The sequence below is a fragment of the Pseudonocardia sp. ZF1 genome (assembly GCF_056835605.1).
Genome location: NZ_JAJNBY010000001.1, coordinates 4,831,642 through 4,885,958 on the forward strand (window position 1 = coordinate 4,831,642; position 54,317 = coordinate 4,885,958).

The 54,317-nt window shown below is 74.2% G+C and carries 65 protein-coding genes and 1 pseudogene (1 of these 66 running past the window's edge); 11 read left to right on the top strand and 55 right to left on the bottom strand.

Annotated elements, in window-relative coordinates; translation table 11 throughout:
* From rimI to glmS, 8 genes and pseudogenes are all read right to left on the bottom strand, one after another.
* Positions 1-392, bottom strand: partial view of a ribosomal protein S18-alanine N-acetyltransferase gene (gene rimI, locus ZF1_RS23175; RefSeq protein ID WP_251784381.1) — the 5' portion only. 100 nt of this gene lie to the left of the window's left edge; only the first 392 of its 492 coding nucleotides appear in the window; it begins with the start codon at positions 390-392; its stop codon lies beyond the left edge, outside the window.
* Entirely contained in the window at positions 389-1,075 is a 687-nt protein-coding gene (gene tsaB, locus ZF1_RS23180) for a tRNA (adenosine(37)-N6)-threonylcarbamoyltransferase complex dimerization subunit type 1 TsaB (RefSeq protein WP_482638333.1), read from the bottom strand. Before tsaB ends, rimI begins: the two co-directional genes overlap by 4 nt.
* A 10-nt stretch (positions 1,076-1,085) precedes the next feature.
* Positions 1,086-1,571 carry a tRNA (adenosine(37)-N6)-threonylcarbamoyltransferase complex ATPase subunit type 1 TsaE gene (gene tsaE, locus ZF1_RS23185; protein ID WP_178376000.1) on the bottom strand — a complete coding sequence of 162 codons (486 nt, stop codon included), beginning with the start codon at positions 1,569-1,571 and terminating at the stop codon, positions 1,086-1,088.
* Complete coding sequence (locus tag ZF1_RS23190) at positions 1,568-2,821, bottom strand: alpha/beta fold hydrolase (protein WP_482638334.1); 1,254 nt, start codon at positions 2,819-2,821, stop codon at positions 1,568-1,570. Before ZF1_RS23190 ends, tsaE begins: the two co-directional genes overlap by 4 nt.
* Entirely contained in the window at positions 2,818-4,014 is a 1,197-nt protein-coding gene (gene alr / locus ZF1_RS23195; RefSeq protein ID WP_482638335.1) for an alanine racemase, read from the bottom strand. The genes ZF1_RS23190 and alr overlap by 4 nt, the downstream gene beginning before the upstream one ends.
* Positions 4,015-4,216: 202 nt before the next feature.
* Positions 4,217-5,489: pseudogene (argG, locus tag ZF1_RS23200) on the bottom strand (argininosuccinate synthase); the annotation flags it as partial.
* Positions 5,490-5,540: 51 nt separating this feature from the next.
* Positions 5,541-7,034, bottom strand: coding sequence for an NAD(P)H-hydrate dehydratase (locus tag ZF1_RS23205; protein WP_482638336.1), 1,494 nt, complete (start codon positions 7,032-7,034; stop codon positions 5,541-5,543).
* An 87-nt stretch (positions 7,035-7,121) separates the two neighbouring features.
* A complete protein-coding gene (glmS, locus tag ZF1_RS23210) occupies positions 7,122-8,981 on the bottom strand; it encodes a glutamine--fructose-6-phosphate transaminase (isomerizing) (RefSeq protein ID WP_482638337.1) in 1,860 nt (619 codons plus the stop codon).
* Between the two features lie 118 nt (positions 8,982-9,099).
* Here glmS and ZF1_RS23215 point away from each other — a divergent pair, with 118 nt between their 5' ends.
* Positions 9,100-9,990 carry a dienelactone hydrolase family protein gene (locus ZF1_RS23215; RefSeq protein ID WP_482638338.1) on the top strand — a complete coding sequence of 297 codons (891 nt, stop codon included), beginning with the start codon at positions 9,100-9,102 and terminating at the stop codon, positions 9,988-9,990.
* Between the two features lie 181 nt (positions 9,991-10,171).
* A complete protein-coding gene (locus ZF1_RS23220) occupies positions 10,172-10,633 on the top strand; it encodes an IclR family transcriptional regulator domain-containing protein (protein ID WP_482638339.1) in 462 nt (153 codons plus the stop codon).
* 33 nt (positions 10,634-10,666) lie between these two features.
* Here ZF1_RS23220 and ZF1_RS23225 read toward each other — a convergent pair whose 3' ends face one another.
* The 9 genes from ZF1_RS23225 to eccCa form a co-directional block, all read right to left on the bottom strand.
* Positions 10,667-11,086: a hypothetical protein gene (locus ZF1_RS23225; RefSeq protein WP_482638340.1), complete on the bottom strand. Its 420-nt coding sequence runs from the start codon at positions 11,084-11,086 to the stop codon at positions 10,667-10,669.
* Positions 11,080-11,349 carry a hypothetical protein gene (locus ZF1_RS23230; protein ID WP_482638341.1) on the bottom strand — a complete coding sequence of 90 codons (270 nt, stop codon included), beginning with the start codon at positions 11,347-11,349 and terminating at the stop codon, positions 11,080-11,082. The genes ZF1_RS23225 and ZF1_RS23230 overlap by 7 nt, the downstream gene beginning before the upstream one ends.
* Before the next feature lie 132 nt (positions 11,350-11,481).
* Positions 11,482-12,819: a phosphoglucosamine mutase gene (glmM, locus tag ZF1_RS23235; protein ID WP_482638342.1), complete on the bottom strand. Its 1,338-nt coding sequence runs from the start codon at positions 12,817-12,819 to the stop codon at positions 11,482-11,484.
* A gap of 11 nt (positions 12,820-12,830) precedes the next feature.
* Positions 12,831-13,397 carry a 30S ribosomal protein S9 gene (rpsI, locus tag ZF1_RS23240; RefSeq protein ID WP_083474823.1) on the bottom strand — a complete coding sequence of 189 codons (567 nt, stop codon included), beginning with the start codon at positions 13,395-13,397 and terminating at the stop codon, positions 12,831-12,833.
* Positions 13,398-13,426: 29 nt separating this feature from the next.
* Positions 13,427-13,870 carry a 50S ribosomal protein L13 gene (gene rplM / locus ZF1_RS23245; protein WP_062397782.1) on the bottom strand — a complete coding sequence of 148 codons (444 nt, stop codon included), beginning with the start codon at positions 13,868-13,870 and terminating at the stop codon, positions 13,427-13,429.
* 234 nt (positions 13,871-14,104) lie between these two features.
* On the bottom strand, positions 14,105-14,395 hold the full coding sequence (locus ZF1_RS23250; RefSeq protein ID WP_482638343.1) for a WXG100 family type VII secretion target: 291 nt from the start codon (positions 14,393-14,395) through the stop codon (positions 14,105-14,107).
* Between the two features lie 14 nt (positions 14,396-14,409).
* Positions 14,410-14,712: a WXG100 family type VII secretion target gene (locus tag ZF1_RS23255; protein ID WP_062397786.1), complete on the bottom strand. Its 303-nt coding sequence runs from the start codon at positions 14,710-14,712 to the stop codon at positions 14,410-14,412.
* A gap of 156 nt (positions 14,713-14,868) precedes the next feature.
* The gene (locus ZF1_RS23260) at positions 14,869-16,212 is read right to left on the bottom strand and encodes a type VII secretion-associated protein (RefSeq protein WP_482638344.1); all 1,344 of its coding nucleotides are present in this window, start codon (positions 16,210-16,212) and stop codon (positions 14,869-14,871) included.
* Positions 16,209-20,057, bottom strand: coding sequence for a type VII secretion protein EccCa (eccCa, locus tag ZF1_RS23265; protein ID WP_482638345.1), 3,849 nt, complete (start codon positions 20,055-20,057; stop codon positions 16,209-16,211). The genes ZF1_RS23260 and eccCa overlap by 4 nt, the downstream gene beginning before the upstream one ends.
* A gap of 139 nt (positions 20,058-20,196) precedes the next feature.
* On the opposite strand from eccCa, the gene eccD reads away from it, so the two are divergent.
* Positions 20,197-21,591, top strand: coding sequence for a type VII secretion integral membrane protein EccD (eccD, locus tag ZF1_RS23270; protein WP_482638346.1), 1,395 nt, complete (start codon positions 20,197-20,199; stop codon positions 21,589-21,591).
* A gap of 151 nt (positions 21,592-21,742) precedes the next feature.
* Entirely contained in the window at positions 21,743-22,939 is a 1,197-nt protein-coding gene (gene mycP, locus ZF1_RS23275) for a type VII secretion-associated serine protease mycosin (RefSeq protein ID WP_482638347.1), read from the top strand.
* Positions 22,940-22,947: 8 nt separating this feature from the next.
* Here mycP and eccB read toward each other — a convergent pair whose 3' ends face one another.
* Positions 22,948-24,369 carry a type VII secretion protein EccB gene (gene eccB / locus ZF1_RS23280; protein WP_482638348.1) on the bottom strand — a complete coding sequence of 474 codons (1,422 nt, stop codon included), beginning with the start codon at positions 24,367-24,369 and terminating at the stop codon, positions 22,948-22,950.
* Between the two features lie 128 nt (positions 24,370-24,497).
* Here eccB and ZF1_RS23285 point away from each other — a divergent pair, with 128 nt between their 5' ends.
* The 5 genes from ZF1_RS23285 to ZF1_RS23305 are packed head-to-tail and all read left to right on the top strand — an operon-like array spanning position 24,498 to position 29,637.
* Positions 24,498-26,093, top strand: a complete 1,596-nt coding sequence (locus ZF1_RS23285) for an ABC transporter substrate-binding protein (protein WP_482638349.1) — start codon at positions 24,498-24,500, stop codon at positions 26,091-26,093.
* The gene (locus tag ZF1_RS23290) at positions 26,090-27,091 is read left to right on the top strand and encodes an ABC transporter permease (protein WP_062397797.1); all 1,002 of its coding nucleotides are present in this window, start codon (positions 26,090-26,092) and stop codon (positions 27,089-27,091) included. The genes ZF1_RS23285 and ZF1_RS23290 overlap by 4 nt, the downstream gene beginning before the upstream one ends.
* Entirely contained in the window at positions 27,084-27,986 is a 903-nt protein-coding gene (locus tag ZF1_RS23295) for an ABC transporter permease (protein WP_251784401.1), read from the top strand. The genes ZF1_RS23290 and ZF1_RS23295 overlap by 8 nt, the downstream gene beginning before the upstream one ends.
* Positions 27,983-28,993 (top strand): oligopeptide/dipeptide ABC transporter ATP-binding protein, encoded by a 1,011-nt coding sequence (locus tag ZF1_RS23300; RefSeq protein ID WP_482638350.1) that lies wholly within the window; start codon positions 27,983-27,985, stop codon positions 28,991-28,993. Before ZF1_RS23295 ends, ZF1_RS23300 begins: the two co-directional genes overlap by 4 nt.
* A complete protein-coding gene (locus ZF1_RS23305) occupies positions 28,990-29,637 on the top strand; it encodes an ABC transporter ATP-binding protein (RefSeq protein ID WP_482638351.1) in 648 nt (215 codons plus the stop codon). Before ZF1_RS23300 ends, ZF1_RS23305 begins: the two co-directional genes overlap by 4 nt.
* A gap of 1 nt (position 29,638) precedes the next feature.
* On the opposite strand, the gene ZF1_RS23310 is transcribed toward ZF1_RS23305, so the two are convergent.
* The gene (locus ZF1_RS23310; protein ID WP_482638352.1) at positions 29,639-30,541 is read right to left on the bottom strand and encodes a metal-dependent hydrolase; all 903 of its coding nucleotides are present in this window, start codon (positions 30,539-30,541) and stop codon (positions 29,639-29,641) included.
* Positions 30,542-30,675: 134 nt separating this feature from the next.
* Here ZF1_RS23310 and ZF1_RS23315 point away from each other — a divergent pair, with 134 nt between their 5' ends.
* A complete protein-coding gene (locus tag ZF1_RS23315; RefSeq protein ID WP_226369637.1) occupies positions 30,676-31,329 on the top strand; it encodes a TetR/AcrR family transcriptional regulator in 654 nt (217 codons plus the stop codon).
* 3 nt (positions 31,330-31,332) lie between these two features.
* On the opposite strand, the gene ZF1_RS23320 is transcribed toward ZF1_RS23315, so the two are convergent.
* From ZF1_RS23320 to ZF1_RS23330, 3 genes are read right to left on the bottom strand one after another with little or no spacing between them, the layout of a single operon-like run.
* A complete protein-coding gene (locus ZF1_RS23320; RefSeq protein WP_482638353.1) occupies positions 31,333-31,776 on the bottom strand; it encodes a nucleoside deaminase in 444 nt (147 codons plus the stop codon).
* Between the two features lie 10 nt (positions 31,777-31,786).
* Positions 31,787-32,716, bottom strand: coding sequence for an isopenicillin N synthase family dioxygenase (locus tag ZF1_RS23325; protein ID WP_482638354.1), 930 nt, complete (start codon positions 32,714-32,716; stop codon positions 31,787-31,789).
* Positions 32,713-34,122 (bottom strand): purine-cytosine permease family protein, encoded by a 1,410-nt coding sequence (locus ZF1_RS23330; protein WP_482638355.1) that lies wholly within the window; start codon positions 34,120-34,122, stop codon positions 32,713-32,715. The genes ZF1_RS23325 and ZF1_RS23330 overlap by 4 nt, the downstream gene beginning before the upstream one ends.
* 127 nt (positions 34,123-34,249) lie before the next feature.
* Between ZF1_RS23330 and ZF1_RS23335 the strand changes: the two genes are divergently transcribed.
* Entirely contained in the window at positions 34,250-34,720 is a 471-nt protein-coding gene (locus tag ZF1_RS23335; protein WP_482638356.1) for a hypothetical protein, read from the top strand.
* Between the two features lie 113 nt (positions 34,721-34,833).
* On the opposite strand, the gene truA is transcribed toward ZF1_RS23335, so the two are convergent.
* The 33 genes from truA to tuf all read right to left on the bottom strand — a co-directional run bounded on the left by truA (position 34,834) and on the right by tuf (position 54,314).
* The gene (gene truA, locus ZF1_RS23340; RefSeq protein WP_253066740.1) at positions 34,834-35,640 is read right to left on the bottom strand and encodes a tRNA pseudouridine(38-40) synthase TruA; all 807 of its coding nucleotides are present in this window, start codon (positions 35,638-35,640) and stop codon (positions 34,834-34,836) included.
* Between the two features lie 92 nt (positions 35,641-35,732).
* Entirely contained in the window at positions 35,733-36,398 is a 666-nt protein-coding gene (gene rplQ, locus ZF1_RS23345) for a 50S ribosomal protein L17 (protein ID WP_482638357.1), read from the bottom strand.
* A gap of 2 nt (positions 36,399-36,400) precedes the next feature.
* On the bottom strand, positions 36,401-37,453 hold the full coding sequence (locus tag ZF1_RS23350; protein WP_062397812.1) for a DNA-directed RNA polymerase subunit alpha: 1,053 nt from the start codon (positions 37,451-37,453) through the stop codon (positions 36,401-36,403).
* A 91-nt stretch (positions 37,454-37,544) separates the two neighbouring features.
* The gene (rpsD, locus tag ZF1_RS23355; RefSeq protein ID WP_060710555.1) at positions 37,545-38,150 is read right to left on the bottom strand and encodes a 30S ribosomal protein S4; all 606 of its coding nucleotides are present in this window, start codon (positions 38,148-38,150) and stop codon (positions 37,545-37,547) included.
* Between the two features lie 17 nt (positions 38,151-38,167).
* Positions 38,168-38,575, bottom strand: coding sequence for a 30S ribosomal protein S11 (gene rpsK / locus ZF1_RS23360; protein WP_020622915.1), 408 nt, complete (start codon positions 38,573-38,575; stop codon positions 38,168-38,170).
* Positions 38,575-38,955 carry a 30S ribosomal protein S13 gene (gene rpsM / locus ZF1_RS23365; protein ID WP_020622916.1) on the bottom strand — a complete coding sequence of 127 codons (381 nt, stop codon included), beginning with the start codon at positions 38,953-38,955 and terminating at the stop codon, positions 38,575-38,577. The genes rpsK and rpsM overlap by 1 nt, the downstream gene beginning before the upstream one ends.
* 174 nt (positions 38,956-39,129) lie before the next feature.
* Positions 39,130-39,243 (bottom strand): 50S ribosomal protein L36, encoded by a 114-nt coding sequence (rpmJ, locus tag ZF1_RS23370; protein WP_020622917.1) that lies wholly within the window; start codon positions 39,241-39,243, stop codon positions 39,130-39,132.
* A gap of 61 nt (positions 39,244-39,304) precedes the next feature.
* A complete protein-coding gene (gene infA / locus ZF1_RS23375) occupies positions 39,305-39,526 on the bottom strand; it encodes a translation initiation factor IF-1 (RefSeq protein WP_010228514.1) in 222 nt (73 codons plus the stop codon).
* 286 nt (positions 39,527-39,812) lie between these two features.
* Complete coding sequence (map, locus tag ZF1_RS23380) at positions 39,813-40,658, bottom strand: type I methionyl aminopeptidase (RefSeq protein WP_062397816.1); 846 nt, start codon at positions 40,656-40,658, stop codon at positions 39,813-39,815.
* 56 nt (positions 40,659-40,714) lie between these two features.
* Positions 40,715-41,269: an adenylate kinase gene (locus ZF1_RS23385; RefSeq protein ID WP_251784410.1), complete on the bottom strand. Its 555-nt coding sequence runs from the start codon at positions 41,267-41,269 to the stop codon at positions 40,715-40,717.
* A gap of 127 nt (positions 41,270-41,396) precedes the next feature.
* On the bottom strand, positions 41,397-42,707 hold the full coding sequence (gene secY / locus ZF1_RS23390) for a preprotein translocase subunit SecY (protein ID WP_073576464.1): 1,311 nt from the start codon (positions 42,705-42,707) through the stop codon (positions 41,397-41,399).
* Positions 42,708-42,987: 280 nt separating this feature from the next.
* On the bottom strand, positions 42,988-43,449 hold the full coding sequence (gene rplO / locus ZF1_RS23395; protein WP_208622979.1) for a 50S ribosomal protein L15: 462 nt from the start codon (positions 43,447-43,449) through the stop codon (positions 42,988-42,990).
* Positions 43,446-43,631 (bottom strand): 50S ribosomal protein L30, encoded by a 186-nt coding sequence (gene rpmD / locus ZF1_RS23400; RefSeq protein ID WP_062403786.1) that lies wholly within the window; start codon positions 43,629-43,631, stop codon positions 43,446-43,448. Before rpmD ends, rplO begins: the two co-directional genes overlap by 4 nt.
* Positions 43,632-43,636: 5 nt before the next feature.
* Entirely contained in the window at positions 43,637-44,272 is a 636-nt protein-coding gene (gene rpsE / locus ZF1_RS23405; protein WP_062397823.1) for a 30S ribosomal protein S5, read from the bottom strand.
* A gap of 34 nt (positions 44,273-44,306) precedes the next feature.
* On the bottom strand, positions 44,307-44,720 hold the full coding sequence (gene rplR, locus ZF1_RS23410; protein WP_280118285.1) for a 50S ribosomal protein L18: 414 nt from the start codon (positions 44,718-44,720) through the stop codon (positions 44,307-44,309).
* Positions 44,720-45,259, bottom strand: coding sequence for a 50S ribosomal protein L6 (gene rplF, locus ZF1_RS23415; RefSeq protein WP_062397827.1), 540 nt, complete (start codon positions 45,257-45,259; stop codon positions 44,720-44,722). The genes rplR and rplF overlap by 1 nt, the downstream gene beginning before the upstream one ends.
* Before the next feature lie 17 nt (positions 45,260-45,276).
* The gene (gene rpsH / locus ZF1_RS23420; RefSeq protein ID WP_062397829.1) at positions 45,277-45,675 is read right to left on the bottom strand and encodes a 30S ribosomal protein S8; all 399 of its coding nucleotides are present in this window, start codon (positions 45,673-45,675) and stop codon (positions 45,277-45,279) included.
* A 121-nt stretch (positions 45,676-45,796) separates the two neighbouring features.
* Entirely contained in the window at positions 45,797-45,982 is a 186-nt protein-coding gene (locus tag ZF1_RS23425) for a type Z 30S ribosomal protein S14 (RefSeq protein ID WP_020622927.1), read from the bottom strand.
* A gap of 4 nt (positions 45,983-45,986) precedes the next feature.
* Positions 45,987-46,550 (bottom strand): 50S ribosomal protein L5, encoded by a 564-nt coding sequence (gene rplE / locus ZF1_RS23430; RefSeq protein ID WP_062397831.1) that lies wholly within the window; start codon positions 46,548-46,550, stop codon positions 45,987-45,989.
* 1 nt (position 46,551) lies between these two features.
* Positions 46,552-46,878, bottom strand: coding sequence for a 50S ribosomal protein L24 (gene rplX / locus ZF1_RS23435; RefSeq protein ID WP_062403788.1), 327 nt, complete (start codon positions 46,876-46,878; stop codon positions 46,552-46,554).
* A gap of 13 nt (positions 46,879-46,891) precedes the next feature.
* Complete coding sequence (gene rplN, locus ZF1_RS23440) at positions 46,892-47,260, bottom strand: 50S ribosomal protein L14 (protein WP_010228481.1); 369 nt, start codon at positions 47,258-47,260, stop codon at positions 46,892-46,894.
* An 8-nt stretch (positions 47,261-47,268) separates the two neighbouring features.
* Positions 47,269-47,544, bottom strand: a complete 276-nt coding sequence (gene rpsQ, locus ZF1_RS23445) for a 30S ribosomal protein S17 (RefSeq protein ID WP_062397834.1) — start codon at positions 47,542-47,544, stop codon at positions 47,269-47,271.
* Positions 47,541-47,786: a 50S ribosomal protein L29 gene (gene rpmC, locus ZF1_RS23450; protein ID WP_020622931.1), complete on the bottom strand. Its 246-nt coding sequence runs from the start codon at positions 47,784-47,786 to the stop codon at positions 47,541-47,543. Before rpmC ends, rpsQ begins: the two co-directional genes overlap by 4 nt.
* Positions 47,786-48,205, bottom strand: coding sequence for a 50S ribosomal protein L16 (gene rplP / locus ZF1_RS23455; RefSeq protein WP_020622932.1), 420 nt, complete (start codon positions 48,203-48,205; stop codon positions 47,786-47,788). Before rplP ends, rpmC begins: the two co-directional genes overlap by 1 nt.
* Positions 48,206-48,208: 3 nt before the next feature.
* A complete protein-coding gene (gene rpsC, locus ZF1_RS23460) occupies positions 48,209-49,054 on the bottom strand; it encodes a 30S ribosomal protein S3 (RefSeq protein ID WP_253066732.1) in 846 nt (281 codons plus the stop codon).
* Entirely contained in the window at positions 49,054-49,473 is a 420-nt protein-coding gene (rplV, locus tag ZF1_RS23465; RefSeq protein WP_062397838.1) for a 50S ribosomal protein L22, read from the bottom strand. Before rplV ends, rpsC begins: the two co-directional genes overlap by 1 nt.
* A 37-nt stretch (positions 49,474-49,510) precedes the next feature.
* Positions 49,511-49,792 (bottom strand): 30S ribosomal protein S19, encoded by a 282-nt coding sequence (gene rpsS, locus ZF1_RS23470; RefSeq protein WP_062397841.1) that lies wholly within the window; start codon positions 49,790-49,792, stop codon positions 49,511-49,513.
* A 15-nt stretch (positions 49,793-49,807) separates the two neighbouring features.
* Positions 49,808-50,641, bottom strand: coding sequence for a 50S ribosomal protein L2 (gene rplB, locus ZF1_RS23475; protein WP_073576468.1), 834 nt, complete (start codon positions 50,639-50,641; stop codon positions 49,808-49,810).
* 16 nt (positions 50,642-50,657) lie between these two features.
* Positions 50,658-50,957, bottom strand: coding sequence for a 50S ribosomal protein L23 (gene rplW / locus ZF1_RS23480; RefSeq protein ID WP_062397845.1), 300 nt, complete (start codon positions 50,955-50,957; stop codon positions 50,658-50,660).
* On the bottom strand, positions 50,954-51,628 hold the full coding sequence (rplD, locus tag ZF1_RS23485) for a 50S ribosomal protein L4 (RefSeq protein ID WP_073576470.1): 675 nt from the start codon (positions 51,626-51,628) through the stop codon (positions 50,954-50,956). The genes rplW and rplD overlap by 4 nt, the downstream gene beginning before the upstream one ends.
* Positions 51,625-52,311, bottom strand: a complete 687-nt coding sequence (gene rplC / locus ZF1_RS23490; protein ID WP_051050086.1) for a 50S ribosomal protein L3 — start codon at positions 52,309-52,311, stop codon at positions 51,625-51,627. Before rplC ends, rplD begins: the two co-directional genes overlap by 4 nt.
* Positions 52,312-52,327: 16 nt before the next feature.
* Positions 52,328-52,633, bottom strand: a complete 306-nt coding sequence (gene rpsJ, locus ZF1_RS23495) for a 30S ribosomal protein S10 (RefSeq protein WP_003938093.1) — start codon at positions 52,631-52,633, stop codon at positions 52,328-52,330.
* A 487-nt stretch (positions 52,634-53,120) separates the two neighbouring features.
* A complete protein-coding gene (tuf, locus tag ZF1_RS23500; protein WP_062397848.1) occupies positions 53,121-54,314 on the bottom strand; it encodes an elongation factor Tu in 1,194 nt (397 codons plus the stop codon).
* Positions 54,315-54,317 lie beyond the last annotated feature (3 nt).

The window sequence follows — 54,317 nt, forward strand, 5'->3', positions numbered from 1 at the left end:
ACCACGGTGAACCCGTGGCTCTCGTACAGCGTGCGGGCCGGGACGTTGTCGGTGCGCACCTCCAGGAACACCGTGGCCGCCAGCTCGTCGGCGACGGCGAGCAGCCCCCGCAGCAGCGCGCGGCCGATGCCGTGGCCCTGCCACGCCGGGTCGACGCCGATCGTGTGCACCTCCGCCTCGGCCATCGGCGGCCCGGCGACGACGGCGAGCCCGGCGTAGCCGACCAGCTCGTCACCGGCCCGGGCGGCGAGGTAGAGCTGGCCGGAGGAGACGGCGTCGCGGAACGCCTGCGCGCTCCACGGGTCGTCCCCGGGGAACAGGATCTCCTCCAGCTCCGCGCAGCGCGCCGCGTCGGCCCGGTACAGCGGGCCCAGCGAGACGGTGGCGTTCACGCGGTGACGCGCTTGCGGCCGGTCGGCGGGGCGGCGTCGGGGCGGCGCAGGTAGAGCGGCTCGACCGGGGCGGGGGCCCGGCCGGCGAGCAGGTCCGCCGCGGCGACGCCGACCAGCCCGTCGACGGTCGGGGCGCCGGGGCCGCCGATCTCGCGGCCGAGCCGCTGCGCGAACGCCGGATCGCCCACCACGGTGCCGATCGCCAGCTCGTCCAGGCGCGCGGCCAGCGCCTCCGGGGCCTCGACGGCCGGGCCGGTCAGCCTGCGGACCGAGCGGGCGTCGGCGGGGTCGGACGCGTCGTAGGCGGCCCAGTAGACCTCCGTGCGCCGGGCGTCGGTGACGACCAGCAGGTTCCCGCCGGTGTGCAGCCCCCAGGCGAGGGCGTCGTGGGTGACGACGCCGTGCACCGGCACGTCGAGGGCGTGGCCGAGTGCTGTGGCCGACGCGATCCCGACCCGCAGCCCGGTGAACGGGCCCGGACCGGCACCGACGACCACCGCCCCGACCTCGGCGAGCGCATGACCCGCCTCGGCGCACAGCGCACGGACCGCGGGCATCAGCAGCTCGCCGTGGCGGCGGCCGTCGTGCGCGCGGGCGGCGAGGGTCCGCGGCCCGTCGGGGCCGAGGTCGACGAGACCGGCGGTGACGACGGTCGTCGCGGTGTCGAGGGCCAGTACCAGCACGCCCGCGAGCCTACGGACGCGCGGTGCGGCGCAGCGTCGCGACCCGGGTGTCGTCGTCGCGGCGCTCCAGCGTGATCGTCACCGCGGACCCGGCGAGCCGTTCCGCGACCCCGACCCCCCACTCGACGGCGACGACCGCCCGGTCCAGTTCGGTGTCGAGGTCGAGGTCGTCCAGCTCGGCCGCGACGTCGGGCGGCCGGGCCGCTGTGCCGTCTCCGATCAGCCGGTAGGCGTCGACGTGCACCAGGGCCGGGCCGTCTCCCGCGGAGGGGTGCTCGCGGGCGATCACGAACGTCGGCGAGGCCACCGTGCCGGTCACCCCGAGCCCGCGGGCCAGGCCGCGGACCAGGGCGGTCTTGCCCGCGCCGAGCGGCCCGGCCAGGAGCACGACGTCACCGGCGACCAGCTCGCGCCCGACCGTCTCGCCGAAGGACTCGGTGTCGGCGACGGTCGGCAGCTCGGTGACGACGGCGTCCGCGCCGGGGGCGGGGATCACGGCCGGTCCTTCTTCCGGGACCGGCCGGCCCGGGCCGGGGTCCGGCTGCCCCGGCGGACCCGGCCCGCACCGCGCAGCAGCCCCTGCAGCGCGCCGCCGCCTGCCTCGGCCTGCTCCTCGTCGGTCGTGTCGATGAGCTGGGGCGGGCGCTTGGCGCGCAGCCCGCCGCCCGCGGTGCGCTCGGTGGTGCGGGCGATCAGCGCGTCGAGCTCGGCGTCGACGACCTCGGGCTGCTCCAGCATCGGCATGTGCCCGACCCCGGGCAGGCGCACCAGCCGGGCGGTCGGGATCGCCTCGGCGATGACCTCGCTGTGCCGCCACGGGATGATCCGGTCGCCGTCGCCGGCCAGGACGAGCACCTCGCAGCCGGACAGGCCGGGCAGCGCCGCGAGCCGGTCGTGGGTGCCGAGGGTGTCGACGAAGTCGGTGAGCGCGCCGACGGCGTTCGAGTCGATCATCGTGTCGACGAGGTCGACCATCCGCGGGTCGACCTGGCGGTCGCCGTAGGCGAAGCGCTTGGTGAACGCCCAGATGATGTCACCCAGTGCGCGCCGGCCCGTCTCGACCAGGCCGGGCTGCCACGCGGCGAGCCCGCCGAGGGCCCGGATGACCGGGTTGCGCCGGGACAGGAACGTGCCCGGCAGCCCCGAGGACGCCATCTCCCCCGCCGAGGTCGACACCAGCGCCACGCCGGCGACGCGCTCGTGGAACAGCTCCGGGTGCTGCTCGGCCAGCGCCATCACGGTCATGCCGCCCATCGAGTGCGACACCAGCACCAGCGGCTCCTCGGGGGCCAGCGCGCGGATGACGGCGTCGAGGTCGCGGCCGAGCTGGTCGATCGTGCAGGAGTCCGCGGGCGCCCGCTCGGAGCGGCCGTGGCTGCGCTGGTCGTAGAGCACCATCCGCACCGACGGGCCGGTCAGCCCGGCCAGGTGCGGCCGCTGCTCGGACCAGGTGCGCCGGTCCAGGGCGAAGCCGTGCACCAGCACCACCGTCAGCGCGTGCTCCGAGCCGTCGGCCGGGGCGACCACCTCGCAGGCGATGCGGACGCCGTCGTCGGCCATCACCGACATCTCCTCGCCGACGGTGCCCGGCGGCGTCCCGGCGTGCGCGGACATCTCGGTGGCCAGGCTGCGGCGGGTGGCGGCGATCTTGCGTCGCTGCGCGGCGACGCCGACCCCGGCCGCGGCGCCCGCCGCGCCGACCACACCGCCCGCGATCCCGGCGACGGTCCATCCCCTGCGGCTCATGCGACTCCCCCGCGCCCGTCGGTCACCGTGCGGCGCACCCGCCCCCGGACGCCCGTGACGATCTCGTAGTGGATGGTGCCCAGCTCGTCGGCCCACTCGCGGGCCGTCGGTCCGCCGTCGGCGCCGGTGCCGAACAGCTCGACCGGGTCGCCGATCGCGACCGGCAGTACCCCGGGCCGCCCGCAGTCGACGACGAACTGGTCCATGCAGACCCGCCCGGCGACCGGCCGGACGGTGCCGCCGATCCGCACGCGCATCCGGCCACCGTCGTTGAGCCGGCGCGGGACGCCGTCGGCGTAGCCCAGCGGCACCAGTGCCAGCGTGCGCGGTTCGCGGGCGACCCACTCGTGGCCGTAGGACACGCCCTCGCCCGCCTCGACGGTCTTGGTGAGCGCGACCCGGCCGCGCAGCGTCATCGCCGGGCGCAGCGGGCTGTCGGCGGGGCGGGCGATCGGGTCGAGCCCGTAGACGGCGATCCCCGGCCGGACGACGTCGAGGTGCAGGTCGGGGCGGGTCATCAGGCCCGCCGAGTTGCACAGGTGCAGCTGTGGGGCGAACCCGCGGTCCCGGGCGAGCGCGGCGGCGGCGTGCAGCCGCGCGGCCTGGCTGTCGACGGCGGGCTGGCCCGGCTCGTCGGCGGCGGCCAGGTGCGACCACACGGCCACGACCTCGCAGGTGCCGTCGGCGACGCCCTGGGAGACGTCGTCGAGCAGGGCGGGCCACTCGCCGGGCGGGCAGCCGTTGCGCGACAGCCCGGTGTCGGCCTTGAGGTGCAGCCGGACCGGGCGGCCCGCGGCGCGGGCACCGGCCAGCACCTCGGCGAGGTGCACGCGGCCGGACACCGACAGCTCCACCCCCGCGGCGACGGCGGCGGCGAAGTCGGCGTCGGGCAGGTGCAGCCAGGACAGCAGCGGCGCGTCGACACCGTCGGCCCGCAGCGCGAGCGCCTCCTCCAGGGTGGCGACGCCGAGCCGGGTCGCCCCGGCCGACAGCGCCGCCCGTGCGACGGCGGCGGCGCCGTGGCCGTAGCCGTCGGCCTTGACCACGACCATGGTCTCGGCCCCGGACGCGAGACCCGACAGGTACCGGGTGTTGTGCCGGACGGCGTCGAGGTCGACCACCGCCTCGGCCGCCGGTGCGCCCGGTCCGGGCCGGGGCCGCGGACCGGGTGCGGGGTCGGTCGTGGGTAGCACGGCCCCGATCATCGCATCCCGGTCCGTCGCGGCCCGGTCCCGAGCCCGGCTCAGTCGGTCCCGGCCTCCATCGCGGCGCGGTCGAGGGACTCCTCGGCCTGCTCGGCGTCGGGGTCCGACGGCGTCGCGGTGATCTCCGCCGCACGCCCGGCCTCGATCTCGCCGACGAAGGTGCCGAACTCGCCGCCGAGCATCCCGGTGGCCGAGTACTGCTCCAGCTTGGCGCGGGAGTCGGCCAGGTCCAGGTTGCGCAGGGTGAGCTGGCCGATGCGGTCGCCCGGGGTGAACGGGGCGTCCTCGACGCGCTCCATCGAGAGCCGGTCCTCGGCGTAGGCCAGGGCGGGGCCGCGGGTGTCGAGCACCGACCAGTCGTTGCCGCGGCGCAGCCGCAGCGTGACCGACCCGGTGACCGCGTTGCCGACCCAGCGGGTCAGGGACTCGCGCAGCATCAGCGACTGCGGCTCCAGCCAGCGGCCCTCGTAGAGGAGCCTGCCGAGCCGGCGGCCCTGCTCCTCGTAGGCCGACAGCGAGTCGTGGTTGTGGATCGCCGAGACGAGCCGCTCGTAGGTGACGAACAGCAGCGCCATCGCCGGGGCCTCGTAGATGCCGCGGCTCTTGGCCTCGATGATCCGGTTCTCGATCTGGTCGGTCATGCCCAGGCCGTGCCGGCCGCCGATCCGGTTGGCCTCGGTGACCAGCGCGACGGGGTCGTCGTAGCGGGTGCCGTTGATCGCGACGGGGCGACCGGCCTCCCACTCGACGGTGACGTCCTCGGTCTCGACCGCGACGGCCGGGTCCCAGAACCGCACGCCCATGATCGGCTCGACGATCTCGATCGAGGTGTCGAGGTGCTCGAGCCTCTTGGCCTCGTGGGTGGCGCCCCAGATGTTGGCGTCGGTCGAGTACGCCTTCTCCGCGGAGTCCCGGTAGGGCAGCTCCCGCTCGCCCAGCCAGGCGCTCATCTCCGCGCGGCCGCCGAGCTGGTCGACGAACGCCTCGTCCAGCCACGGCTTGTAGATCCGCAGGGCGGGGTTGGCGAGCAGGCCGTAGCGGTAGAACCGCTCGATGTCGTTGCCCTTGAAGGTCGAGCCGTCGCCCCAGATGGAGACGCCGTCGTCGGCCATGGCGCGGACCAGCAGGGTGCCGGTGACGGCGCGGCCGATGGGGGTGGTGTTGAAGTAGGGCATCCCGCCGGCGCGGATGTGGAAGGCACCGCAGGCGATCGCGGCGATGCCCTCGTCGACCAGTGCACGACGGCAGTCGACGACGCGGGCGGCCTCGGCGCCGTACTCCAGCGCGCGCTCGCGGACGGCGACGAGGTCGGGCTCGTCGGGCTGTCCGAGGTCGGCGGTGTAGGCGTAGGGGACCGCGCCGTTCTCGCGCATCCAGGCGACCGCGACGGAGGTGTCGAGGCCACCGGAGAAGGCGATGCCGACGCGCTCGCCGACGGGGAGGCTGGTCAGGATCTTCGGCACGCGCGGAACGCTAACAACCCGCTCCCGGCGCAGGTCCGCCGGTGTGCCGCTTCAGCGCCCCGACGCCGCCGACCGGACCGACCGCAGTGCGACCGGGATCGCCGCCTGCATCGCCGACGCCGGCGCCGGGACCGGCGGCAGCCCGTGCTCGCGGGCGGCCGCCGTCGCGGCGCGGGCGTGCACCAGCGTCGCGCAGCCCGCCGCCCACCACGGGTCCAGCCCGGCGGCCAGCAGCGCGCCGATCATGCCGGTGAGCACGTCGCCGGAGCCCGCGGTGGCGGCCCAGGAGTCCGCGGCCGGGTCCACCAGCACCCGTCCGTCCGGTGCGGCGACGACGGTCGCGTTCCCCTTCAGCAGCACCGTCACCCCGAGGTCGGCGGCGGCGCGGCGGGCGGCGCCGATGCGGTCGGGCCCGACCTCGCCCGCGATCCGGGCGAACTCCCCCGCGTGCGGGGTGAGCACGACGGGCTCGCCGTGGATGCGCATCCGCAGGTGGGCGTGCTGTGCGAGCAGGGTGATCGCGTCGGCGTCGAGGCAGAGCGGCACCTCGCGGTCCAGCGCCTCCTCCAGCACCGCCCGGCCCTGCCCGCCGGTGCCCAGCCCCGGCCCGACCGCCCAGGCCTGGGTGCGGCCCGCGTCGGTGATGTCGCCGGTGGCGACGATCTCCGGCCAGTGCCTGCGGACCTCGTCGGCGGCGGACCCGGCGAAGCGGACCATCCCGGAGGTGGCCAGGGCCGCGGCCCCCGCGGCGAGGACGGCGGCGCCGGGGTAGGTGGCCGACCCGGCGGCGATCCCGACGACGCCCTGGCTGTACTTGTCGTCGCCGGGTCCCGGGACCGGCCAGCGGGCGCCGACGTCGCCGTCGGACAGCACCCGCGCGTGCGGCTCGGTCCCCTCGAGGAACGGCCCGAGCCCGAAGTCCACCAGCCGCACCGGGCCGCAGAGCGGGGCGGCGAGGGCGTGCACCGGCTTGCGGCAGCCGAAGGTGACCGTCAGCGCGGCGCGGACGTGCGGCCCGTCGGTCGCCCCGGTGTCGCAGTCGACGCCCGAGGGCAGGTCGCAGGCCACGATCGGCACACCCGCCCCGTCGGCGGCGGCGACCAGCTCCGGGGCCGGGTCGCGCAGCGCACCGCGCCCGGAGATGCCGACGATCCCGTCGACGACGACGTCCGCCCCCGCCACCAGCGCCCGCGCCGAGTCGAGCGCGCCGGCGGCCGGGCCGGGCGGGTGCAGGGCCAGCACCCGCCCGCGGGCGGCGCGCAGCGCGGCGAGGCCCGCCGGGTGCGCACGGTCCGGCGCCAGCAGCACCGCGGTGACGTGCGCGCCCCGGCGGCGCAGCTCGGCACCGGCCCACAGGGCGTCGCCGCCGTTGTCGCCCGCCCCGACGAGCAGCACCACCCGGCGGCCGTAGGTCGCGCCGAGGAACTCCCGCACGTGGTGCGCGAGCCCCGACGCGGCCCGGCGCATCAGCACCCCGTCGCCGACGGTGCGCATCATGGCCGCCTCGGCCGCCCGTACCTGGTCCGCGGTGTGGAGCCCGTGCATGGCCGCGAGGCTAGCGCCGGGCGACCATGATCGACGGTTGTGGAGCGGGACGCCCGCGTCGCGGACGCTCCGCTCCACGACCGGTGATCACTCGACGGTGACCGACTTCGCCAGGTTGCGGGGCTTGTCGACGTCGTAGCCGCGGGCCCGGGCGATCTCGGCCGCGATGACCTGCAACGGGATCGTCGCGACCAGCGGCTGCAGCAGCGTCGGCACCGCGGGCAGCTCGAAGAGGTGGTCCGCGAACGGGCGCACGGTCTCGTCGCCGGTCTCGGCGAGGACCACGGTCCGCGCCCCACGCGCCTTGATCTCCTGGATGTTGGACAGCAGCTTGGAGTGCAGGACCGCGCGTCCCTTCGGCGACGGCATCACCACCACGACCGGCAGCCCGTCCTCGATCAGCGCGATCGGGCCGTGCTTGAGCTCGCCGGCCGCGAAGGCCTCGGCGTGCATGTAGGCGAGCTCCTTGAGCTTGAGCGCGCCCTCCAGCGCCACCGGGTAGCCGACGTGGCGGCCGAGGAACAGCACCGCCTTCGACGGCGCCAGCTCCTGCCCGAGCGCACGGGCCTCGCCGAGGGACTCCAGCACCTCGGCGACGGCCGCCGGGATGGCCTCCAGCGCCTCGTACTCGCGGACGACCTCGTCCGGGTACTTGGTCCCGCGGGCCTGGGCCAGGGCCAGGCCGACGAGGTAGTTCGCGGCGACCTGGGCGGTGAAGGTCTTGGTCGCGGCGACGCCGATCTCCGGACCCGCGTGGGTGTAGATCACCGCGTCGGACTCGCGCGGGATCTGCGCCCCGTTGGTGTTGCAGATGGCCAGCACGCGCGCCTTCTGCTCCTTGGCGTGGCGCAGTGCCTCCAGGGTGTCGGCGGTCTCGCCGGACTGGGAGATCGCGACGACCAGCGTCGAGCGGTCCAGCACCGGGTCCCGGTAGCGGAACTCGCTGGCCAGCTCGATCTCGACCGGGATCCGGGTCCAGTGCTCGATCGCGTACTTCGCGAGCAGCCCGGAGTGGTAGGCGGTGCCGCAGGCGACGACGAAGACCTTGTCGACGTCGCGCAGGTCCTGGTCGGTCAGACGCTGCTCGTCGAGGACGATCCGGCCCTCGACGAGGTGCCCGCGCAGGGTGTCGGCGATCGCGGTCGGCTGCTCCTCGATCTCCTTGAGCATGAAGTAGTCGTGGCCGCCCTTCTCGGCGGCGGCGAGGTCCCAGGTCACCTCGAACGGGTTGACCCCGACCGGCTCCCCGTGGAAGTCGGTGACGTCGTAGCCGTCGCGGGTGATCGTCACGACCTGGTCCTGGCCGAGCTCGACGGCGTCGCGGGTGAACTCGATGAACGCCGCGACGTCGGAGGCCAGGAACGTCTCCCCCTCGCCGATGCCGAGCACCAGCGGCGAGTTGCGACGGGCGGCGACGATCCGGTCCGGCTCGTCGGCGTGCGTCACGACCAGGGTGAACGCGCCCTCCAGCCGGCGGGCGACGGCGCGGACCGATGCGGGCAGATCGCCCTTCGTCGGGCCGTCGGCGTAGGCCAGCGCCACCAGGTGCGCGGCGGTCTCGGTGTCGGTGTCGGACTCCGCCCAGATGCCACGGGCCTCCAGCTCGGCGCGCAGCTCCAGGAAGTTCTCGATGATGCCGTTGTGGACGACCGCGACCGTGCCGTCGCTGCTGCGGTGCGGGTGGGCGTTGCGGTCGGTGGGCGGGCCGTGCGTAGCCCACCGCGTGTGCCCGATGCCCGAGGTCCCGGTGAACCGGTCGCGACCGATCTCCTCGAGGCGTGTCTCCAGGTTGGCCAGGGCTCCGGCCTTGCGCTCGACCAGCAGCTCACCGCCGTCCGGCAGCGCGACGCCGGCGGAGTCGTAACCGCGGTACTCCAGTCGTCGCAGGCCGCCAAGGACGACGTCGAGTGCGGACCGATGACCGACGTAACCGACGATGCCACACATACGGATGAGCGTATCGACGCCCGGTTGCCGATCTTCCGGCGACGGGGTCGGTCCGGCGCCACGCCGGACGTCCGTGCGAGTCGGGCATGCGGTGACCTGCACCGGTACGGTGCCGACCGTGGCCCGGACCAGCGTGACCCGACCCCCGTCGATGAAGGGGGCCAAGGACGCCCTCGGTGTGCTGTCGCGTCCGGGGCCGAACCCGGTGAAGCACGGCGACCTGGGCCTGATCGGTCTGCCGGGCATCGTCTACACCCCCGCGGAGGGCTACCAGCTGCCCGCCGTGGTGATCGGGCACGCGTGGCTGCAGCCCGCGCACCGCTACCACGAGCTGCTGCGTCACCTCGCGACCTGGGGTTTCGTCGCCGCCGCGCCGAACACCCAGCGCGGCCCGGTCCCGAGCGTCGCCCGGTTCGCCTCGGACCTGAACACCGTCCTCGACGTGTGCGTCGGCGTCCGGCTCGGCGACGGCCACGTCAGCGTCGACGCCCGCAAGACCGCGCTGGTCGGGCACGGAACCGGGGGCGGCGCCGCCGTCCTCGCCGCGGCCCGGCGTGAGCGCCTCGGCGCGCTGGTGACCCTCGCGGCGTCGGAGGTGAAGCCGTCCGCGATCGAGGCGGCCGCCGCGGTGACCGTCCCGACGCTGCACCTCGCCGCCGCCGTCGACTCGCTGGCCCCCATGGAGGGACACGCGCAGCGGATCGCCGCCGCCCAGCACGAGGCCGGCACCGACGTGACGCTCCGCGAGATCGAGAAGGCCGGGCACCTCGGGTTCTGCGAGGGCAGGCACTGGACGAGCTTGCTGCTGCAGAACCGCCCGCAGCACCGGACCCGGAAGATCACCCGGGCGCTGGTGACGGCGTTCCTCATGCAGGAGCTGCAGAACGAGAAGCGGGTGTCCTCGCTGACCTCGGGGAACGTCCCCGGGGCGCCGGTGGTGGACCTCACCCCGGAGCCCCAGGAGGAGCCCGAGGAGCGCTCCTCGGGCCTGCTCGGCATCGGCGGCTGACCCCGGTCCTCCGCCGGGCGCGCGACGCACCGCCCGCGCGGTGATCCGCCGCCCGCTCGCCCCCCGGAACACGTGACGATCCACCCGGCGCGCGGTGATCCGTCGTTCGCGCGGGTCCGGACACGCGCGCGGAACGGATCATCGCGCGCGCCGCGGATCAGCGCGCGGGGGCGGCCGGCGGATGGGCGCGGACGGCGGATCGGCGCGCGGACGGCGCGCTCAGGGCGCCAGCCACACCTTCCGGTCGGCCCCGGCGACGGCGTCGAACGCCGCACAGGCCGACGGCGGTGACCCGGACGAGGACCTCGCCGGATCCTGCCCGACGACGAGCTCGACGCCCATCTGGCCTCGGTCACCGTGCAGCGGCGGACCGACCAGACGGTGCGCGACGTGGCCGCGCTGCGCGAGGCCGTCGTGCGGGGCCCGGGAGCAGGGCTGGGCGCTGGTCGAGGGCGAGCTGGAGGACGGCCTGCGCGGCGTCGCGGCGCCGGTGCGCAACCGGGCCGGGCGGGTGATCGCGGCGGTGAACGTGTCGACGCACGTCGGCGTGGCGTCGCGGGAGGAGCTGACCGGGCGGCACCTGCCGCGGCTGCTGCGGGCCGCCGCGAGGATCGAGGCGGACCTGGTGGCCTCGGACCTGTGACCCCGGGCCCGCGCGGCCCGGTGGGCGGTCCCGTCAGCGCTCGGTGGGACCGTCCGGGACGGACGACGGGGTGAGCGACGGCGCCACCGGGCCGCGACGGTCGGGGACGCGGATGCCGGTGAGGCCGGGCAGCCGCATCCCCGGGACCTCCGGGTCCGCGGTGCCGTCGGACTGCGCGCCGCCGTGGGGCCGCGGGTCGTGGGACTCCGGACCGTGGTGCCGCGGGTCGTGGGGCTGCGCGGCGTCGTGGGCGGTCTCGTCGGCGAGCCGGCGCACCTCCCGCCCGACGAGGTCGAGCCGGCCGAGCCACTCCCGGCCCGCGGGGTCGTCCCAGGCGTCGGCGACGGCGGTGCGGATCCCCGCGAGCACCCCCGCGACGTCGTCGAGCCTGCCCACCAGCTCCCGCAGCGCCGCGGCCTGCTCCGCTGTCCCGGGCGGCCCGTCGATCAGCACGTTCCCGCCCCGGGCGGGGCGGGAACGTGCCGGTCGACGGCGCGCAGGACGGCGACGGTGTCGTCGTCGGCGGTGCGGGCGGTGGCCGCGGCACGCCGGGCCGCGGCGGCGAGCGAGATCAGCTCGTCGGCGACGCGGAGCAGCCGGACCACCCGGTCCCCCGCCGGCCCGTCGACGGTGCCGGGGAGCCCGTCGGCGAGATCGTCGAGCCGACGGGCGGCACGGTCCAGCGCGGCGGGGTCACGCAGCAGCTCCGGTCTCATCGCGCCAGCATCCCGGCCGGTCCGGCCGGCCGGGCCGGCTCGACGGGATCCCGGTCGCGATCGCGAACCCGCGACGACATCGGGGCCGCCACCCGGTGTGGGTGACGGCCCCGATGTCGGGCGGTGTCCCGCTCAGCGCGCGGCGGCGACGACCTCGGCCAGCCGGCCCGCGACGGCGTCGGCCTCGCCCTCGCTGGGCGCCTCGACCATCACGCGGACGAGCTGCTCGGTGCCCGACGGGCGCAGCAGCACCCGGCCGGTGTCCCCCAGCTCGGCCTCGGCCTTGGCGACGGCCTCGGCCACGTCCGCCGACGCGGCGACCGCGTCCTTGTCCGCGACGGCCACGTTGCGCAGCACCTGCGGCAGTACGGTGACCACCGAGGCGAGCTCGGCCAGCGACGTGCCGGTCTGTGCGACCCGCGACATGAGCCGCAGGGCGGTGAGCAGACCGTCGCCGGTGGTGGCGTGGCCCGGCAGCACCACGTGCCCGGACTGCTCGCCGCCGAGGGTGAACCCGCCCTCGCGCAGCCGCTCCAGCACGTAGCGGTCCCCGACCTTGGTGGTGTCCAGGGTGATCCCGGCCTCGCGCATGGCGATGTGCAGGCCCAGGTTGCTCATCACCGTGGCGACGAGCGTGTCGTGGGCGAGCTCGCCGGCGTCGCGCATGGCGAGCGCCAGCACGGCCATGATCCGGTCACCGTCGACGACGGCGCCCGTCCCGTCGACGGCCAGGCAGCGGTCGGCGTCGCCGTCGTGGGCGATGCCGAGGTCGGCGCCGTGCTCGAGCACCGCGGACCGCAGCGGCTCCAGGTGGGTGGACCCGACGCCGTCGTTGATGTTGAGCCCGTCCGGCTCGGCGTGCAGCGCGATCACGTCCGCGCCCGCCTGGCGGTAGGCCTCCGGCGCGGCCAGCGCGGCGGCGCCGTGCGCGCAGTCCACGACCACGCGCAGCCCTGACAGCGAGCCGGGCGCGGCGGAGAGCAGGTGCGCGACGTAGACGTCGGTGGCGTCCGGGGCGTCCCAGACGCGGCCGATGCCCTCCCCGGTGGGGCGGGCGCCGAGCCCGGCGGCCAGCTGCTGCTCGATCGCGTCCTCGACGTCGTCGGGCAGCTTGTGGCCGCCCGCGGCGAAGAGCTTGATGCCGTTGTCGGGCATCGGGTTGTGCGACGCGGAGATCATCACGCCGAGGTCGGCGCCGGTCTCGGCGACCAGGTGCGCGACGCCCGGGGTCGGCAGCACACCGACCCGGATCGCGTCCGCACCGGCCGAGGTGAGCCCGGCGACGACCGCGGCCTCGAGCATCTCGCCGCTCGCGCGGGGGTCGCGTCCGACGACCGCGAGGGGCCGGCGGCCGGAGCCGTTCGAGAGCGTGCGGGCGGCCGAGGCACAGACGCCAACGGCGAACTCCGGAGTGAGGAGTTCGCCGTTGGCCAGGCCCCGGACGCCGTCGGTTCCGAAGAGACGAGGCATCCGGTGTGCGATCAGCGCTTGGAGTACTGGGGCGCCTTGCGGGCCTTCTTGAGGCCGTACTTCTTGCGCTCGACGGCGCGGGCGTCACGGGTCAGCCAGCCGGCCTTCTTCAGCGGCGGGCGGTCCTCGGAGTCCAGCTCGACCAGCGCACGGGCGATGGCCAGGCGCAGCGCGCCGGCCTGACCCGCGGTGCCGCCACCCTTGAGGTTGGCGAAGATGTCGAAGCGCTCGGTCTTCTCGAGGAGGACCAGCGGCTCCTTCACGATCTGCTGGTGCAGCTTGTTCGGGAAGTACACCTCGAGCGGCTTGCCGTTGAGGGTGAACCCACCGGTGCCCGGCAGCAGCCGGACGCGGACGACGGCCTCCTTGCGGCGGCCGACGGTCTGGACCGGGCGGTCGCCCAGCACGGGTGCCTCGGCGGCGAACTCGTCGGCGTCGAAGTCGGCGGCGTCACCGATGGTGTAGTCGACGTCGGCGACCTCGGTCTCGGTGGCCTCGGTCTCGGTCGCCTCGGCGGCCGCACCCTCGGTCTCGACCGCGTCGACGACCTCGTCGGGTCCGTTCTCGGGGCTGGTCACGGGCTGTCCCTCTTCGTTGCTCGGGGTGGTCACTGGCTGACCTGCTTGATCTCGAACGGCTGCGGCTTCTGGGCCTCGTGCGGGTGCGCCGGGCCGGCGTAGACCTTCAGCTTCTTGGCCATGGCGCGGCCGAGACGGTTCTTCGGCAGCATGCCCTTGATCGCCTTCTCGACGAGGCGGTCGGGCTGGCTGTCGATCATCTCGCCGACGGAGCGCTGGCGGAGGCCACCCGGGAAGCCGGAGTGGCGGTAGATGAACTTGTCGGCACGCTTGTTGCCGGACACCGAGATCTTCTCCGCGTTCACGATGACCACGAAGTCGCCGTTGTCGACGTGCGGGGCGTAGGTCGGCTTGTGCTTCCCGCGCAGCAGCGTGGCAGCGTGGGTGGCGAGCCGACCGAGGCGCACGTCCTCGGCGTCGATCACGTGCCAGGCGTGCTGGATGTCGCCGGGCTTGGGGCTGTACGTGGGCACGGATCTACCTCGTCGTCGTTCTCGGCTGGTGGGCCGTCCGCACGGGTTCCGGCCCACTCTCTAGTCTCTGGTTCCTCAGCGTGCTGCTGGTGGACGCCGGAGGGACGCTCGATCCCGCCGCTGTCGCCGGAGGACGGCGCCCGCGGGTCTCCACCGCTGCACAACGAGAGCCAAGCGTACCCGCCGGTTCCGGGGGCGGACGCAAGGGGGTCGTCCGGGCCCCCGGACCGGGTGTCAGGCGAACCGGGCCCGGTTCGCCTGCTCGGTGGCCCGGTAGTTCTGACCGGCCTGGCCGACGAGCTTCCCGATGGTGCCCAGGGTGGTGGTCAGCTCGGCCGCCGAGGTGTCCCACTTCTGCTGCGACGCCCGGTAGGTGGCCGCCGCGTCGCCGGTCCAGGTCGCGACCATCGGCGCCAGTTGCCGCCGGAGGTCCTCGAGCTGGGAGGTGATGCGTGCGGTCGTCGCGACGGTGTCGGCCGACGCCGTCTCGAGCGCGCTGAAGGTGACCTTGATCTCGGATCCCATGGTGTGGCTCCCCCTCACCCGAGCACCGACGTGATGGCGGTGCGGTTCCGGTCCTCCTGCTGCTGGTACGTCGTCGCCGTGCCGCCGAGCTGCTCACCGATCGCACCCAGCGCCTCGTTCAGCCGCCGCGCCTCGGTGTCCCACTTGGCCATCAGCTGGGCGAACGCCGTCGCCGCGGTGCCGGACCACTGGCCCTGCAGCGGTCCCAGCTGGCTGCGCAGGCGGCCGAGCTCGCCGTTGACGGCGTCGCTCACCGCCCGCACCTGGCCCGCCGCGCGGACCATCTCCTCGGTCGTCGTGCCGAACCCGTCGGCCATACGTCCCACCTCGTCCCCTGATCGGACCCCGGCGCGGCCGTGTCGACGGCTCCCGGGCCCGGGGGCGCGGTGCCCCCGGCCCGCGCACAGTGGCAGGGCGCGCCGGTGGCCGTGGCCGTTCCGGGCGGACCGTTCGCGACCGGGAACGCCGGGGGCTCAGGGCACCCGGTGCAGCGTCGCGACGACCTCGCCGCAGGCCGCGGCGACCGGGGCGCCCACCGGCCGCCGGCACCCGGCGACGAGCTCGTCGGTGCCGGAGAACACGACGTGCCAGTCGACGACGGTCCCGTCGCCCGGTGTCTCGGTCCAGCGCAGGACCGCGCGGCCGCCGACCGTCGCGGGCACCGGCCCGGGGTCACCGACCAGCGCGGCGAGCTCGCGGCGGGCCCGGTCGGGCTCGCGCCCGGCGTCGTAGCCGAGCGGGCTGCGCTCCAGCACGAGGAGGTCGGCCCCGTCCGGGCCGCCGGCGGGGGTGAGCAGCACGCGTCGGCGCTGCGGGTCGCCGCCGGTGTGCTCCCAGCCGGTGGGCAGCGCGGCGGCGTAGCCGTACTGGGCGACCGTGGCCCCGGCCGGCGTCACCGGGCGCGGGCCACCGAGCAGCAGCCCGGTACCGAGGAGGACCGCTCCCAGCACCCCCGCGACGACGATCGCCGCCCGGGCGCGGTCCGGGCCCTCGGCAGGCGGGGTGGCGGGGTCGGGCGCACCGGGCCAGTCCGGTTCCTCCAGCGCCTCGATCGCGCCGGGCGGCGGGACGACCGTGTCGGGGCCGGGGTCGGCGAGCACGGAGGCGCCCAGCACCGCAGCCCCGACCACCGCCGCCGCCTCCGGGCCCCAGGGCTCGCCGCCGTCGGGCCGCCGCCCGGCGACGCGCACCGGGCACGGGAGCCGGTACCCGGCCGCGCCGCCGGGCCGCCCCGCAGCCCGAGTGCCCGCGGCCCGGCCGTCCGCAGCCCGAGTGCCCGCGGCCCGGCCGTCCGCGGGTCGAGTGGCCGCGGTCCGGGAGTCCGCGGTCCGGGAGTCCGCGGGCCGAGTGGCCGCGGTCCGGGAGTCCGCGGTCCGGGTGTCGGCCGCAGTGTGCTCCCCGGGGAGGAACGGGCCGACCGTCCCGGCGACCACGACCAGCTCCGCACCGGTCGCCCGCACGAGCGACGCGAGGTCGGGGCCCCGCTCCCCCACCCGTTCCGGCACCCCGTCGCGGACCAGCACCACGTCGTCGTCGACGACCAGGACCGGCCCGTCCGGCAGCTCCGGTTCCGCCGCGAGCACCGCGACCGCGGCCGGGACCACCAGCACCCGCGGGCCTCCGGGGAAGGCGCCGCCCGCCGTCGTCCCGACCCGGACGACGACCCCGGGCGGCTCGTCGCCGAAGAAGTCCGCGACGGCCGTCGCCGGGGGTGTGCCGGGCGGGGCCGCGGCGACCAGGCGCAGCCCGGCGGCGTCCGCGGCGGCGAGCAGCACCGCGTCGCGGCGGTCGTGCACGGCGACCGCGACGCCGCTCACCCCGGCTCGGTCCAGGCCAGCTGCACCCGTCGCGCCCCGGCCCGCCGGTCGACGAGCACGGCGCGGCCGGGTGGCATCGGCCCGGGGCGGACCTTCTCCAGCAGCGCGCCCTCGTCGGGGCTGCCGGAGCCGACCAGGCCGGGGGCGCCCAGCTCGCGCAGTCGCCCGAGGACCGGGTCGAACAGCGCCCGCCCGGCCCCGCCGGTGCGTCGCGCGAGGACGACGTGCAGCCCGACGTCGCGGGCCTGCGGCAGGTACTCGGCGAGCGCGAGCAGCGGGTGCGTGCCGGCCGACCCCGCCGCGGGGACGACGAGGTCGTAGTCGTCGACGAGCAGCCACACGTCCGGCCCGCTCCACCAGGACCGTTCCCGCAGCTGGGCCGGGGTGACGTCCGGGCCGGGCAGCCGCCGTCCGAGCGAGCCCGCGATCTCGGCGCAGGCGTCGGTGGTGGCCTGCGCGGTCGAGGTGTGGGCGAGCAGGTGGCTCTGCGGGACCCCGCCGAGCAGCGTCCGCCGGTGGTCGACGACGACGATCCGCGCCTGCTGGGGCGCCCATCGCGCGGCGATGCCGTGGGCGAGGGTCCGCAGCAGGGTCGTCTTGCCGCCGCCGGAGTCGGCGAAGCAGAGCAGGTGCGGCTCGTCCGGGTCGAGCTCGACGGTGGCGAGCCGGTCCTCGTCGACGCCGAGCGCGGGCCCGCGGCCCGGGCCGCTCGGGAGCTCGGTGACCTCGATCCGGGTGGGCAGCAGCCGCACCGGGCCGACCGACGGGCCGTCCCAGGCGTCGTCGATCTCCCGGGCCGGGTCGGTGCCGGGGACCAGGCAGGGCGCGGCGACGACGGTGGCCTCGCCGTCGGCGGACAGGCCGTGCCCGGGCAGTGCGGGCACCGCGGCCGCACGACGGCGGTCCACCTCGGAGTCCGACGGGTCGCCCAGCCGCAGCTCGACCCGGCTGCCGAGCTGGTCCTTGAGCGCGGGGCGGATCTCGGCCCAGCGGGCGGCGGACAGCGCGAGGTGCACGCCGTAGGCGAGCCCGCGGGCGGCGAGGGCGGTCAGCTTCTCGTCCAGGTCCTCGAACCCGGCGCGCAGCGCCGCGTAGCCGTCGACGACGAGCAGCAGGTCGGTGGCGGTCACCCCGGCGAACCCGCCCGCGGCGCGCCGGGCCCGGAACTCCTCGATCCCGGCGACGCCGTGCGCGGCGAACAGCTGCTCGCGCTCGTCGACGGCGGCGACGGTCTCGGCCACCACCCGTCGCACCAGGTCGCCGGCGCGGCGGTCGGCGACGGTCCCGACGTGCGGCAGCCCGGCCAGCGGGGCGAGCGTGCCGCCGCCGAGGTCGAGCACGTGCACGCCCAGTTCGCCGGGGGTGTGGGTGAGCGCGAGCGCGGTGACGACGGTGCGCAGCGCGGTCGACTTCCCCGACCGCGGCCCCCCGACGACGGCGAGGTGCCCGGCCGCGCCGGACAGGTCCAGCACCAGCGGGTCGCGCCGCTGGGCGTAGGGCCGGTCGACGAGCCCGACCGGCGCGGCGAGCCGTCCGACCGGTCCCGGCGCGCACAGCCCGCGCCCGGCCCGGACCAGCGGGTCGCCGAGCACCACCGGCAGCGGCGGCGGCTCCGCGAGCGGCGGCAGCCACACCCGGTGCGCGCGCGGACCGGGCCCGGACACCGCGCCGGCGATGCGGTCGAGAACGGTGCCGGTGGGCGCGGGCCCGTGGTCCGGCGCCGGGAGCTGCGCCGAGGCGGGCAGCGCGACCGGGCCCGCGCGGAACGGCAGCGCGAGCCGCGGCGCGCCGGGTGCGCGGCGGCGCTCGGCCCGCGGGGTGTCCGGGCCGGAGACGTAGGCGGCCCGGAAGCGCACCAGCTCGTCGGTGCCCGCGGACAGGTACGCGGCGCCGGGCGTCGGCGGGAGCAGGTGCGCGTCGGGCACGCCCAGCACCGCGCGGGACTCCGCGGCGGAGAAGGTGCGCAGCGCGATCCGGTAGGACAGGTGCGACTCGAGACCGCGCAGCCGGCCCTCCTCCAGTCGCTGCGAGGCCAGCAGCAGGTGGATGCCGAGCGAGCGGCCGAGCCGCCCGACGGTCACCATCAGGTCGATCATCTCCGGCCGCTGGGCGAGCAGCTCGGAGAACTCGTCGACGACGACCAGCAGCGACGGCAGCGCCGCCAGCGGCGTCCCGTCCCGGCGCAGCGCGTCGTGCTCGGCCAGCGACGACAGGTTCCCCGCGGCGCGCAGCACCTCCTGGCGGCGGGTGATCTCCCCGGCGAGCGCGTCGGCCATCCGGTCGACCAGGGTCAGCTCCTCGGCCAGGTTGGTGATCACCGCGGAGGTGTGCGGCAGCCCGGCGAGCCCGAGGAACGTCGCGCCGCCCTTGAAGTCGACGAGCACCAGGTTGAGCTCCTCGGCGGTGTGCGTCGCCACCAGCCCGAGGACGAGGGTGCGCAGCAGCTCGCTCTTGCCGGAGCCGGTCGCGCCGATGCACAAACCGTGCGGACCCGCACCGCCCTGCGCGGACTCCTTGAGGTCGAGCAGCACCGGCCGGCCGCCGTCGTCGGTGCCCAGCGGGACCCGCAGCCGCTCCCCCGGCCCCCGCCGGCCGCGCAGCGCGGCGACCCCGGCCGGGTCCGTCGTGGACAGTCCGAGCAGCGACGGCAACCCGGTCGACCCGCTGTCCACACCGGACGTGACGACGTCGCCGCCGCCGTCCGGGCGGTAGCGCGCGAGCCGGCGCGCGAGTGCCAGCGCCTCGGCGACGACGAGCCCGTCGGGGACGCCGACGTCCCGGCCGCCGGGCCCGCCCCGGCGCAGCGTGCGCACGCCGTCGGGCCCGGTCCCGGCGGCGAGGCGCAGCACCGACGCCGCGGGCCTGCGCCCGCCCGCGGGCCCCAGCCGCAGCACGGTGACGCCGGGCAGCCCGGCCCACGCGCCCGGGGTGTCGGCGGCCCCGTCGAGCACGACGAGCAGGTGCTGCTGGGCCGCGGACGGCTCGTCGACCCACCAGCGCCGCACCCGGTCCGGGTCGTCGGTGATCATCCGGACCGGCCCGACGGCGTCGGAGAGCCGCGGGTGGGCGACGTGCGGCAGCCACTTCGCCCACTCCCAGCGCGCGGCCGCACCCCCCGGCGCGACGACGGCGAGCCGCGCGTCGTCGGGACCGTGCCAGGTGACGTACTGGGCGACCAGTGCCCGGGCGAGGTCGAGCACCGGGGCGGCGTCCGGGTCCGGTTCGAGCCAGATCGTCGCCGACGCGCGGGTGTCGACGGCGACCGGTAGATCGTCCACGGTGGACCAGCGGCGCAGGAAACGGCGCAGCGCCAGCGCGGACAGCGGTTCGAGTGTCTCCATCGGACCGGTGTGCGGCGCGGTGAGCCGGGTGGCGAGACGCTGGGTGCCGCGCCCGGCGCGCAGGCGGCCGAAGTCGTCGTCACCGGGGCGGCGCTCCCACAACCGGTCCGCGGCGAGCACGTCCGGCCAGGCGGCCGGGTCGGGGTGCGCGCTCTCCAGCGCGTGCCGCTGCTCGGCGGCGATCGCGCGGGCCCGCCCGCCCAGGACGTCGAGGTAGCGCAGGTAGTCGCGGCGGTCCTCGTCCATCGTCGCGGTGCGCGCGCCGGCGCCGCGGCCGCCGCCGGCGAGCATGCCCAGCGCGGACAGCGTGAACATCCCGCCGAACAGCCAGGTGCTGGTGTCCCCGCGGCCCAGCACGACGAACAGCAGCGCCCCGCCGACCATCGCCAGCGGGAGCAGCCGCGCCGCGAGGCCGCCGGGGACCGGGCGCTCCGGCTCGGGCGGTGGTTCGAGCACCAGCTCGCCGCCGGGCAGCTCGGGCACCGAGCGCCGCGGACGTCGCATCCCGACGGTCCCCGCCATCGCCACGCGCCTCCCGTTCACGGTTCTCCCGAACGCCCACGGCGGCACCGGGGCCGTCGGATACTCGCAGCCGCCCCGGGCCCGCCGGGGCCGTTCGGAGAGATCTGCCAGGGAGCCGCCCGTGACCTCCGTCCTGCCCGCACCGGCCGCGACCGGCCCCGGCGACGCGGTGCCCGCCACCACGTCCGGGCCGGTGCCCGGCCGCTGGACCCGGGTCGGGGTGCACACCCCGCGCGGGCGCCTCGACGTGGCGCTGCCGGCCGACGTCGCCGTCGCCGAGCTGGTCCCGATGGTGCGCGAGCTGCTGGGACGCGCGTCCACCGACACCCCGCAGGCCTGGCGGTTCACCGGCCCCGCGGGCGGCCCCCTGCCCGCCGACGCCACCCTCGACGAGCTCGGTGTCCACGAGGGCGAGCTGCTGCACCTGGGCCCGCCGCGTCCGGCACCCGCGCCGCCGGTGCTCGACGACGCCGCCGAGACCGTCGCCGGTGCGGTGCGCGGTGCGGCCGACGCCGCCGGGACGGCGCGCTGGTCCGGGACGGCCGCGGCCGTGCTGGCGACGGCCTCCGCGGGCGCCGTGCTGTCCACCGTGGATGGTTCGTGGCGGCCGTGGGCGTGCGCGCTCGCCGCCGCCGGTGCCGTCGGGGCGCTGCTGGTCGCCCACCGCGCCCGCGACGACGACCGGCTCACGACCGCCGCCGCACTCTGCGCCGTCCCCGCCGCGGCGACGGCCGGGCTCACCGCGCTGCCCGCACCTGCCGGGGCGGGGGCGCTGCTGCTCGCCGCCGCCGGGACCGGTCTGGCCACCGCCGCGGGTCAGGCGATCGCGCGGGCGGTGTCCCCGGTCCTGCTCGCCGTCGCCCTGGCGGCCTCCGGGACCGCCGCCGCGGCGCTGGCCCGGCTGCTGCTGGAGGCCCCGGTGACGGCCGTCGCGGCCGGGCTCGCGGCGCCCGCCCTGGCCGCCGGGCCCCTGCTGCCCCGGCTGGCGCTGCGCCTGGCCGGGATCCCGGCCCCGGCCGTCCCGACCGACGCCGAGTCCGTCGCGGGCGCCGAGCGGGTGCTGCCCGGTGCGGAGCTGACCGCCCGGGCCGGGCTGGCCCGCGGCCTGCACACCGGGACGCTGGCCGGCACCGCGGTCGCGGCCGCCGGGGCTGCCGCCGTCGCCGCGACCGGGGGCTGGACCGGTGGCCTGTTGCTGGTGGTGACGGCGGCGGTGCTGCTCCTGCGGGCCCGTGCGCTCGTCGAGGCCGCGGCGGCCCGCGTCCTGACCGGGGCCGCGGTGGTCGCGGTCGCCACCGCCGCCGTCCCGGCCGCGCTCACGCTGGACCCCGCGCCGCGGCTCGCCGTCGCGGCCGGGCTGCTGCTCGCCGTCGGCGCGGGTGCCGCGGCCGCGCGGACGAACCCGTCACCGCCGGCCCGCCGGGCGCTCGACGTGTGCGAGCTCGTCCTCACCGCCGCCGCCGTGCCCGCCGCACTGGCCGCGATGGGCCTGTTCGCCCTGGTCCGCACCCTGTGACCGGCCCGGTCCGGCGGGCCGTGCCGCTGCTGGCGGCGTCTCTGCTCGCTCTCCCCCTGCCCACCCCGCCCGCTGCCGCCCCTCCGTCACCCCCGCCGCGTCGTGCGCCGTCCCCACCCCCTGTGGGATCGCCACACCCGCTGCAGCAGGTGTGGCAGCGGGCGACGGGGTGTGGACGCGGCCGGTCGCCGTGGCGGCCGAGCCCGGACCGCCGGGGCCGGCCGACGGGTTGCGGCAGACCCGCGCCTGCACCCCGCCCGGCGACGACGGCCCGGGCGCCGCCCGCGGTGCGGTCCCGCAGCCACCCCCGGATCTCGCGACCGGGGCGGGGCAGCTCGTCGCCGTCGTCGACACCGGGGTGGCGCCGCTGCCCCGGCTGGCCGGACGGCTCAGCGGCGGCGGGGACTACCTCACCGGCGGTGACGGTCTCACCGACTGCGACGGCCACGGCTCCGATGTCGCGCTGCTCCTCGCCGGAGCCGCCGACCCCGTCACCGGGCTCGGCGCGGGTATGGCGCCGGGCGCGCGAATCCTGTCGCTGCGCCAGTCCTCGGGTCGCTTCGCCGTCCGCGGCACCGACGGCACCGAGCGGCCCGCCGGGGAGATCGGCACCCTGGCCGCGGCGATCGACCGGGCCGTCGCACTCGGCGCGAGCGTCGTCAACGTGTCCGAGGTGGTGTGCGTGCCGTCCGCGCAGGTCGACTCCGCGGGGGCCGCGCTGCGCGAGGCCGTCGACGGGGCCGAGCGGGCCGGGGTCGTGGTCGTCGCCGCCGCCGGGAACATCGACGGGAGCGGCACCTGCACCGGCGACCCGGACCTGCGGCCGCTGCCCGCGTCCTACGACACGGTCCTCGCCGTCGGCGCGGTCGACGGCGACGACGTCCCCGGCGACTTCTCCGTGCCGGGCCCCTGGGTGGACCTCGCCGCTCCGGGGGCGGACCTGCCCCGTCCGTCCGGACCGGACGGTGCGGTGGTCCGCGGCACGTCGTACTCGGCACCGCTGGTGGCGGGGACCGCGGCGCTGCTGCGCGAACGGTTCCCGATGCTCACCCCGCGCCAGGTCGGGGACCGGTTGCGCGCCACGGCCCGCCCCACCGCGGGCGACGGCCGCACCGGTCACGGTGTGCTCGACCCGGGGGCCGCGCTGACCGCGGAGCCGCTGCTCCTGACCCCGGACGACCCCGCCGGTCCCGGCGGCCGCGCCGGCCCGTCCGGGGCGGGCCGGGCCCCGCTGCCGCTCGCGTCGGCCCCGCCGGCGGACCTGCCCGTGGTGGCCGGGGTCGGCGCGGTCGCGGCGGTCGGCGGGGCGCTCGTCGCGGCGCTCGCGGGGCTGCGGCGCCGGCCCTGAACCGCGGCTCAGCCCGGCAGGTCCGCCACCTCCCGCGCCGCCGCGACGCTCAGCACCCCCGCCCGCGGCAGCAGGCGCACCATCTCCGCCGGTGCGTCCCCCGCCTCCCCGATCCCCAGCGCACGCCCGGTCCCGGCGTCCGCGACGCCGTGCACCGCACCGGACGCGGCGAGCAGCAGCCGCGTCCCGCCGTCACCGCCGCCGGTGTCGACCGGCCCGGTCCGCAGCGGCCCCGGGCCGCTCCCCGGCAGCACCACGGTGTCGAGACCCGGCCCGGCGTCGTCGGCACCGGCGAGACGCACCCGCACCGCGCCGGGCGCGACCGGCTCCCCGCTCCCCGCGACGAGTGCGCGCCGTCCCTCGCGCCAGGTCCCGCACAGCACCGGGGGCACCTCGGTGACCTCGGCCCGGGCGGCGGGCCAGGCCTCGGCGCCGGGCACCCGCGTCTGCCCGACGTCGTCGACCAGCCCGGGCGGCAGCGTCGCCGGTTCGGCCTGCCCGGTCCGGGAGCGGACGGCGTCGGCGAGGGTGACCGGGATCCGGGCGAGCCCGTCGTCGATCACCAGGAAGTACGTCGACCCGGCCCCGAGCGACTGGCTGCGCACGACGTCCCCGTTCCGCCCCAGCCCCACGACGGGTGTCGGTCCGGGGGCGGGGACCCGCAGCGGCGCGCCCTCCGGGATCGCGGAGAGCAGACCGTCGCCGACCCGGCGGACGGGCGCGCCGAGCAGGCCGAGCCCGTCGAGCGCGTTCCGGTCGGACGGGTCGATCCGGTGCCGGGCGCCGTCGTGGACCAGGTAGGTGGCGCCGCCCTCGGCGGTCAGCAGGGCCACCGGTTCCGGTCCGGCCGGGACGGGTCCGAGCGCCCCCGCGAGCACCGTCGTGGTCCCGGCGCCGGAGCCCTCGCCGCGGGTGTCGCAGACCGCCCACGCGGGTGGGACCGGGACCCCGTCGAGCGGGACGCCGACGGTGCCGGGGACGGCCGCCGGCGCGGTGCGCGGCGCGGCGGCCAGTGCGTCGTCGGGCACCGGGACGGGCACGGCGGTGGCACCGTCGTCGCGACCGTGCGCGGCGAGGACCAGCCGTCCCGCGACCGGGTCGGGCACCGGCACGAGCAGCGCGGACCGGTCGGGGTCGCGGACCACGGCGTAGAGCACGCCGCTGCGCTGCCCCTGCACCAGCGCCCGGGAGCGCCAGTCGGTGGCCGGGTCGACCCGGGCCAGCAGCGCCGCCACCGCGAGCGCGAGCAGCCCGACCAGCACTCCGGCGAACACGGCGCGCCGCTGCGAGCGGATCTGCTCGTGCAGCGGCACCGGGTCCGCCCGCACCAGCGCGGCCTCCATCCGGCGCACACCGAACCGGTGGGCGTCGACCTGGTCGCGGGTGGCCGGGGCGCGCTGCACGCGCGCGGGGGCGGGATCGGTGCGCACCGCCCGGACGGTAGGACGGCCGCGACCCCGGCGGAGCCGGTCCGCGGTCACTGCGTAGAAGTACGCCACCTGACCGATCGGTCCAGTTCGTTGCCACCCTCACTCTGTTGCCCATAATGTGCCGTTGCGTGATCACCCTCCGGAACATCGTCGTCCCGTTGGTGGCCGCCGCCCTCGTGGCCGGCTGCTCCGCGCCCACCGCCGCCCCGGGCGAGGCGGGCCCGGCAGGGGACGGCACCACCATGACCCTCGCCGACGGCTACGAGCCCGACGACCTCAACCCGCTGCTCGGCTACGGGGCGGAGGGCGCGAGCAAGTTCTACGACGGTCTCTACGCCCGCGACGCGCAGCGCACCCTGCAGCCCGCGCTCGCCTCCGGCCCGGCGACGCCGTCACCGGACCGCCTGTCCTGGACGGTGCCGCTGCGCCCCGGCGTCACCTTCCACGACGGGTCGGCCTTCGGGCCCGAGGACGTCGTCGCCACCTACGCCGCGATCCTCGACCCGGCCCGTGCCGCGACGATCCGGTCGAGCGTGCCGATGCTCGCCGGGGTCGAGGCCGTCGGCGACGACGCCGTGCGGTTCCGGCTGGCCTACCCCTACGGCGCGTTCCCGGCCCGGCTCACCTCCGGGATCCTGCCGTCGGAGGTCCTCGAGGGCGGCGGCCCCGTCTCCGACCTGCCGGTGAACACCCGGGCCGTCGGCACCGGCCCGTACCGGCTCGCCGAGTGGCGGCGCGGCGACACGATGGTCATGGAGTCGAACCCCGGCTACTGGGGCGGTGCCCCCTCGGTGACCCGGGTGACCGTCGTGTTCGCCACCGACGACAACACCCGTGCCCAGCGCACCGCCGCCGGTGAGTTCGACGGGACCGTGCTGCCGCCGGCACTGGCCCGCGCGGTCGCGCAGCAGAGCGGGCTGGCGCTGCGCGAGCACGCCAGCGCCGACTACCGCACCGTCGCGCTGCCGTTCGCGAACCCGGTCACCGCGGACCCGGCGATCCGCGCGGCGCTGAACCGCTCGGTGAACCGCCAGGGCATGATCGACGCGTTCCTCGCGGGCCAGGGCGAACCGGCCCACCACCCGATCCCGGGCGTGCTGCCCGAGCAGGTCGAGCCCTCGGCGACGTTCACCTTCGACCCCGCGGAGGCGGGCCGGATCCTGGAGCGGGCCGGCTGGGTCCCCGGGCCCGACGGGGTGCGCGTCCGCGGCGGGCAGGCCGCGCGTTTCACGCTGATGTACCCGGCCACCGACACCGTGCGCCGCGACCTGGCCCAGGCGTTCGCCTCCGACGTGCGCGCGGCCGGGATCGACGTCCGGCTGGAGGGACTCGGCTGGGAGGCGATCGAGCCGCGGATGGGCGCCGACGCGCTCGTGCTCGGCGGCGGCGACCCGTTCGACCCGGGGTTCAAGGCGTGGCAGCTGCTGCACTCGTCGAACGCCGCCGACGGGTTCAACAACCCCGGCTCCTACCGCAACGCCGCCGTCGACGCGGCGCTGGACACCGCGCTGCGGGCGCCCGACGAGGCCGCCCGCACCGCGGCGGTGAAGGAGTTCCAGCGGGCCTACGTCGCCGACCCCGGCATGGTCTTCCTGGCCTTCCTCGGCCACAGCTACGTCGCCCGCGACGCCTGGGACGGCTACACCCCCGTCGTCGAGCCGCACACCCACGGCACCACCTGGGGCCCGTGGTGGAACCTGCAGGACTGGACGCCCCGCTCGTGACGGCCGTGCTCCCGGGCCGGCACCGCGGCCGCGCGGTGGCCCGGCTGGCCGGGCTGCGGCTGCTGCTCGGCGTCCCGACGGTGCTGCTGGTCGCGGTCGGGGTGTTCCTGCTGGCGGCGGCGTCGCCGTTCCGGCCGGTGTACCAGTACTTCGGGGTCGGGATCTTCTCCGCGAGCGACGCCGACATCGCCGCCGCCGAACGTTCGCTCGGGCTGGACGCGAGCGTGGGCGAACAGCTCCTCCGGTGGCTGGGCGGGCTGCTGACCGGCGACCTCGGGCAGAGCCTGTCGATGCGGCAGCCGGTGGCCCAGGTGGTCGCCGAGCGGCTCCCGTGGACGTTGCTGCTGGTCACCCTGGCCCTGCTGGTGTCGCTGGTGCTGGCCCTGGCCGCCGGGACCGTCGCGGCGTGGCGGCAGGGCGGCTGGTTCGACCGGGCCGTCACCGCGGTCGGGCACACCCTGGAGGGGCTGCCGCCGTTCGTGCTGGCCCTGGGTGCGATCGCGGTGTTCGCCGTGGCCTGGCCGGTGCTGCCGGTCGCCGGGCTCACCGATGCCGGCGCCGCACCCACGTTCGGCCAGGTGAGCAGGCACCTGGTGCTGCCGGCGCTGGTGCTGGGGGTCTCCCAGACGCCCTGGCTGGTGCTGCACGTCCGGGCCTCGCTGCTGGCCTCCCTCGACGACGACCACGTCGCCGGCGCCCGGGCCCGCGGGCTGCCCGAGCGTCTCGTCGTGCTGCGCCACGCCCTGCCGACCGCGCTGCTGCCGTTCGTGACGGTGCTGGGCAACCGGCTGCCGGAGCTCGTCACCGGCGCCGTGCTGGTGGAGACGGTGTTCTCCTGGCCGGGGATCGCGGCGGCCGTGGTCACCGCGGCGCTGGCCGTGGACTTCCCGCTGCTCGCCGCACTGACCCTCCTCTCGGCGGTGGCGGTGCTGGCCGGGTCGCTCGTCGCCGACCTGACCGTGCTGCTGCTGGACCCGCGGGTGGACGCCGATGTCTGAGACCGCCGTCGCCCCCCGCCCGTGGCTCCCGGCCGGCCGGCCGCGCCCCGGCTCGCCCCGCGGCCGTCGCCGGTCCGGGCGGGCCCGGCTGGTCGCCGGCGCCGGCGGGCTGGTCCTGCTCGTCGCGGCCGCGGTACTCGTGCCGTGGCTCGGCGGGCTCGACGAGGGCGCCGTGGACTACACCGCGATCCGGCTGCCGCCCTCGCCCGCGCACCCGTTCGGCACCGACTCCGTGGGCCGTGACGTGCTGCTGCGCAGCTTCGCGGGACTGGGGGTGTCGCTGCAGGTCGCCGCGGCCTGCGCCGTGCTCTCGACGGTGATCGGCACCCTGTTCGGGGCGCTGTCCGGGCTGCTCGGCGGCTGGTGGGACCGGATCGCGATGCGCCTGGTCGACGCCGTCAACGCCGTCCCGCACCTGCTGCTCGGCATCGTGATCGTCGCGCTCTACCGGGGCAGCGTGCTCGCGGTGATCGCCTCGATCGGGCTGACCCACTGGACGACGGTGGCCCGCGTCGTGCGCGCGGAGATCCTGACCCTGCGCACCCGCCCGTTCGTCGACGCCGCGATCTCCGGCGGCGCGTCCCGGCGCCGGGTCCTGCGCCGGCACCTGCTGCCCGCGGTCGCCCCGCAGGCGGTGCTCTCGGCGGTGCTGATCCTGCCGCACGCGGTGTGGCACGAGACCGCACTGAGCTTCCTCGGCCTCGGCCTGCCACCACACCTGGCGAGTCTGGGCACCATCCTCGGCGAGGGGAGACAGGCCGTGCTGCTCGGCTCCTGGTGGATCGTGGTGTTCCCGAGCGTGCTGCTGGCCGCGACGACGCTGTGCGTCGCCGGCATCGCGGCCTGGTGGCGGGACCGCACACTCCCGCGCCGGCGGTCGGAGCAGGCGCTGTGACCGGGCCCGGCAGCGCCGCACCCGGCACGGTGCTCGCGGTGCGCGGCCTCGACGTCGCCTTCCGGGTCGGGCGTGGGCGTCGCGCCCGCACGGTCCGCGCGGTCACCGGCGCCGACCTGGACCTGCGTGCCGGGCGGTTGACCGCGCTCGTCGGGGAGTCCGGCTGTGGCAAGTCGGTGCTCACCGAGGCCCTGACCGGGCTGCTGCCGGGCACCGCGTCGGTCCGCGGGTCGGCACTCCTGACCCCGCCGGAGCGGTCCGATCCGGTGGAGCTCCTCACCGCACCCGAGTCCGTGCTGCGCGACCGGGTCCGCGGACGGCTGGTCGGGCTGGTCCCCCAGTCCGCCGCCACCCACTTCACCCCCACCCGCACCGTCGGCGCCCAGCTGCGCGAGACCCTGGCCCGGCTCGGCGCGACGGTCACCGTCGCCGACCTCCTCGACCGCGCCGCGCTGCCCCGCCACGTCGCCGCGCTGCACCCGCACGAGCTGTCCGGCGGGCAGGCCCAGCGCGCCGGGCTCGCCGCCGCGCTCGCCGGGGACCCACCGGTGCTGCTCGCCGACGAGCCGACCGCCGGGCTGGACCGGCCACTGGTCGACCACGTCACGACGCTGCTGGCCGGGCTGGCCGCGGAGGGCCGCGCCGTCCTGCTGATCACCCACGACCTGCGCGCCGCCCGCGCCGTCGCCGACGACGTCGCCGTCATGTACGCCTCGCGGCTGGTCGAGACCGGCCCCGCCGACGACGTGTTCGCGGCCCCCTGGCACCCCTACACCGCCGGCCTGCTCGGGGCGCTGCCCGACGCCGGGTTCACCCCGGTACCCGGGCACCCGCCGGAGCTGTCCGCGCTGCCCGACGGCTGCGCGTTCGCCCCACGCTGCCCGGTCTCCGGCGACTGCTCCGGAGACCCCGTCCCGGTCCGCCGGGGTGGGCGGAGCGTGTCCTGCCATCCGCCGACCACCCCCGCGCTCCCCGCGGCGGCCCGGTCCGGGGCGGGGTCGCGGTGAGCCTGCGCGCGGAGGGGGTGCGGGCCGGGTGGCGGGCCGGGCACGCCGTCGTCGACGGTGTGGACCTGGCCGTGGAACGGGGGTCGGTGCTCGGGCTGGCCGGGCCGTCGGGGTGCGGGAAGTCGACGCTGACCCGGGTGCTGGCGCTGCTGCACGCACCGTGGTCGGGCCGGGTGAGCGTCGACGACGAGCCGGTCCGCCGGTTCCGCTTCGACGCGCCCGCGCCGCTGCGCCGCCGGATCGGGGTGGTGTTCCAGTCCCCGCGGGCCTCGACCGACCCGCGGCTGACCTGCGAGGAGATCGTGGCCGAGCCGCTGCGCGCCGCCCGGGTGCCCGGGGTCACCGCACGCGTCGACGAGGTGTGCGCGCAGGTCGGGCTGACCGCCGAGCTGCGCGGACGCCAGCCGCACGAGGTGTCCGACGGGCAGCTCCAGCGCGCCTGCCTGGCCCGTGCGCTCGCGCCCCGGCCGGACTACCTGCTGTGCGACGAGATGACCGCGATGCTCGACGCGTCGAGCACCGCGGCCCTGGTCTCGGTCGTCGCCGCCGAGGTCGACGGCCGCGGGCTCGGTGTCCTCGCCGTCAGCCACGACGAGGCGCTGCTCGCGGCGTGGGCCGGGCGGGTGCTGCGGCCGTGGAGCTGAGTCAGGCCTCGCGGACCGGACGGCGCAGCTGCTCGGCCAGGGCGCCGTCGTCGCCGAAGAGGGTGTCGCGCCAGCGCTGCTCCAGCGCTCGGGTGTCGTGCCGGTCGGGGTGGAAGCGCGGGTGCCCGAAGACGGGCATCCGGCCCAGCACGCGGCGCAGGAACTGGCCGCGCCCGAACAGCAGCCGGTAGCCCTCGCGCAGGTCCCGCGGCCGCCGCCAGACGCCCTGCTGCACGAGCAGGTACGCCCACCCGAACACGACCGCGGGCAGCACGGTGGCGACCACCAGCGGGGCGGCGCGGCCGCGCTCGGGGCCGTCGGTGCCGATGAGCTCGTAGACGTCCCAGGTCACGGACTTGTGCTCGAGCTCCTCGAGCGCGTGCCAGTGCCACAGCTCGCGGATGTCGGCGTGCACGCGCTCGGCGAACTCGTCGCTGCCGAGGATGTCCTCGGCCATCACCGCGGTGAAGTGCTCCATCAGCGCGGTGCAGGCGAGCTGCTGCCGCGGCGGGGTGCGGTCGAGGACCTTCAAGGCGAGCGCGACGGCGGCCTCCGGTACGTGCACCGGGAAGCCGCGGGAGCGGAACGCCTCGTTGAGCCGGTCGTGCTCGCGGCTGTGGATGACCTCCTGCGCGGTGAACCCGGCGACCCGGGCGCGCAGCTCCGGGTCGGTCACCCGGTCCCGGAAGTGGATCACCGAGCGGACGAAGAAGTCCTCCCCCGGCGGGAAGATCGCCGAGAGCATCGCGAGGAACAGCGTCGCGGTCGCGTTGTCGGCGTAGGCCCAGCGGACCATCTGCTCGGGCAGCCGGAAGTCCAGGTGCCGCGGCGGGATGCCGACGTCGCCGCCGGTCAGCCTGCGGGGGCGTGGGCCGGACCCGGTGTCGGTCGCCGTCTCGGTCACGGTCGGTCCTCCGGTCGTCGTCGACGGTCGGGCCGCATCCGTGACAGAAAGTATCCCGTACAGCGCGTACCCCTTAACGCCGAATCATCGGTGGCACCGGGCGCGGTGTCAACCGGGCGCGGGATGATGGCCGGGTGAACGGATCCGTGACCCCCGGCGACGGCCGCGCCCGTCGCTGGGCCGGGCAGCGGGCGGCCCGGCGGGCCGAGGTCGTCGAGGCCGCGATGGCCGCGATCGCCGAGCACGGACCGGAGGCCACGACCGAGCAGATCGCCGGTCGCGCCGGGGTGCCCCGGCCCGCGCTGTACCGGCACTTCGACGGCCTGGAGGACTTGCAGGGCGCGATCGCCGAGGCCGCGCTGGGGCTCTACTCCGAGGCGCTCGCGCCGGTGTGGAGCCCGCGCGGTACGCCGCGGGAGATGCTCGTCGCCGCCATCGCCGCGCACGTGCGGTGGCTCGCCGCGCACACCGAGCTCTACCGGTACGTGCTGCGCGCCGCCGGGGTCACGACGGCCGTCACCGACATCCGGCACCGCATCGCCGACCGGATGACCGGCCTGCTGACCGGTGGCTACCCCGGGCTGCCCGCGACCGTCGCGGCGCCGCTGGCCGCCGGCGCGGTCGGACTGGTCGACGGCGCGACCGAGCGCTGGCTCTCCTCGGCGGACCCGCTCCCGCTCGACGAGCTCGCCGAGCACCTGGCCCGGTGGGTCTGGTCGGTGCTCGACGTGGCGCTGCGCGAGGTCGCGATCGAGCTCGACCCGGACGTCCCGCTCACGGCGGGCTGAGCGCTACTCCGCGACGCCGATGTCCTCGTTCCACAGGTCGGGGCGCTCGGCGACGAACGCGGTCATCATGTCCACGCAACGCGCGTCGTCGAGCACCTGCACGCGCACCCCGTGCTCGGCCAGCCAGTCGTGCCCGCCGTGGAAGGTCCGGGCCTCCCCCACGAGCACCGCGCCGATCCCGAACTGACGGATCAGCCCCGCGCAGTACCAGCAGGGCGAGAGCGTGGTGACCATCGTCGTGGACCGGTAGTCGCGGCGGCGGCCCGCGTCGCGGAACGCCGCGGTCTCGCCGTGCACCGTCGGGTCGCCGTCCTGCACCCGACGGTTGTGGCCGCGCCCGAGGACCTCCCCGTCCGGTCCGACGAGTGCGGCGCCGATCGGGATGCCGCCCGAGGCCAGCCCGGCCCGGGCCTGCTCCACCGCGACGTCCAGCCAGCTCGGATCCATGCGCGCGAACCTATACCGAGATCGCGTCCAGGCGTTCGCGCAGGAACGGCGCGGACACCACCGGCTCCAGGGCCGTCCGGCCGAGCGGCGGGGCCAGCGGCGTGACGACGGCGTCGTGGTCCAGCTCGAAGAAGAACACCAGCGACACCAGGTCCTCGGCCGGGGCGTGGGCCTGCGGCGGCAGCACCCGGTGCCGCCCGGCCCGCCAGCGGTGCCCGGTCCAGTGCGCGAGCAGGTCGCCGACGTTCACCGTCAGCGCCCCCGGGGTGTACGGCGCGTCGGTCCAGCCGTGCCCCTCGACGTCGACCTGCAGCCCGCCCGCCCCCGGCTCGCGGTCGAGCAGGGTGACGGTGCCGAAGTCGGTGTGCGGGCCGATCCGGAACTGCCCGGGCAGCGGGGCCCCGGTCTCGGTCATCGGCGGGTAGCGGTTGATGTTGAACGTCCACGTCGGGTGCGTCGCGAGGTCGCGCAGCGTCGACGGCTCCTGCCCGAGCGCCCCCGCGCACAGCTCCAGCAGCGCGCCCGCGACACGGGTCATCGCCGTGCAGTAGGCGGTCACCGCCTCCCGCAGCGCCGGGGCCTGCGCCGGCCAGACGTTCGGCGGGAACCACACCGCGTCGGTCTCCGCGTCACCGGTCGGCGCGAACGGTCCCACCGCGAAGGACTCCTTGAGGTCCGGCGGGGAGTCACCGCCCTCCACACGGTCGTTGGCCTCGACGCCGGGCGGCAGCCACCCCCGCCCGCCGACTCCGACCGCGTAGCCGCGCTTGACCGTCTCGGGCAGCGCGAAGAAGTCCCGTGCGGCGGCCCGTACCGCCCAGGCCGCGTCGTCCGGCACCCCGTGCCCGACGACCTGCAGGAACCCGGCCCGCTGCAGCGCGGTGTCCACCGCGGCCGGGTCCGGCGCGGCCAGGTCCACGGTCGGGATGAGCGCGTTCACCGGGTACCCCCGGGCGTCCCGACGGCGGTGCGGCGCACCAGCAGCGCGTAGAGCCCGGCCGAGAGCAGCAGCCCGACCAGGAAGGTCACGTCACCGATCCCGGGCAGCAGGCGCGGCACCAGCCCGGTGAACAGCTCCTGGTTGGCGAACAGCAGCACCGACACGACGATGCCGGCGACGAGGGCGACCGGGCCCGCGTGGTTGCGGTGGGTGCGGTCGTAGAGCAGACCGGGGTCGGTCGGGCGCAGCCACTGGTCGGTGAGCACCACCCCGAGCCACGGCCCGACCCAGTACACGACGACGAGCAGGAACGCCTCGTACCCGGCCGCGGCGTCGCCGAGGGCGACCAGCGCGATCACGAACCCGACCGCGCCGAAGGCCACCGCGACGACGGCCCGCGCCCGCGCCAGCGGCACGTCGATGCCGAGCGCGAGGAACGCCATCGCCCCGGAGTACACGTTCAGGACGTTCGCCGCGACCGCCCCCACCGCGATGGCGACCAGGGTCAGCACGGCCAGCCACCCGGGCAGCAGGCCGGTGTAGTTCGCCACCGGGTTGTCCGAGTCGAGCCCGGCCGCCGTCGCCGCACCGACCGACGCCGCACCGACCGTCATGAGCACCGTGGTGGACAGGAACAGGCCGCCGCCCGCGGCGAGGCCGGTGGCCCGCGCCGACACCGAGCGGGGCAGGTAGCGGGAGTAGTCCGCGGCGTAGGGGCTCCAGCCCGCCGAGTACCCGACGACGGCACCGACGGTCAGCAGGAACCCGCCGACCCCGCCCACCCCGTCCGGCGACGCGGCCGCCCCCGGGTCCGACGCGGCGAGCACCAGCACCGCCCCGGCCCCGAGCACGACCGCGAGCAGCGGGAAGGCGAGCCGCTCGAACGCCTGCACCAGGTTGTGCCCGAAGAACGCGACGGCGACCTGGACGACGACCACCGCCACCAGCCACGCGACCGTCCCGCCGCCGGTGATCGCCGACAGGGCGAAGGCGGCGCTGACGCTGTTCACCGCGAACCAGCCGAAACCCGAGGTGATCGTCATCAACGCGGCGGGCAGTGCGTTGCCGCGGTGGCCGAACGCGAGCCGCCCGAGCACCATCTGCGGCACTCCGGCGGCCGGTCCGCGGGCGGACAGGATCCCGTGGGCGAGCGCGGCGAGCAGGTTCCCGACGACGATCGCCGCGACCGCCGCGGGCACCGACTGCCCGAACGCCGTCACCGACAGCACGCCGACGAAGATCGTCGCGAACTCCAGGTTCGGCGAGGTCCACGTCCAGAACAGCTGGCGGGGTCTACCGTGCCGCTCGGAGTCCGGCACGGGCTCGGTGGAGCCGGGCTCGACGGCGACGATGCGGTCGCCGTACCCGCGGTCCGCGGTCGCGCCGACGGTGTTCTCGGTGGTCACCGCGCCACTGTGACCCGCGGACCGGGCGGGACGGAACCTCGGTAACCGACTGTTGACACGGGTTGCTCCGTCCGGCCCGTAGTCCTGCGGATTCCGCGGCCGGGCCCGGTCCGCCACGATCGTCGGCATGCGGACGAACCCGAACGTGGCCCTGCAGGCCGGCGCCCTCCTGGCCTTCGCGGCCCTGCGGTTCACCGCGCCGGGGTGGTTCCTGATCATCCTGATCATGACCCTGGTCGGCCCGGCCCTCCTGACGGTCCCGACGGTCCTGTCGCTGACCGTGCTGCGACGCCGGGTGCTCGGCCCGGCGGTGACCGCCCCGTTCGTCGCCTGCGCCGGGTTCCTGCTCGCCGGCGGGCTGCTGATGCCCGACTTCGGCGACACCGCGGACTCGGTGCGCGCCCCGCTGACGGTGCTGCTGGAGTCGGCCGGGCTGCCCGCCGGGCCGACCGAGCCGCTGTACGTCCTCGGCTCGCTGGCCCTCGCCGGCTGGTCGGTGTCACTGGTCTGGCTGGGCGTGGCCCTGGCGCTCGACGCCCGCCGGACGCACCGGGTCCCCGGGCCGCCGCACCCGGCCTGGGTGCGGCCGGTCTCCTGAGGCCGCTCGCGCCGTCCGCGAGGTCCCCGTCCGCGCCGTCCGGACCGGTCACACCGGGGCCGGTCCCGGCCCCACCCGGCCGGCCGCGTCCGGCCGGCCCCGGCGGGGTCTGCTCAGCCCTCGCCCGGTACCCGGATCCGCCGGGTCCGCTCGGCGCGGGCGGCGAGCTCGTCGTCGGCGGGGTAGTCGACGCCGGTCAGCGACAGGCCGTGCGGCGGCGCGACGGTCACCTCGGAGGCGCGCAGCTCGCGGCGCAGCAGTCCCGCGGGCCAGTCGGCGGGCCTGCGCCCACGGCCGACCTCGAACACCGCGCCGACCAGGCTGCGGACCATCGAGTGGCAGAACGCGTCCGCGGAGACCGCCGCGACCAGCACGTCCGGCTCGCCCGGCGCGGGCGACCAGTCGAAGCGCTGCAGCGCGCGTACGGTCGTCGCGCCCTCGCGGCGCTTGCAGAACGCGGCGAAGTCGTGCTCGCCCAGCAGCAGTGCCGAGGCGGCGTTCATCGGCTCCGGGTCCAGCGGGTACGGCCAGGCGACGGTCTCCCGCGCCCGCAGCGGCTCGGCCCCGAACGGGGCCGTGGTGACCCGGTAGCGGTAGTGCCTGCGCAGCGCGGAGAAGCGGGCGTCGAAGGCGTCGGGGACCCGCCCGAGACCGTGCACCCGCACGTCGGGTGGGAGCAGCCGGTTCAACCGCCGCAGCAGGCCGTCGATCTGCGGTGCGAGCGTCTCCGGGAGGTCGACGTGGCAGACCTGGCCGGACGCGTGCACCCCGGCGTCGGTGCGCCCGGCGACGGTGAGCCGCAGCGGGGTGCGCAGCACGGTCGACAGGGCCTCGGTGAGCACGCCCTGCACGGTGCGCCGGGTCGGCTGCTGGGCCCATCCGGAGAAGTCGGTGCCGTCGTAGGCGACGTCGAGCCGCAGCCGGACGGTCCCGGCCCCCGGATCGGGGGCACCGGAAACGCCGACGAGCCCGCCGTCGGTGACGGCGGGCTCGTCGGTGTGGTGCGCTCGGCTCAGGAGCCGGACTCCTTCTTCGAGTCCTCGGCGGCGTCGGCAGCCTCCTCGGCGGCCTCCTCCGCGGCGGCGGCGTCGACGGCCTTGTCGGCGGCCTCGGAACCCGGGGCCACCTCCTCGGCCTCGACCGCGGCGTCGACCGCCTTCTCGGCGGCCTCCTGGGCCTCGTCGGCGGCGGTGACCTCGGCCTCGGTGGCCTCGGTCGACTCGACCGTGGTCTCCTCGTCCGAGGACGCGGCGGCCGGGGCGGAGGCCGCGGCCTGCGACGCGGCCGAACGACGGGCACGGTTGGCCTCGTCGGTCACCGTCTTCTGCTGGACCAGCTCGATGACCGCCATCGGGGCGTTGTCGCCCTTGCGCGGCATCGTCTTGGTGATCCGGGTGTAGCCACCGTTGCGGTCCGCGAAGAACGGGCCGATCTCGGTGACGAGGCGGTGCACGACCGACTTGTCACGGATCACCTTCATGATCTCGCGCCGGTTGTGCAGGTCGCCGGCCTTGGCCTTGGTGATCAGCCGCTCCGCGTACGGACGCAGCCGCCGGGCCTTGGCCTCGGTGGTGGTGATCCGGCCGTGTTCGAACAGCGAGGTCGCCAGGTTGGCCAGGATCAGCCGCTGGTGCGCGGGCGACCCGCCGAGGCGGGCACCCTTGGTGGGCTGGGGCATGGCTACAACTGCTCCGTTTCTGCGTAGTCCTGACCGTCGTCACCGAAGGTGTCCGGGTCGAACCCGCTCCCACCGTCGACGCCGTAGTCGCTCGCCGCCGCCGACGGGTCGAACCCGGGCGGGCTGTCCTTGAGGGCCAGGCCGAGACCGACGAGCTTCATCTTGACCTCGTCGATCGACTTGGCGCCGAAGTTGCGGATGTCGAGCAGGTCCGCCTCGCTGCGGCCGACGAGCTCGCCGACCGTGTGGATGCCCTCGCGCTTGAGGCAGTTGTAGGACCGGACCGTGAGGTCCAGCTCCTCGATCGGCATCGCGAAGGCCGCGATGGTGTCCGCCTCCTGCGGGGAGGGGCCGATCTCGATGCCCTCGGCGTCCACGTTCAGCTCGCGGGCCAGGCCGAACAGCTCGACCAGGGTCTTGCCGGCCGAGGCCAGCGCATCCCGCGGGGTGATGGACGGCTTCGACTCGACGTCGAGGATGAGCTTGTCGAAGTCGGTGCGCTGCTCGACTCGCGTGGCCTCGACCTTGTAGGTCACCTTCAGCACCGGCGAGTAGATCGAGTCGACCGGGATACGGCCGATCTCGGCACCGGTGGCCTTGTTCTGCATCGCCGGGACGTACCCGCGACCGCGCTCGACGACGAGCTCGACCTCGAGCCGGCCCTTGTCGTTGAGCGAGGCGATGTGCAGGTCCGGGTTGTGCACGGTGACACCGGCGGGCGGGACGATGTCCCCCGCGGTGACCGCACCCGGGCCCTGCTTGCGCAGGTACATCGTCACCGGCTCGTCCTCCTCGGAGCTCACGACGAGCTCCTTGAGGTTGAGGATGATGTCGGTGACGTCCTCCTTGACCCCCGGCACGGTGGTGAACTCGTGCAGGACGCCGTCGATCCGGATGGACGTGACGGCGGCACCGGGGATCGACGACAGCAGCGTCCGGCGCAGGGAGTTACCGAGGGTGTAGCCGAAGCCCGGCTCCAGCGGCTCGATGACGAACCGCGACCGGGTCTCGGTGACGACGTCCTCGGCCAGTGAGGGTCGCTGAGAGATCAGCATGGGTGTGTGCCTCCTTCGCACCTGCGACAACCGCTATTTGATGTCGCAGTGGGAACCGTCGCCCCTCCCTGCGGGGCGACGGCGTGTCGAGCTACTTCGAGTAGAACTCGACGATGAGCTGCTCGGTGACCTGGGTGTCGATCTGAGCGCGCTCGGGCAGCTGGTGGACCAGGATCCGCAGGGTCGACGGGACGACCTGCAGCCACGCCGGGACCGGGCGGTCGCCCTGGGTCTCCTTGGCGATGACGAACGGGTCGGTGTTCCGCGACTTGTCCTTGACGTCGATGATGTCGTAGCGCGACACCCGGTAGCTGGGGATGTCGACCTTCTTCCCGTTGACCAGGAAGTGGCCGTGGTTCACCAGCTGACGGGCCATGCGCCGGGTGCGGGCGAGGCCCGCGCGGTACACGACGTTGTCGAGGCGCGACTCGAGGATCTGCAGCAGCTCGTCGCCGGTCTTGCCCTCGCGACGGTGCGCCTCCTCGTAGTAGGCGCGGAGCTGCTTCTCCTGCAGGCCGTAGCCGAAGCGGGCCTTCTGCTTCTCCTGCAGCTGCAGGAGGTACTCGGTCTCCTTGATCCGGATCCGGCCGTGCTGGCCGGGCGGGTAGGGACGACGCTCGAACGCCTGGTCGCCGCCGACGAGGTCGGTCTTCAGTCGGCGGGACTTGCGGGTCATGGGGCCGGTGTAGCGAGCCATGGTGGTTCTCCCTTCCCCTAGACCCGGCGCCGCTTGGGCGGACGGCAGCCGTTGTGCGGCTGCGGGGTCACGTCGGAGATCGTGCCGACCTCGAGGCCGGCCGCCTGCAGCGAACGGATCGCCGTCTCACGTCCGGAGCCGGGGCCCTTGACGAAGACGTCGCACTTCTTCATGCCGTGGTCCATCGCCTTGCGGGCGGCGTTCTCGGCGGCGAGCTGCGCGGCGAACGGCGTCGACTTCCGGGAGCCCTTCAGGCCGACGTGCCCGGACGAGGCCCAGGCGATGACGGCACCGGTCGGGTCGGTGATCGACACGATCGTGTTGTTGAACGTGGACTTGATGTGGGCGTGACCGTGCGCGACGTTCTTCTTCTCGCGACGGCGGACCTTCTTGGGTCCGGCACCCTGACGTGCGCGGGGCGGCATTACTTCTTACCTGCCTTCTTCTTACCGGCGACGGTCTTCTTCGGACCCTTGCGGCCGCGCGCGTTGGTCTTCGTGCGCTGGCCGCGGACCGGAAGGCCGCGACGGTGACGGATGCCCTGGTACGAACCGATCTCGATCTTCCGGCGGATGTCCGCCTGGATCTCACGGCGCAGGTCACCCTCGACCTGCAGGTTCGCCTCGATGTACTCGCGGAGCTTGCTGACGTCCTCGTCGGTCAGGTCCTTCGACCGGAGGTCGGGGCTCAGCGCGGTGGCCTCGAGGATCTCCTTGGACCGGGTACGTCCGACCCCGAAGATGTAGGTGAGCGCGATCTCCAACCGCTTTTCGCGGGGGAGGTCGACGCCGGCAACACGTGCCATGCGGCGTGGTCTCCTTGTTGTCGTCCCAGGTCTTCCCGATGCCCGTCCCGTTCCGCCGCTGAGCTGAACGGGCCCCGGCCTGGTTCCGGGGGTACTACCGGGCCCGTGTGGCCCGGCAGGTGCATCGGGGGCTTCTGCTGCGCGATCAGAGGATCGCGACCGGTACCGCTCTGCTCAGCCCTGGCGCTGCTTGTGGCGCAGGTTCGAGCAGATCACGATGATCCGGCCGTGACGGCGGATCACCTGGCACTTGTCGCAGATCTTCTTGACGCTCGGCTTGACCTTCACGTCGTCTGCCTCTGTGTGTCGTTCTTGTGGGTCTCGCGACCGACCGTGGTGGAGCTGGTCGTCACTTGTAGCGGTAGACGATGCGGCCGCGGCTGAGGTCGTAGGGCGACAGCTCGACGACCACCCGGTCCTCCGGAAGGATCCGGATGTAGTGCTGGCGCATCTTCCCGCTGATGTGCGCGAGTACCCGGTGGCCGTTCTCCAGCTCCACCCGGAACATCGCGTTCGGCAGGGGTTCGACGACCCGGCCCTCGACCTCGATCGCCCCGTCCTTCTTGGCCATGTCCTCCGCTATCCGTGACAGGTGTCGGTTGCCCCGGTCGACAGCGGTGCCGACGACCGGTTCGGCGCGCGCGGACGGAGCCGGACCGGGAACACTGTGGGATACACGGAGCACACGGAGCGGACGTCACAGGACGCGCCGATGGTCCAGTGTACGGAGGCCGTGCGAGGCCGGTGCAGGCGGGGGTGACGGGCGTGGTAGACGCCCGGCAGACCGACGGTAACGGACCGACCCGGTCACGGACCAGTACCCGCGCGGAGCGCGTCGGGTACCGGTGGCGCGGGGCTCAGGCTCCGGGGCGGTCCGGTGCGCCGGCGGGCGCGGTCAGCAGCCACGGCCCGTCCTCGGTGACGGCGACGGTGTGCTCCCAGTGCACGGCCCGGCCGCCCGCCGCGGTGACGACCGTCCAGCCGTCCTCGAGCTCCAGGGTGTCCGGGTCCCCCGCGACGAGCATCGGCTCGACGGCCAGGGCCATGCCCGGGCGCAGCCGCGGCCCCTTGCCCGGCTCGCCGTGGTTGGGCAGGAACGGGTCCATGTGCATCGAGGTGCCGATGCCGTGGCCGCCGTACTCGGCGACGATCCCGTAGTCGGCGCGGTCGGCCAGCGCCGCGGACCGGCACGCCTCCTGGATGGCGTACGAGACGTCGGTCAGCCGGGCCCCGTCGCGGACGGCGAGGATCCCCGCCTCCATCGCGCCGCGGCAGGCCGCGGACAGGGCGAGGTCCTCCGGCGACACGTCCCCGACGGCGATGGTCACCGCGGAGTCGCCGTGCCAGCCGTCGACGATCGCGCCGCAGTCCACCGAGATCAGGTCTCCCTCGGCGAGCACCTGCTTCGGCGACGGGATGCCGTGCACGATCTGCTCGTTCACCGAGGCGCAGATGCTCGCCGGGAAACCGTGGTAACCGAGGAACGAGGGGACACCGTCGCCGTCGCGGATCGTCTGCTCGGCGAGCGCATCGAGCTCGGCCGTGCTGACACCGGGCTTCGCGTGCTCGGTGACCGCGGCCAGCGTGGCCGCGACCAACGCACCCGCCACCCGCATCGCCTCGAGCTGACCGTGGGTCTTGAGCTCGATGTCCCGACCCCGGTAGCGGGCGATGGCCCCGCGGATACCGCCGCGACCGTTCATGTGTCCGTCCCTCGGTTCCCCGCCGTGGCGCCGGTGGTGCCGGCGCCGACCGGGTCTCAGCCGTTGCGGTTGTGCAGCGCCGAGAAGACCCGGTCGGTGATCTCGTCGATCTCGCCGACGGCGTCGATCGTGACCAGCCGGTCACGGTAGTGGTCCAGCAGCGGAGCGGTCTCCTCGCGGTAGACCCGCTGCCGGTTGCGGATGGTGTCCTCGTTGTCGTCGCTGCGGCCGCGGCCGAGCAGCCGCTGCACGACGACCTCGTCGTCGACGTCGAACTGGACGACGGCGTCGAGTTCCAGGCCCTTGTCGGACAGGATCTCCGACAGGGAGCCCGCCTGGGCCACGTTGCGCGGGAAGCCGTCGAGGATGAAACCGCTCGCCGTGTCGGCGTCGCCGAGCCGGTCGCGCACCATCGCGACGGTCACCTCGTCGGGGACGAGGTCCCCGGCGTCCATGTAGCGCTTCGCCTCGCGACCGAGCTCGGTCTCGTCACGCAGGTTCGCCCGGAACAGATCCCCGGTCGAGATGTGCGGGACGTCGAGCCGCTTGGCCATCTGCTCAGCCTGGGTCCCCTTGCCGGCACCGGGCGGTCCCACCAGAACGAGTCGCACGAGACCCGACCTCCTGAAGTCTTGTCGTCCATGGTGCCGGCGTCCTCGCCGGCACACGATGCCCGAGGCACCACGATCGGGGCCGGGGCCCCGCACCGGGTTCCCGCTCGGCCACGTTCCGGCGAGCCTAACGCAGGAAACCCTCGTAGTTCCGCTGCATGAGCTGGCTCTCGATCTGCTTCAGGGTGTCGAGGCCCACGGTGACCATGATCAGCACGGCCGTGCCGCCGAACGGGAAGTTCTGGTTCTGGCCGCTGCCGGTGATCCCGAGGAAGAAGTTCGGGAGCACCGCGATGAGGCCCAGGTACAGCGATCCCGGCAGCGTGATGCGGCTGAGCACGAAGTTCAGGTACTCCGCGGTGGGCCGGCCCGGGCGGATGCCCGGGATGAATCCGCCGTACTTCTTCATGTCCTCGGCGCGCTCGTCGGGGTTGAACGTGATGCCGACGTAGAAGTACGTGAAGAAGATGATCAGTGCTACGTACAACACGATGTGCACGGGATTGGACTGATCGACGAGATAGGTCTGCACGAACTGCTGGAACCAGCCGCCGTCGTTCCCGGCGAGCCGGGCGACCAGGTCGGGCAGGTAGAGCAGCGAGCTACCGAAGATCACCGGCACGACACCGGCCTGGTTGACCTTGAGCGGCAGGTAGGTCGAGGTGCCGCCGTACATCCGGCGGCCGACCATGCGCTTGGCGTACTGCACCGGGATCCGGCGCTGGCCGTTCTCCACGAACACGACGCTGGCGATGATCGCGAGACCGAAGACGCAGACGCCGGCGAAGACCAGGCCGCCGGAGTTCTCCAGGATCAGCCGGCCCTCGGCGGGGATGCGGTGCGCGATGGAGGCGAAGATCAGCAGCGACATGCCGTTGCCGATGCCGCGCTCGGTGACCTGCTCGCCCAGCCACATCACCAGCGTGGTCCCGGCGACCATGACGATCACGATGACGATCAGCGTGAAGACCGACGAGTCCGGGATGATCGGAAGCGCGCAGCCCTGGAACAGCTGACCGCGCTCGGCCAGCGCCACGAAGCCGGTGGCCTGCAGCACCGCGATGCCGATCGTCAGGTACCGCGTGTACTGCGTGAGCTTGGCCTGGCCGGACTGGCCTTCCTTCTTCAACTGCTCGAACCGCGGGATGACGACCTGCAGCAGCTGCACGATGATGCTCGCGGTGATGTAGGGCATGATGCCCAGCGCGAAGATCGACAGCTGGAGCAGTGCCCCACCGGAGAACAGGTTGATCAGGGAGTAGACGCTGGCGTTGTCGCCGCCCTCGACCTGACGGACACATTCCTGGATGTTGGGGTACGACACCCCCGGCGAGGGGATGTTCGCCCCGAGCCGGTACACCGCCACGATCGCCAGCGTGAAGAGGATCTTCTTGCGGAGATCCGGCGTGGTCAGGGCCGCCCGGACTGCGCTGAGCACTCGGTGATCCTCCTACGACGTCGGCGGCCCGACACCGCCTGCGCCGGCCCCTGAGGGGTCGGCCGGGTTGGTCGACGCGCGTTCCGCGCCTCGCGGGACACCCGGGCCGGTGTGTACCGGCGGGGGCTGCGCGCCTCGAGGCGCGCCAGGTAATCGGTGGACACTCGGTCCGGAAGTGACTGTAACAGCGGCCCGGAAACGCCTCGGCGCCGCCCACGGGCCCGGTCCACCTGGGGTGGAGCGGGCGCCACGGACGGCGCCGGGGGACGTGCGGTGGGGCCTACAGCTCGGAGACCGAGCCGCCGGCCGCCGAGATCTTCTCGCGCGCGGACGCGGAGAACTTGTGGGCCTTCACGGTCAGGGCGACGCCCGAGAGCTCGCCCTCGCCGAGGACCTTCACGAGCTGGTTCTTGCGAACCGCGCCCGCCTCGACCAGCTCGGCCGGACCGATCTCGCCACCCTTCGGGAACAGGGTGGCCAGCTCGCCGACGTTCACGACCTGGTACTCGACCTTGAAGCGGTTCTTGAAGCCCTTGAGCTTCGGGAGCCGCATGTGCAGCGGCATCTGCCCGCCCTCGAAGCGCGGGGACACCGTCTTGCGGGCCTTGGTGCCCTTGGTACCGCGACCGGCGGTCTTGCCCTTGGAGCCCTCACCGCGACCCACACGGGTCCGCGCCTTCTTCGAGCCCGGGGCCGGCCGCAGGTCGTGGAGCTTGATGACGGAGTTCTCGTTCTCGCTCACGACTGCACCTCCTCCACGGTCACGAGGTGGCGCACGGTGTGGACGTAACCGCGGGTCTGCGGGTCCGCCTCACGCACCACCGACTGCCGGATCTTGCGCAGGCCGAGCGAGCGCAGCGTGTCGCGCTGGTTCTGCTTGCAGCCGATCCGGCTCTTCACCTGGGTGATCTTCCACGTGGCCATGTCGCTCACACCTTCGCCGCGTCGGCCTCGGCGCGCTGGCGCATCATGCTCGCCGGGGCGACGTCCTCCAGCGGCAGGCCGCGGCGGGCCGCGACCTCCTCCGGACGCTGCACCGACTTCAGCGCCGCCACCGTGGCGTGCACGATGTTGATGGCGTTGTCGGAGCCGAGGGACTTGGACAGGATGTCCGAGATCCCCGCGCACTCCAGCACCGCGCGGACCGGGCCGCCGGCGATGACACCGGTACCCGGGGAGGCCGGGCGCAGCATGACGACGCCGGCGGCGGCCTCACCCTGCACGCGGTGCACGATCGTGCCGCCGATGCGGGGGACGCGGAAGAAGTTCTTCTTCGCCTCCTCCACGCCCTTGGCGATCGCGGCCGGCACCTCCTTGGCCTTGCCGTAGCCGACGCCCACCAGGCCGTCACCGTCGCCGACGATCATCAGCGCGGTGAAGCTGAACCGGCGGCCGCCCTTGACGACCTTGGCCACGCGGTTGATCGTGACCAGCCGCTCGATGTACGGGGTCTTGTCCTGGGCCGCCCCGCCACGGCCACCGTCCCGGCGGTCCCGGTTGTTGCGGTTGTCGTTCCCACCGCTGCCGCCCGGGGCTCCGCCGTCACGCCGCGTACGTCCCGGCATCAGACAGTCCCTTCGATCTTCTCGGTCTGGTTCATCAGAACTCCAGGCCTCCCTCGCGGGCGGCGTCGGCCAGGGCCGCGATGCGGCCGTGGTAGGCCAGCCCGCCGCGGTCGAACACGACCGTGGAGATGCCCGCCTCCTTGGCCCGGGCGGCGATGAGCTCGCCGACCTTGGCCGCCTTGGCCTTCTTGTCGCCCTCGACGCCACGCACCTCGGCGTCCAGCGAGGACGCGAAGGCCAGCGTGTGGCCCGCCAGGTCGTCGATCAGCTGGACGGTGATGTGCCGCGAGGAGCGGTTGACCGCCAGCCGCGGACGCACCGGCGTCCCGGAGATCTTCTTCCGGAGCCGGGCGTGCCGGCGGATGCGCGAGTCGCGGCGCTTGCGCGCCACCTGGGACGCCATCCGGCGGCGGGCGGAACCCGACACCGTCTCGTTCGTCTCGGCCATCACTTACCCGTCTTTCCGACCTTGCGGCGGACCTGCTCGCCGGCGTACCGCACACCCTTGCCCTTGTACGGGTCGGGGCGGCGCAGCTTCCGGATGTTGGCAGCGGTCTCGCCGACCAGCTGCTTGTCGATGCCGGAGACCGAGAACCGGGTCGGCGACTCGACCGCGAAGGTGATGCCCTCCGCCGGCTCGATCACGACCGGGTGCGAGTAGCCCAGGGCGAACTCGAGGTTCTGCCCCTTCAGCTGCACGCGGTAACCCACGCCGTGGATCTCCAGCTTCTTCTCGTAGCCGGCGCTGACGCCGACCACGATGTTGTTGACGAGGGAGCGGGTCAGGCCGTGGTAGGCCCGGGTCTCGCGCTCCTCGTTCGGCCGCTTCACCAGCACCGTGCCGTCGTCATCGCGCTCGATCGTGATCGGCTCGACGGCGGTGTGCGACAGGGTGCCCTTGGGGCCCTTCGCGGTGACCGTGCGGCCGTCGATGGTGATCTCCACGCCGGACGGGACGGTGATGGGCAGCTTTCCGATGCGTGACATCGTTCGTTACCCCTCTCTCACCAGACGTAGGCGAGGACTTCCCCGCCCACGCCGCTCCGGTAGGCCTGCTGGTCGGTCATCAGACCCTGAGAGGTCGAGATGATCGCGATGCCGAGGCCACCCAGGACCCGCGGCAGGTTCGTCGACTTCGCGTACACACGCAGACCGGGCTTGGACACCCGGCGCAGACCGGCGACGCTGCGCTCACGGTTGCGGCCGTACTTCAGCTCGACGACCAGGGACTTGCCGACCTCGGCGTCCTCGGTGTGGTGTGCCGCGATGTAGCCCTCCTTCTGAAGGATCTCCGCAATGGCGACCTTCAGCTTCGAGTGGGGCATCACGACGCGGTCGTGGTAGGCCGAGTTCGCGTTCCGCAGACGGGTCAACATGTCTGCGATCGGATCGGTCATCGTCATGGTGTCTGTCTCTTTCCCGCCGTGGTTCCTCGTACCGGCGCGGTGCCCCTGTGCGGGGCACCGCACCGGTGCGGGCCTGCGGCGATCGGATCCGCTGCCCCGCGGACGCGGGGCGGTCGGATCACCAGCTGGACTTGCTCACACCCGGCAGCTCGCCGGCGTGCGCCATGTCTCGCAGGCACACGCGGCAGAGGCCGAACTTGCGGAACACGGCACGCGGCCGGCCGCACTTGTTGCAGCGGGTGTAACCCCGCACGGCGAACTTCGGCTTCGCGTTCGCCTTGTTGATGAGCGCCTTCTTCGCCATTCGCTCAGCTCTCCTTGAACGGGAAGCCCAGGTGGCGCAGCAGCGCCCGGCCCTCGGCGTTCGTGGTCGCGGTGGTCACGACCGTGATGTCCATGCCCCGCGGCCGGTCGATGGAGTCCGGGTCGATCTCGTGGAACATCGACTGCTCGTTCAGGCCGAACGTGTAGTTGCCACGCCCGTCGAACTGGTTGCCCTCGAGGCCGCGGAAGTCGCGGATACGGGGCAGCGCGATGGTCAGGAGACGGTCGAGGAACTCCCACATCCGGTCGTTGCGGAGGGTCACCTTCGCACCGATCGGCATGCCCTCGCGCAGCTTGAACTGCGCGATGGACTTGGTGGCGCGACGCAGCTGCGGCTTCTGGCCGGTGATCGTGGCCAGGTCCCGCAGCGCACCGTCGATCAGCTTCGAGTCGCGGGCGGCGTCACCGACACCCATGTTCACCACGACCTTGGTCAGGCCGGGGATCTGCATGACGTTGGTGTAGCCGAACTCCTCGCGGAGCTTGTCGAGCATCTCGTCGCGGTACCGCTGCTTGAGCCTCGGCACGGTCTTCTCAGCCGTGGTCATCTCAGATCTCCTTCCCGTTGCGCCTGGAGATCCGGACGCGGCGGGTGGTGCCGTCCTCGCCCTCGACGGCCTTCTTGCCGATACGGGTCGGCTTGCCGTCGGAGTCGCACACCATCACGTTCGAGACGTGGATGGCGGCCTCCTGGGTGACGATCCCGCCGCTCTCGGCCCCGCGCTGGTTCTGGCTGATCCGGGTGTGCTTCTTGATCCGGTTCACGCCCTCGACCAGCACGCGCTGGCGCTCCGGGTAGGCCGCGATGACCTTGCCCCGTGCACCCTTGTCCTTGCCGGCGATCACCAGAACGGTGTCGCCCTTCTTGACCTTCATCTTCGCCTTCATGTCAGAGCACCTCCGGGGCCAGGGAGATGATCCTCATGAACTTGCGGTCGCGCAGCTCGCGCCCGACCGGGCCGAAGATACGGGTCCCCCGAGGTCCGTTGTCCGCCTTGATCAGCACGGCGGCGTTCTCGTCGAAACGGATGTAGCTGCCGTCGGGACGGCGCTTCTCCTTCTTGGTGCGCACGATGACCGCCTTGACGACGTCACCACGCTTCACGCCGGCGCCGGGGATGGCCTCCTTGACCGTGGCGACGATGACGTCGCCGATCCCGGCGTAGCGCCGCGCGGAGCCGCCCAGCACCCGGATGCACAGGATCTCCTTGGCACCGGTGTTGTCGGCGACGCGCAGCCGCGACTCCTGCTGGATCACTTCGACTCCTACTTGGCCTTCTCGAGGATCTCCACCAGCCGCCAGCGCTTGGTCGCCGACAGCGGACGGGTCTCCATGAGGCGGACACGGTCGCCGATACCGGCGGTGTTCCCCTCGTCGTGCGCCTTGACCTTGCTGGTCCGGCGGATGACCTTGCCGTACAGGGGGTGCTTCACCCGGTCCTCGAGGGAGACGACGATCGTCTTCTCCATCTTGTCGGACACGACCAGGCCCTCGCGGACCTTGCGCTCCCCGCGCTCGTCGTTCTTCTGCTCGTCGCTCACGCCGCGCCCTCGCTCTCGGTCGGTGCGGCGGAAAGGCCGAGCTCACGCTCGCGCATCACGGTGTAGCACCGCGCGATGTCGTGACGGACGGCCCGCAGCCGCCGGTTGTTGTCCAGCTGCCCGGTGGCCATCTGGAAGCGGAGGTTGAACAGCTCCTCCTTGGCCTCCCGGACACGCACGACCAGCTCCTCGTCGGAGAGCTCGCGCAGCTCGGCGGCCTTGGTGTTGCCACTGCTCGCCATCAGATGTCACCACCCTCACGGGACACGATCCGGCACTTCATGGGCAGCTTGTGGATCGCACGGGTCAGGGCCTCGTGCGCCACCTCGCGGTTCGGGAAGCTCATCTCGAAGAGCACCCGGCCCGGCTTGACGTTCGTGACCCACTTCTCGGGCGAACCCTTACCGGAACCCATGCGGACCTCGGCCGGCTTCTTGGTCATCGGGATGTCCGGGAAGACGTTGATCCAGATCTTCCCGCCACGACGGATGTGCCGGTTGATCGCGATACGCGCCGACTCGATCTGCCGGTTCGACACGTAGGCCGGCTCCAGCGCCTGGATGCCCCAGTCGCCGAAGGTGACCGCGGTACCACCGCTGGCCATGCCCTTGCGCTTGGGACGGTGCTGCTTGCGGTGCTTGACCTTGCGTGGGATCAGCATCGGTCAGCTCTCCCCACCGTTGCTCTGGTTCTCACCGGAGGCCGGGGCCTCGGCGGTCGCCGTCGCGGCGCCGCCGGCCTGGCCCGCGCTCTGCGCGGCACGCCCGGCCTCGGTGCTGGTCGCAGTGGTGCCCGAGGCACCGGAACGGCGCCGGGCCGGACGCTCACGGCGCGGGCCACGGCCCGGGGCCTCGGCAGCGGCCGGGACGCCCTCGCGGCGGCCACCGACGACGTCGCCCTTGTAGATCCAGACCTTCACGCCGATGCGGCCGAAGGAGGTCCGGGCCTCGAACAGGCCGTAGTCGATGTCCGCACGCAGCGTGTGCAGCGGGACCCGACCCTCGCGGTAGAACTCCGACCGCGACATCTCGGCACCGCCGAGGCGGCCCGAGCACTGGACCCGGATGCCCTTGACCTGCGGGCTGCGCATGGCCGACTGGATGGCCTTGCGCATCGCACGCCGGAAGGCGACCCGGTTCGACAGCTGCTCGGCGACGCCCTGGGCGACGAGCTGCGCGTCGGACTCGGAGCTCTTGACCTCGAGGATGTTCAGCTGGACCTGCTTCTTGGTCAGCTTCTCGAGGTTGCCCCGGATCCGGTCGGCCTCGGCGCCACGACGGCCGATCACGATGCCGGGACGCGCGGTGTGGATGTCCACCCGCACACGGTCCCGGGTGCGCTCGATCTCGACCTTGGAGATGCCGGCCCGCTCCATGCCCTTGGAGAGCATGCGGCGGATCTCGACGTCCTCCTTGACGTACTCGGAGTACTGCTTGTCGGCGTACCAGCGCGACTTCCAGTCCGTGGTGATGCCCAGGCGGAAGCCGTGCGGGTTGATCTTCTGCCCCATCAGCGGGCCCTCCCCTTCGCACCACGACGGCCGGCCTTCTGCGGAACCGACTCGACCTCGATGGTGATGTGGCTCGTCCGCTTGCGGATGCGGTACGCACGCCCCTGGGCGCGCGGCCGGATCCGCTTCAACGTCGGGCCCTCGTCGACCATCGCCACGGCGACCACGAGGGTCTCCGGGTCCAGGTCCAGGTTGTTCTCGGCGTTGGCCGCGGCGCTCGCCACGACCTTCGCGACGGGCTCCGCCGCGGCCTGCGGCGAGAACCGCAGGATCGCCAGCGCCTCGTCGACCGGCAGGCCGCGGACCAGGTCCACGACACGACGGGTCTTCGTCGGCGAGCTGCGGACGAACCGCGCCACGGCGCGCGCACGAGTCGGCTCGAGCGCAGCGCCGGTGGTCTCGGCAGTGGTCTCTGCCATTTTCTCCACCTCTCCTAGTCGCTACTCGGGCCGGCTGCTAGCGCCGACGCGCCTTGCGGTCGTCCTTGATGTGACCCCGGAAGGTCCGGGTGGGGGCGAACTCGCCCAGCTTGTGACCGACCATCGAGTCGGACACGAACACCGGGACGTGCTTGCGGCCGTCGTGCACGGCGATGGTGTGACCGATCATGTCCGGGATGATCGTGGACCGACGGGACCACGTGCGGATGACGGTCTTCTTGCCGGACTCGTTGAGGACGTCCACCTTCTTGAGCAGGTGGTCGTCCACGAAGGGGCCCTTCTTCAGGCTGCGCGGCATGTCTTACCTCCCTGCTCAGCGCTTCTTGCCGGTACGACGCCGGCGGACGATCAACTTGTCGGACGGCTTGTTGCGGCGGGTACGGCCCTCGGGCGTACCGGCCGGGTTCACCGGGTGGCGGCCACCGGAGGTCTTGCCCTCACCACCACCGTGCGGGTGGTCCACCGGGTTCATGACGACACCACGGACGGTCGGGCGCTTGCCCTTCCACCGCATACGGCCGGCCTTACCCCAGTTGATGTTGGCGTGCTCCGAGTTGCCCACCTCGCCGACGGTGGCGCGGCAGCGCACGTCGACGTAGCGGATCTCGCCGGAGGGCATCCGCAGCTGCGCGTAGGGCCCGTCCTTGGCGACCAGCTGGACGCCGACACCGGCCGAGCGCGCGATCTTGGCGCCGCCACCGGGGCGGAGCTCGATCGCGTGCACCACGGTGCCCGTCGGGATGTTGCGCAGCGGCAGGTTGTTACCCACCTTGATGTCGGCCCGGGGACCGTTCTCGATCTTGTCGCCCTGCTTGAGCTTCGCCGGCGCGATGATGTAGCGCTTCTCGCCGTCGGCGTAGTGCAGCAGTGCGATCCGCGAGGTGCGGTTCGGGTCGTACTCGATGTGCGCGACCTTCGCCGGCACGCCGTCCTTGTCGTTACGACGGAAGTCGATCAGACGGTAGGCGCGCTTGTGTCCGCCACCCTGGTGACGGGTGGTGATCCGCCCGTGCGCGTTGCGGCCGCCCTTGTTGTGCAGCGGGCGCAGCAGCGACTTCTCGGGGGTGTCCCGGGTGATCTCGGCGAAGTCGGACACGCTCGAGCCACGACGGCCCGGGGTGGTCGGCTTGTACTTACGAATGGCCATGGGTCAGCTCGCTCCCTCAGCTCGCCGGGCCACCGAAGACGTCGATCGACTTGCTCTCCTCGGAGAGCGTGACGATCGCGCGCTTGGTGTCCTTGCGCTTGCCGTAGCCGGTGCGGGAGCGCTTGCGCTTGCCCGGGCGGTTCAGCGTGTTCACGCTGGTCACCTTGACCCCGAACACCTTCTCCACGGCGATCTTGATCTGGGTCTTGTTCGCGTCCGGTGCCACGACGAAGGTGTACTGGCGCTCGTCGAGCAGCCCGTAGCTCTTCTCCGAGACGACCGGCGCGAGCAGCACGTCCCGCGGGTCCGTGATCACTTGTCGGCCTCCTCAGCGCGGCGGCCGGCAGCCTTCGGCTTCGCGATCGGGCCGGCCAGGAACTCGTCCAGCGCCGCCTGCGTGAACAGCACGACGTCGTTGACGAGCACGTCGTGGGTGTTCAGCTGGTCGGGCGCGATCAGGTGGACCTGCGGCAGGTTGCGCAGGCTCAGCAGGGCGTTCTCCGCGGAACGCTCGACGACCGCGAGCACCCGGCGGGCGTCGGGCACGACGGCCTCGATCGCCTTGCGGGCGGCCTTGGTCGACGGCGCGTCGCCCTCGGAGAAGGCGGACACGACGTGCACGGCGCCGGCGCGGGCCCGGTCGGAGAGGGCGCCACGCAGGGCGGCGGCCTTCATCTTCTTCGGGGTCCGCTGCGAGTAGTCGCGGGGCGTCGGGCCGTGGACGATGCCACCACCGGCGAACTGCGGCGCGCGGATCGAGCCCTGACGGGCGCGACCGGTGCCCTTCTGCCGGTACGGCTTCTTGCCACCGCCGCGGACCTCGCCGCGACCCTTCACGTCGTGCGTGCCCTGACGCGCGGCGTTGAGCTGCGCGGTCACCACCTGGTGCATGAGGGCGATGTTCGCCGTCACGTCGAAGACGTGGTCCGGGAGCTCGACGCTGCCGGAGGCGGAACCCTCGGGGGTCTTGATCTGCACGGTGCTCACTTGCCATCACCCTTCGCGGGGGTCTTCACCACGACGAGGCCACCGCGCGGACCGGGGACGGCGCCCTTGACGAGCAGCAGCCCGCGCTCGGCGTCCACCCGGTGGACCTTCAGGTTCTGCGTGGTCTGGCGGTCGGAACCCATCCGGCCGGCCATGCGCACACCCTTGAACACGCGGCCCGGGGTGGCGCAGCCGCCGATGGAGCCCGGCGAACGGTGCTTGCGCTGCGTGCCGTGCGAGGCGCCCAGGCCCTTGAACCCGTGGCGCTTCATGACACCGGCGAAGCCCTTGCCCTTGGTCACGCCCACCACGTCGACCTCGGCCACCTCGGCGAACGCCTCGACGGTGACCTCCTGGCCGGTGGTGTACTCGGCGGCGTCGGAGGTGCGGAGCTCCAGGACGTGGCGACGGGGGGTGACGCCGGCCTTGGCGAAGTGACCGGACTCCGGCTTGTTCACCTTGCGCGGGTCGATGGCCCCGTAGGCCAGCTGGACGGCGGTGTAGCCGTCGGTCTCCTGCGAGCGCACCTGCGTCACGACGTTCGGCCCGAGCTGGACCACGGTGACCGGCACGATGCGGTTGTTCTCGTCGAACAACTGGGTCATCCCGAGCTTGGTGCCCAGGAGGCCGGTGACCTTCTTCGTCTGCTTGGTGGCAGTCGTCTTCTTGAATGCAGCAGTCATCGTCTCCACCCCGCCGTCACTGAATGTTGACGTCGACGCTCGCCGGCAGGTCGATGCGCATGAGCGCGTCGACCGTCTTGGGCGTCGGGTCGAGGATGTCGATGAGTCGCTTGTGCGTGCGCATCTCGAAGTGCTCGCGCGAGTCCTTGTACTTGTGCGGCGAGCGGATGACGCAGTACACGTTCTTCTCGGTAGGCAGCGGCACGGGGCCGACGACCCGGGCACCGGTACGCGTCACGGTCTCCACGATCTTGCGAGCAGACGCGTCGATTGCCTCGTGGTCATAGGCCTTGAGCCTGATGCGGATCTTCTGTCCCGCCATGGTCGTCGGTCGTCCTCTTCTTCCTGCCGCGGGGGTGTCGCGGTTCGGCCCCGTAAGAACTCGCGCCGTGCTGCCACCGGATGTCCGGCGGGCCGGCTGCGGCCCGTGCTCTGTTCAGGTCTCTGTCGGCCCGGAGTCGCGCGTCCAGTTCCCTGGAGCACTCGTCCTGCCGGGGCTCTCCGGTCCACGAGGTCGGGCGTGTCGCGCCCTGCCCGCATGGTTGTGCCCGGGTCACCGCGTCCCACCCCCATCTGGGGCGGGCATGTCGCTCGGAATCTCCCCGGTAACACGGCGGACCGCAGAACCGGGGCTGACAACGAACATGGCGCGTGGTGCGCGACCCCTGGACTACCGGAGACCGGGAACAGAGGCGGCGCTTCCACGCGCCATGCTCATCGTGCAACCCGTCAAGGATGACACACCGCTGTGCGGCACCCTCGACCGGGGGGTGGGTAACGGGGCCGCCCCGGGGGACGGCCCCGTCACATCACGCGTTGATCTTGGTGACCTGGCCGGCGCCCACGGTGCGGCCACCCTCACGGATGGCGAACTGCAGGCCCTCCTCCATGGCGATCGGCTGGATCAGCTGAACGCTCATGGTGGTGTTGTCACCCGGCATGACCATCTCGGTGCCCTGCGGGAGGGTCACGACGCCGGTCACGTCGGTCGTCCGGAAGTAGAACTGCGGACGGTAGTTGTTGAAGAACGGGGTGTGACGGCCGCCCTCGTCCTTGCCCAGGATGTACACCTGGCCCTCGAACTCGGTGTGCGGGGTGATCGAACCCGGCTTCACGACGACCTGGCCGCGCTCCACGTCCTCACGCTTGATACCGCGCAGGAGCAGACCCACGTTCTCGCCGGCGCGACCCTCGTCGAGGATCTTGCGGAACATCTCGACACCGGTGACGGTGGTCGAGGTCTTGTTCGGCCGGATGCCGACGATGTCGACGGTCTCGTTGACCTTGACGATGCCGCGCTCGATACGGCCGGTGACGACCGTGCCGCGACCGGTGATCGTGAAGACGTCCTCGACGGGCATGAGGAACGGCTTCTCGATGTCGCGCTCGGGCTCCGGGATGGCCTCGTCGACCGCGTCCATGAGCTCGACGATGGCCTCGGCCCACTTGTCGTCGCCCTCGAGCGCCTTCAGCGCCGAGACGCGCACGATCGGGAGGTCGTCGCCCGGGTAGTCCTGAGCCGACAGCAGCTCGCGGACCTCCATCTCGACGAGCTCCATGATCTCCTCGTCGTCGACCATGTCCGCCTTGTTCAGGGCGACGACGATGTACGGCACGCCGACCTGACGCGCGAGCAGCACGTGCTCACGGGTCTGGGGCATCGGGCCGTCGGTCGCGGCGACCACCAGGATCGCGCCGTCCATCTGGGCGGCACCGGTGATCATGTTCTTCACGTAGTCGGCGTGCCCGGGGCAGTCGACGTGCGCGTAGTGCCGCTTCTCGGTCTGGTACTCGACGTGCGCGATCGAGATGGTGATACCGCGCTGGCGCTCTTCCGGCGCCTTGTCGATCATGTCGAACGCCGAAGCCTCGTTGAGGTTCGGGAACTTGTCGTGCAGAACCTTGGTGATGGCCGCCGTCAGCGTGGTCTTGCCGTGGTCGATGTGACCGATGGTGCCGATGTTGACGTGCGGCTTGGTCCGCTCGAACTTCGCCTTCGCCACTGC

Bases quoted from the DNA above. Each gene is read 5' to 3' on its own strand.
- ZF1_RS23190 (WP_482638334.1), bottom strand. From the start codon at position 2,821: ATGAGCCGCAGGGGATGGACCGTCGCCGGGATCGCGGGCGGTGTGGTC.
- ZF1_RS23205 (WP_482638336.1), bottom strand. From the start codon at position 7,034: ATGCACGGGCTCCACACCGCGGACCAGGTACGGGCGGCCGAGGCGGCC.
- glmS (WP_482638337.1), bottom strand. From the start codon at position 8,981: ATGTGTGGCATCGTCGGTTACGTCGGTCATCGGTCCGCACTCGACGTC.
- ZF1_RS23220 (WP_482638339.1), top strand. From the start codon at position 10,172: ATGGGCGCGGACGGCGGATCGGCGCGCGGACGGCGCGCTCAGGGCGCC.
- ZF1_RS23230 (WP_482638341.1), bottom strand. From the start codon at position 11,349: ATGAGACCGGAGCTGCTGCGTGACCCCGCCGCGCTGGACCGTGCCGCC.
- glmM (WP_482638342.1), bottom strand. From the start codon at position 12,819: ATGCCTCGTCTCTTCGGAACCGACGGCGTCCGGGGCCTGGCCAACGGC.
- ZF1_RS23250 (WP_482638343.1), bottom strand. From the start codon at position 14,395: ATGGGATCCGAGATCAAGGTCACCTTCAGCGCGCTCGAGACGGCGTCG.
- ZF1_RS23255 (WP_062397786.1), bottom strand. From the start codon at position 14,712: ATGGCCGACGGGTTCGGCACGACGACCGAGGAGATGGTCCGCGCGGCG.
- eccCa (WP_482638345.1), bottom strand. From the start codon at position 20,057: ATGCGACGTCCGCGGCGCTCGGTGCCCGAGCTGCCCGGCGGCGAGCTG.
- ZF1_RS23295 (WP_251784401.1), top strand. From the start codon at position 27,084: ATGTCTGAGACCGCCGTCGCCCCCCGCCCGTGGCTCCCGGCCGGCCGG.
- ZF1_RS23320 (WP_482638353.1), bottom strand. From the start codon at position 31,776: ATGGATCCGAGCTGGCTGGACGTCGCGGTGGAGCAGGCCCGGGCCGGG.
- ZF1_RS23335 (WP_482638356.1), top strand. From the start codon at position 34,250: ATGCGGACGAACCCGAACGTGGCCCTGCAGGCCGGCGCCCTCCTGGCC.
- rplQ (WP_482638357.1), bottom strand. From the start codon at position 36,398: ATGCCCCAGCCCACCAAGGGTGCCCGCCTCGGCGGGTCGCCCGCGCAC.
- ZF1_RS23350 (WP_062397812.1), bottom strand. From the start codon at position 37,453: ATGCTGATCTCTCAGCGACCCTCACTGGCCGAGGACGTCGTCACCGAG.
- rpsD (WP_060710555.1), bottom strand. From the start codon at position 38,150: ATGGCTCGCTACACCGGCCCCATGACCCGCAAGTCCCGCCGACTGAAG.
- rpsK (WP_020622915.1), bottom strand. From the start codon at position 38,575: ATGCCGCCCCGCGCACGTCAGGGTGCCGGACCCAAGAAGGTCCGCCGT.
- rpsM (WP_020622916.1), bottom strand. From the start codon at position 38,955: ATGGCACGTGTTGCCGGCGTCGACCTCCCCCGCGAAAAGCGGTTGGAG.
- infA (WP_010228514.1), bottom strand. From the start codon at position 39,526: ATGGCCAAGAAGGACGGGGCGATCGAGGTCGAGGGCCGGGTCGTCGAA.
- map (WP_062397816.1), bottom strand. From the start codon at position 40,658: ATGAACGGTCGCGGCGGTATCCGCGGGGCCATCGCCCGCTACCGGGGT.
- rpmD (WP_062403786.1), bottom strand. From the start codon at position 43,631: ATGGCCACGTGGAAGATCACCCAGGTGAAGAGCCGGATCGGCTGCAAG.
- rpsE (WP_062397823.1), bottom strand. From the start codon at position 44,272: ATGCCGGGACGTACGCGGCGTGACGGCGGAGCCCCGGGCGGCAGCGGT.
- rplR (WP_280118285.1), bottom strand. From the start codon at position 44,720: ATGGCCGAGACGAACGAGACGGTGTCGGGTTCCGCCCGCCGCCGGATG.
- rplF (WP_062397827.1), bottom strand. From the start codon at position 45,259: ATGTCACGCATCGGAAAGCTGCCCATCACCGTCCCGTCCGGCGTGGAG.
- rpsH (WP_062397829.1), bottom strand. From the start codon at position 45,675: ATGACGATGACCGATCCGATCGCAGACATGTTGACCCGTCTGCGGAAC.
- ZF1_RS23425 (WP_020622927.1), bottom strand. From the start codon at position 45,982: ATGGCGAAGAAGGCGCTCATCAACAAGGCGAACGCGAAGCCGAAGTTC.
- rplE (WP_062397831.1), bottom strand. From the start codon at position 46,550: ATGACCACGGCTGAGAAGACCGTGCCGAGGCTCAAGCAGCGGTACCGC.
- rplX (WP_062403788.1), bottom strand. From the start codon at position 46,878: ATGAAGGTCAAGAAGGGCGACACCGTTCTGGTGATCGCCGGCAAGGAC.
- rpmC (WP_020622931.1), bottom strand. From the start codon at position 47,786: ATGGCGAGCAGTGGCAACACCAAGGCCGCCGAGCTGCGCGAGCTCTCC.
- rplP (WP_020622932.1), bottom strand. From the start codon at position 48,205: ATGCTGATCCCACGCAAGGTCAAGCACCGCAAGCAGCACCGTCCCAAG.
- rpsC (WP_253066732.1), bottom strand. From the start codon at position 49,054: ATGGGGCAGAAGATCAACCCGCACGGCTTCCGCCTGGGCATCACCACG.
- rplV (WP_062397838.1), bottom strand. From the start codon at position 49,473: ATGGCAGAGACCACTGCCGAGACCACCGGCGCTGCGCTCGAGCCGACT.
- rpsS (WP_062397841.1), bottom strand. From the start codon at position 49,792: ATGCCGCGCAGCCTGAAGAAGGGCCCCTTCGTGGACGACCACCTGCTC.
- rplB (WP_073576468.1), bottom strand. From the start codon at position 50,641: ATGGCCATTCGTAAGTACAAGCCGACCACCCCGGGCCGTCGTGGCTCG.
- rplC (WP_051050086.1), bottom strand. From the start codon at position 52,311: ATGACTGCTGCATTCAAGAAGACGACTGCCACCAAGCAGACGAAGAAG.
- rpsJ (WP_003938093.1), bottom strand. From the start codon at position 52,633: ATGGCGGGACAGAAGATCCGCATCAGGCTCAAGGCCTATGACCACGAG.